The organism is Pseudomonas sp. McL0111, assembly GCF_052567255.1.
The window spans coordinates 3,020,039-3,077,709 of sequence record NZ_CP199585.1; the positions used below are offsets into that span (position 1 = coordinate 3,020,039).

The 57,671-nt window shown below is 59.2% G+C and carries 51 protein-coding genes, 1 tRNA gene and 1 pseudogene (2 of these 53 running past the window's edge); 27 read left to right on the forward strand and 26 right to left on the reverse strand.

Going from position 1 to position 57,671, the window contains the following annotated elements; translation table 11 throughout:
• From tolA to nadA, 8 genes are all read left to right on the forward strand, one after another.
• Positions 1–296: the 3' end of a cell envelope integrity protein TolA gene (gene tolA, locus ACTWLJ_RS13765; RefSeq protein WP_445181203.1), read on the forward strand. The gene continues 769 nt to the left of window position 1, outside the view; the window shows 296 of its 1,065 coding nt (coding positions 770–1,065); its start codon lies off the left edge, out of view; it ends in the stop codon at positions 294–296.
• 17 nt (positions 297–313) lie between these two features.
• A complete protein-coding gene (gene tolB / locus ACTWLJ_RS13770) occupies positions 314–1,594 on the forward strand; it encodes a Tol-Pal system beta propeller repeat protein TolB (RefSeq protein WP_445181352.1) in 1,281 nt (426 codons plus the stop codon).
• Between the two features lie 52 nt (positions 1,595–1,646).
• Positions 1,647–2,144, forward strand: a complete 498-nt coding sequence (gene pal, locus ACTWLJ_RS13775; protein ID WP_003178634.1) for a peptidoglycan-associated lipoprotein Pal — start codon at positions 1,647–1,649, stop codon at positions 2,142–2,144.
• A 6-nt stretch (positions 2,145–2,150) separates the two neighbouring features.
• Positions 2,151–2,987: a tol-pal system protein YbgF gene (gene ybgF, locus ACTWLJ_RS13780; protein ID WP_445181204.1), complete on the forward strand. Its 837-nt coding sequence runs from the start codon at positions 2,151–2,153 to the stop codon at positions 2,985–2,987.
• A 167-nt stretch (positions 2,988–3,154) separates the two neighbouring features.
• Positions 3,155–3,802, forward strand: coding sequence for a 7-carboxy-7-deazaguanine synthase QueE (queE, locus tag ACTWLJ_RS13785; protein WP_445181205.1), 648 nt, complete (start codon positions 3,155–3,157; stop codon positions 3,800–3,802).
• 1 nt (position 3,803) lies between these two features.
• Complete coding sequence (gene queC / locus ACTWLJ_RS13790) at positions 3,804–4,496, forward strand: 7-cyano-7-deazaguanine synthase QueC (protein WP_445181206.1); 693 nt, start codon at positions 3,804–3,806, stop codon at positions 4,494–4,496.
• Positions 4,497–4,559: 63 nt separating this feature from the next.
• Positions 4,560–4,635 (forward strand) — tRNA-Lys (locus ACTWLJ_RS13795).
• A 271-nt stretch (positions 4,636–4,906) separates the two neighbouring features.
• Complete coding sequence (nadA, locus tag ACTWLJ_RS13800; RefSeq protein ID WP_401220683.1) at positions 4,907–5,965, forward strand: quinolinate synthase NadA; 1,059 nt, start codon at positions 4,907–4,909, stop codon at positions 5,963–5,965.
• A gap of 121 nt (positions 5,966–6,086) precedes the next feature.
• On the opposite strand, the gene ACTWLJ_RS13805 is transcribed toward nadA, so the two are convergent.
• From ACTWLJ_RS13805 to arcD (ACTWLJ_RS13860), 12 genes are all read right to left on the reverse strand, one after another.
• Positions 6,087–6,575 carry an RDD family protein gene (locus tag ACTWLJ_RS13805; protein ID WP_445181353.1) on the reverse strand — a complete coding sequence of 163 codons (489 nt, stop codon included), beginning with the start codon at positions 6,573–6,575 and terminating at the stop codon, positions 6,087–6,089.
• 97 nt (positions 6,576–6,672) lie between these two features.
• Entirely contained in the window at positions 6,673–6,885 is a 213-nt protein-coding gene (locus ACTWLJ_RS13810) for a cold-shock protein (protein ID WP_003237709.1), read from the reverse strand.
• A 404-nt stretch (positions 6,886–7,289) separates the two neighbouring features.
• Positions 7,290–8,414 (reverse strand): glycine cleavage system aminomethyltransferase GcvT, encoded by a 1,125-nt coding sequence (gene gcvT / locus ACTWLJ_RS13815; RefSeq protein WP_445181207.1) that lies wholly within the window; start codon positions 8,412–8,414, stop codon positions 7,290–7,292.
• Between the two features lie 30 nt (positions 8,415–8,444).
• A complete protein-coding gene (locus ACTWLJ_RS13820; protein ID WP_445181208.1) occupies positions 8,445–9,821 on the reverse strand; it encodes an L-serine ammonia-lyase in 1,377 nt (458 codons plus the stop codon).
• Positions 9,822–10,023: 202 nt separating this feature from the next.
• Positions 10,024–12,876: an aminomethyl-transferring glycine dehydrogenase gene (gcvP, locus tag ACTWLJ_RS13825; protein ID WP_445181209.1), complete on the reverse strand. Its 2,853-nt coding sequence runs from the start codon at positions 12,874–12,876 to the stop codon at positions 10,024–10,026.
• Between the two features lie 11 nt (positions 12,877–12,887).
• On the reverse strand, positions 12,888–13,271 hold the full coding sequence (gcvH, locus tag ACTWLJ_RS13830) for a glycine cleavage system protein GcvH (RefSeq protein ID WP_445181210.1): 384 nt from the start codon (positions 13,269–13,271) through the stop codon (positions 12,888–12,890).
• 436 nt (positions 13,272–13,707) lie between these two features.
• Entirely contained in the window at positions 13,708–15,216 is a 1,509-nt protein-coding gene (locus ACTWLJ_RS13835; RefSeq protein ID WP_445181211.1) for a sigma-54-dependent transcriptional regulator, read from the reverse strand.
• Positions 15,217–15,423: 207 nt separating this feature from the next.
• Positions 15,424–15,786: a DUF5064 family protein gene (locus tag ACTWLJ_RS13840; protein WP_401220666.1), complete on the reverse strand. Its 363-nt coding sequence runs from the start codon at positions 15,784–15,786 to the stop codon at positions 15,424–15,426.
• 61 nt (positions 15,787–15,847) lie between these two features.
• Complete coding sequence (arcC, locus tag ACTWLJ_RS13845) at positions 15,848–16,777, reverse strand: carbamate kinase (protein ID WP_445181212.1); 930 nt, start codon at positions 16,775–16,777, stop codon at positions 15,848–15,850.
• A gap of 191 nt (positions 16,778–16,968) precedes the next feature.
• Positions 16,969–17,979, reverse strand: coding sequence for an ornithine carbamoyltransferase (locus ACTWLJ_RS13850; RefSeq protein WP_401215085.1), 1,011 nt, complete (start codon positions 17,977–17,979; stop codon positions 16,969–16,971).
• Positions 17,980–18,048: 69 nt separating this feature from the next.
• On the reverse strand, positions 18,049–19,305 hold the full coding sequence (arcA, locus tag ACTWLJ_RS13855; protein ID WP_445181213.1) for an arginine deiminase: 1,257 nt from the start codon (positions 19,303–19,305) through the stop codon (positions 18,049–18,051).
• A 33-nt stretch (positions 19,306–19,338) separates the two neighbouring features.
• Entirely contained in the window at positions 19,339–20,766 is a 1,428-nt protein-coding gene (arcD, locus tag ACTWLJ_RS13860; RefSeq protein WP_401215089.1) for an arginine-ornithine antiporter, read from the reverse strand.
• A 439-nt stretch (positions 20,767–21,205) separates the two neighbouring features.
• On the opposite strand from arcD (ACTWLJ_RS13860), the gene arcD (ACTWLJ_RS13865) reads away from it, so the two are divergent.
• Together arcD (ACTWLJ_RS13865) and ACTWLJ_RS13870 are read left to right on the forward strand one after the other, a co-directional pair.
• Entirely contained in the window at positions 21,206–22,633 is a 1,428-nt protein-coding gene (gene arcD, locus ACTWLJ_RS13865) for an arginine-ornithine antiporter (protein WP_401215092.1), read from the forward strand.
• The gene (locus ACTWLJ_RS13870; protein WP_445181214.1) at positions 22,630–23,493 is read left to right on the forward strand and encodes a DNA-3-methyladenine glycosylase family protein; all 864 of its coding nucleotides are present in this window, start codon (positions 22,630–22,632) and stop codon (positions 23,491–23,493) included. The genes arcD (ACTWLJ_RS13865) and ACTWLJ_RS13870 overlap by 4 nt, the downstream gene beginning before the upstream one ends.
• A 135-nt stretch (positions 23,494–23,628) precedes the next feature.
• Here ACTWLJ_RS13870 and ACTWLJ_RS13875 read toward each other — a convergent pair whose 3' ends face one another.
• From ACTWLJ_RS13875 to gap, 9 genes and pseudogenes are all read right to left on the reverse strand, one after another.
• A complete protein-coding gene (locus ACTWLJ_RS13875) occupies positions 23,629–24,960 on the reverse strand; it encodes a CoA transferase (RefSeq protein ID WP_445181215.1) in 1,332 nt (443 codons plus the stop codon).
• 191 nt (positions 24,961–25,151) lie between these two features.
• Positions 25,152–25,907, reverse strand: a complete 756-nt coding sequence (locus ACTWLJ_RS13880) for a methyl-accepting chemotaxis protein (protein ID WP_445181354.1) — start codon at positions 25,905–25,907, stop codon at positions 25,152–25,154.
• A gap of 102 nt (positions 25,908–26,009) precedes the next feature.
• Positions 26,010–27,290, reverse strand: a pseudogene (locus ACTWLJ_RS13885) (PDC sensor domain-containing protein); the annotation flags it as partial.
• Between the two features lie 379 nt (positions 27,291–27,669).
• A complete protein-coding gene (locus ACTWLJ_RS13890; protein WP_445181216.1) occupies positions 27,670–28,059 on the reverse strand; it encodes a YbaN family protein in 390 nt (129 codons plus the stop codon).
• A 161-nt stretch (positions 28,060–28,220) separates the two neighbouring features.
• Positions 28,221–28,829, reverse strand: a complete 609-nt coding sequence (locus ACTWLJ_RS13895) for a biliverdin-producing heme oxygenase (RefSeq protein ID WP_445181217.1) — start codon at positions 28,827–28,829, stop codon at positions 28,221–28,223.
• 112 nt (positions 28,830–28,941) lie between these two features.
• A complete protein-coding gene (locus tag ACTWLJ_RS13900) occupies positions 28,942–31,527 on the reverse strand; it encodes a TonB-dependent receptor (RefSeq protein ID WP_445181218.1) in 2,586 nt (861 codons plus the stop codon).
• Positions 31,528–31,649: 122 nt separating this feature from the next.
• Positions 31,650–32,615 carry a FecR family protein gene (locus tag ACTWLJ_RS13905; protein WP_445181219.1) on the reverse strand — a complete coding sequence of 322 codons (966 nt, stop codon included), beginning with the start codon at positions 32,613–32,615 and terminating at the stop codon, positions 31,650–31,652.
• Between the two features lie 123 nt (positions 32,616–32,738).
• Complete coding sequence (locus ACTWLJ_RS13910; protein ID WP_445181220.1) at positions 32,739–33,257, reverse strand: RNA polymerase sigma factor; 519 nt, start codon at positions 33,255–33,257, stop codon at positions 32,739–32,741.
• 196 nt (positions 33,258–33,453) lie between these two features.
• Positions 33,454–34,455, reverse strand: coding sequence for a type I glyceraldehyde-3-phosphate dehydrogenase (gene gap / locus ACTWLJ_RS13915; protein WP_401215225.1), 1,002 nt, complete (start codon positions 34,453–34,455; stop codon positions 33,454–33,456).
• Between the two features lie 220 nt (positions 34,456–34,675).
• Here gap and edd point away from each other — a divergent pair, with 220 nt between their 5' ends.
• The 11 genes from edd (at position 34,676) to ACTWLJ_RS13970 (ending at position 48,323) form a co-directional block, all read left to right on the forward strand.
• Positions 34,676–36,502: a phosphogluconate dehydratase gene (gene edd, locus ACTWLJ_RS13920; protein ID WP_401215227.1), complete on the forward strand. Its 1,827-nt coding sequence runs from the start codon at positions 34,676–34,678 to the stop codon at positions 36,500–36,502.
• A complete protein-coding gene (locus ACTWLJ_RS13925; protein WP_445181221.1) occupies positions 36,499–37,449 on the forward strand; it encodes a glucokinase in 951 nt (316 codons plus the stop codon). Before edd ends, ACTWLJ_RS13925 begins: the two co-directional genes overlap by 4 nt.
• Before the next feature lie 166 nt (positions 37,450–37,615).
• The gene (locus ACTWLJ_RS13930) at positions 37,616–38,347 is read left to right on the forward strand and encodes a response regulator (RefSeq protein ID WP_401215233.1); all 732 of its coding nucleotides are present in this window, start codon (positions 37,616–37,618) and stop codon (positions 38,345–38,347) included.
• Positions 38,337–39,806, forward strand: coding sequence for an ATP-binding protein (locus ACTWLJ_RS13935; RefSeq protein ID WP_445181222.1), 1,470 nt, complete (start codon positions 38,337–38,339; stop codon positions 39,804–39,806). Before ACTWLJ_RS13930 ends, ACTWLJ_RS13935 begins: the two co-directional genes overlap by 11 nt.
• A gap of 220 nt (positions 39,807–40,026) precedes the next feature.
• Positions 40,027–41,286 (forward strand): D-mannose isomerase, encoded by a 1,260-nt coding sequence (locus tag ACTWLJ_RS13940; protein WP_445181223.1) that lies wholly within the window; start codon positions 40,027–40,029, stop codon positions 41,284–41,286.
• A gap of 118 nt (positions 41,287–41,404) precedes the next feature.
• Positions 41,405–42,706 (forward strand): ABC transporter substrate-binding protein, encoded by a 1,302-nt coding sequence (locus tag ACTWLJ_RS13945; protein WP_445181224.1) that lies wholly within the window; start codon positions 41,405–41,407, stop codon positions 42,704–42,706.
• Between the two features lie 147 nt (positions 42,707–42,853).
• A complete protein-coding gene (locus ACTWLJ_RS13950; RefSeq protein ID WP_401215244.1) occupies positions 42,854–43,762 on the forward strand; it encodes a carbohydrate ABC transporter permease in 909 nt (302 codons plus the stop codon).
• Entirely contained in the window at positions 43,755–44,600 is an 846-nt protein-coding gene (locus ACTWLJ_RS13955) for a carbohydrate ABC transporter permease (protein WP_445181225.1), read from the forward strand. Before ACTWLJ_RS13950 ends, ACTWLJ_RS13955 begins: the two co-directional genes overlap by 8 nt.
• Positions 44,601–44,602: 2 nt before the next feature.
• Positions 44,603–45,763, forward strand: coding sequence for an ABC transporter ATP-binding protein (locus tag ACTWLJ_RS13960; protein ID WP_445181226.1), 1,161 nt, complete (start codon positions 44,603–44,605; stop codon positions 45,761–45,763).
• Positions 45,764–45,926: 163 nt separating this feature from the next.
• Positions 45,927–47,276: a carbohydrate porin gene (locus ACTWLJ_RS13965; RefSeq protein ID WP_401215252.1), complete on the forward strand. Its 1,350-nt coding sequence runs from the start codon at positions 45,927–45,929 to the stop codon at positions 47,274–47,276.
• A gap of 192 nt (positions 47,277–47,468) precedes the next feature.
• Positions 47,469–48,323: a D-hexose-6-phosphate mutarotase gene (locus ACTWLJ_RS13970; protein ID WP_401215255.1), complete on the forward strand. Its 855-nt coding sequence runs from the start codon at positions 47,469–47,471 to the stop codon at positions 48,321–48,323.
• Between the two features lie 146 nt (positions 48,324–48,469).
• Here ACTWLJ_RS13970 and ACTWLJ_RS13975 read toward each other — a convergent pair whose 3' ends face one another.
• The gene (locus ACTWLJ_RS13975) at positions 48,470–49,330 is read right to left on the reverse strand and encodes a MurR/RpiR family transcriptional regulator (RefSeq protein WP_171057240.1); all 861 of its coding nucleotides are present in this window, start codon (positions 49,328–49,330) and stop codon (positions 48,470–48,472) included.
• A 226-nt stretch (positions 49,331–49,556) separates the two neighbouring features.
• Between ACTWLJ_RS13975 and zwf the strand changes: the two genes are divergently transcribed.
• From zwf to ACTWLJ_RS13995, 4 genes are all read left to right on the forward strand, one after another.
• Positions 49,557–51,023, forward strand: coding sequence for a glucose-6-phosphate dehydrogenase (gene zwf / locus ACTWLJ_RS13980; RefSeq protein ID WP_445181227.1), 1,467 nt, complete (start codon positions 49,557–49,559; stop codon positions 51,021–51,023).
• Positions 51,010–51,723, forward strand: a complete 714-nt coding sequence (gene pgl / locus ACTWLJ_RS13985) for a 6-phosphogluconolactonase (RefSeq protein WP_445181228.1) — start codon at positions 51,010–51,012, stop codon at positions 51,721–51,723. The genes zwf and pgl overlap by 14 nt, the downstream gene beginning before the upstream one ends.
• Before the next feature lie 17 nt (positions 51,724–51,740).
• On the forward strand, positions 51,741–52,406 hold the full coding sequence (locus tag ACTWLJ_RS13990) for a bifunctional 4-hydroxy-2-oxoglutarate aldolase/2-dehydro-3-deoxy-phosphogluconate aldolase (protein WP_126365751.1): 666 nt from the start codon (positions 51,741–51,743) through the stop codon (positions 52,404–52,406).
• Between the two features lie 241 nt (positions 52,407–52,647).
• Positions 52,648–53,370 carry an intradiol ring-cleavage dioxygenase gene (locus tag ACTWLJ_RS13995; protein ID WP_445181229.1) on the forward strand — a complete coding sequence of 241 codons (723 nt, stop codon included), beginning with the start codon at positions 52,648–52,650 and terminating at the stop codon, positions 53,368–53,370.
• A gap of 5 nt (positions 53,371–53,375) precedes the next feature.
• On the opposite strand, the gene ACTWLJ_RS14000 is transcribed toward ACTWLJ_RS13995, so the two are convergent.
• The gene (locus tag ACTWLJ_RS14000) at positions 53,376–54,557 is read right to left on the reverse strand and encodes an aminotransferase class V-fold PLP-dependent enzyme (RefSeq protein ID WP_445181230.1); all 1,182 of its coding nucleotides are present in this window, start codon (positions 54,555–54,557) and stop codon (positions 53,376–53,378) included.
• 30 nt (positions 54,558–54,587) lie between these two features.
• Positions 54,588–54,824: a DUF3820 family protein gene (locus ACTWLJ_RS14005; protein ID WP_445181231.1), complete on the reverse strand. Its 237-nt coding sequence runs from the start codon at positions 54,822–54,824 to the stop codon at positions 54,588–54,590.
• A 205-nt stretch (positions 54,825–55,029) separates the two neighbouring features.
• On the opposite strand from ACTWLJ_RS14005, the gene ACTWLJ_RS14010 reads away from it, so the two are divergent.
• On the forward strand, positions 55,030–55,497 hold the full coding sequence (locus tag ACTWLJ_RS14010) for a ferritin-like domain-containing protein (protein WP_401215273.1): 468 nt from the start codon (positions 55,030–55,032) through the stop codon (positions 55,495–55,497).
• A gap of 123 nt (positions 55,498–55,620) precedes the next feature.
• On the opposite strand, the gene ACTWLJ_RS14015 is transcribed toward ACTWLJ_RS14010, so the two are convergent.
• Together ACTWLJ_RS14015 and ACTWLJ_RS14020 are read right to left on the reverse strand one after the other, a co-directional pair.
• Positions 55,621–56,091 carry a MaoC family dehydratase gene (locus ACTWLJ_RS14015; protein ID WP_093099066.1) on the reverse strand — a complete coding sequence of 157 codons (471 nt, stop codon included), beginning with the start codon at positions 56,089–56,091 and terminating at the stop codon, positions 55,621–55,623.
• A gap of 41 nt (positions 56,092–56,132) precedes the next feature.
• Complete coding sequence (locus ACTWLJ_RS14020) at positions 56,133–57,077, reverse strand: lysophospholipase (RefSeq protein WP_445181232.1); 945 nt, start codon at positions 57,075–57,077, stop codon at positions 56,133–56,135.
• Between the two features lie 241 nt (positions 57,078–57,318).
• Here ACTWLJ_RS14020 and fadD2 point away from each other — a divergent pair, with 241 nt between their 5' ends.
• A protein-coding gene (fadD2, locus tag ACTWLJ_RS14025; RefSeq protein WP_401215278.1) for a long-chain-fatty-acid--CoA ligase FadD2 crosses the window boundary here: on the forward strand, positions 57,319–57,671 show its 5' end (the start). The gene runs 1,336 nt beyond the window's last position; 353 of the gene's 1,689 nt are visible here — the first part of the coding sequence; it begins with the start codon at positions 57,319–57,321; its stop codon lies beyond the right edge, outside the window.

A 57,671-nucleotide genomic window follows, 5' to 3' on the forward strand; every position in this document is an offset into this window, starting at 1 on the left:
AAGTCGCGGGCAGTTTCGATGACCTGATTCGTGCGCGAGCAGCGGAAGGTTGGGCTCGTCCACCTTCGGCACGCAAAGGCATGTCGGTCGAGCTGCGAATCGGCATGTTGCCGGACGGTACGGTGACTTCGGTCAGCGTGATCAAATCCAGTGGCGACGGTCCGTTCGATGCTTCGGCAGTCGCATCGGTCAAGAATATTGGACGATTGACGGAAATGCAGGGAATGAAGCCGAGCGATTTCGCTCCGTATCGTTCATTCAAGATGACATTCACACCTGAGGATTTAGCCTTGTGAGAAACCTTCTTCGAGGAATGCTGGTAGTGATCTGCTGTATGGCAGGGTTCGCGGCGGCAGATGAAAAGAACATTCTGGTCACCAGCGGTAGCGATCGGGCCACTCCGATCGCTGTTGTACCGTTCGGTTTCCAGGGCGGCGCTGTGCTGCCGGATGACATGGCCGAAATCATTGGTAACGATTTGCGTAACTCGGGCTACTACTCGCCGATTCCTAAGCAAAACATGATCAGCCAGCCAAGCCAGCCGAGCGAAATCATCTTCCGTGACTGGAAGGCGGTAGGTGCTCAATACATGATGGTCGGCAGCATCGCTCCGGCGGGCGGTCGCCTGCAGGTGCAATGGGCGCTGTTCAACGTTGCTACCGAACAGAAAGTGGCCGACGGCAGCGTTTCCGGTACGACCGAGCAGTTGCGCGACATGGCGCACTTCATCGCTGACCAGTCGTTCGAAAAACTCACCGGTATTCCGGGCGCGTTTTCGACTCGTCTGCTGTACGTGACGGCTGAGCGCTTCTCCGAGAAGAACACCCGCTACACCCTGCAGCGTTCGGACTACGACGGCGCCCGCGCTGTCACTCTGTTGCAATCGCGCGAGCCGATCCTGTCGCCGCGTTTCGCACCGGATGGCAAGCGTATCGCCTACGTGTCGTTCGAGCAGAAGCGTCCGCGCATCTTCATGCAGAACATCGACACTGGTCGCCGTGAGCAGATCACCAACTTCGAAGGCCTGAACGGCGCGCCTGCCTGGTCGCCGAATGGTGATCGTCTGGCGTTCGTGCTGTCGAAAGACGGCAACCCGGATATCTACGTGATGAATCTTGCTTCACGTCAGATCAACCGCGTGACCGCAGGTCCTGGCATCAACACCGAACCGTACTGGGGCAAGGATGGTTCGACCATCTACTTCACGTCCGACCGTGGTGGCAAGCCTCAGATCTACAAGACCAGCGCAAGTGGTGGCGGTGCCGAACGTGTAACGTTCATCGGTAACTACAACGCCAACCCGAAGCTTTCGGCGGATGAAAAGACTTTGGTGATGATCCATCGTCAGGATGGCTTCACCAATTTCAAGGTGGCAGCTCAGGATTTGCAGCGAGGTAGTGTAAAGATCCTCACTGATAGCACTCTGGACGAGTCACCTACTGTTGCGCCCAACGGCACCATGGTAATCTACGCCACCCGCCAGCAGGGCCGGGGAGTCTTGATGCTCGTGTCCATTAATGGACGCGTTAGGCTCCCGCTTCCTACCGCTCAAGGCGAAGTCAGAGAACCGTCCTGGTCCCCTTACCTGAAGTGAGCGGGCGCTACACGTTTTACTTAACACACTGGGGTTCATTAGGAGTTTCACGATGGAAATGCTGAAGTTTGGTAAATTTGCTGCGCTGGCTCTGGCCATGGCTGTAGCTGTAGGTTGCTCGTCCAAAGGCGGCGACAACGCCGGTGAAGGCGCTGTTGATCCAAACGCTGGTTACGGCGCAAACACTGGTGCCGTTGACGGTTCCCTGAGCGAAGAAGCTGCTCTGCGCGCAATCACCACCTTCTACTTCGAATACGACAGCTCGGACCTGAAGCCAGAAGCCATGCGCGCTCTGGACGTTCACGCCAAAGACCTGAAAGCAAACGGCGCTCGCGTTGTTCTGGAAGGCAACACCGACGAACGTGGTACTCGTGAGTACAACATGGCACTGGGCGAGCGTCGTGCGAAAGCCGTTCAACGCTACCTGGTACTGCAAGGTGTTTCCCCAGCTCAGCTGGAACTGGTTTCCTACGGCGAAGAGCGTCCAGTTGCTACCGGCAACGACGAGCAGTCCTGGGCTCAAAACCGTCGCGTCGAACTGCGTAAGTAATTCGATATGCGAACGTGCCGTCGTGCTGTAACTGTTCTGGCTCTCAGCCTCGCGCCGCTTGCGGTGTGGGCTGCGGTTCCTGTGGTCGATGACAACTCCGGTTATAACAATAGCGGGAGCAGTTATCCGCCTGCAGGTTACGGTACGAACGGCGCCTACGCCGGGGGAGGGGTTTCGGCCCCTGCCTCTGCGCAGGGCATGCTGTTCAACCAATTGCAACAGATGCAGGATCAGATTTCGCGCCAGCAAGGCGTGATCGAAGAACTGCAGAATCAAGTTGCGCGCATGAAGCAGGAATCCCTGGAGCGATACCAGGATCTTGATCGGCGCATAGGAACCGGCGGTGCACCTGCCGCGACTCCTGAGAATTCTTCTGCCGGTGGCGATGCAAGTGCTGCTGCCGGTGCTGCCGCTGGCGCCGGGGCTGCTGCTGCCCAGGCACCTGCTGCAAGTAGCGAACCGGGTGATCCGGCCAAGGAAAAGCTGTATTACGATGCGGCTTTCGACCTGATCAAAGCGAAGGATTTCGACAAGGCCAGCCAGGCCTTCTCGGCATTCCTGCGTAAATACCCGAACAGCCAGTACGCGGGCAACGCTCAGTACTGGTTAGGCGAAGTAAACCTGGCGAAAGGCGATCTGCAAGGTGCAGGTCAGGCATTTGCCAAGGTTTCGCAGTTGTATCCCAAGCACGCCAAAGTGCCGGATTCGCTGTACAAGCTGGCTGATGTAGAGCGCCGCCTCGGTCATACCGACAAGGTCAAAGGCATTCTGCAACAGGTGGTTTCCCAGTATCCGGGGACTTCCGCCGCTCAGTTGGCCCAACGCGATCTGCAACGCATGTAAGGCTGTTTGAGTCGTTTTGAAGAAACCCGCACTTTTTGCGGGTTTTTTCGTTAGAATTCACACCCTTTTTCTGAAACACGCTTCTGGTGGTCTACGCGTTGGCGGGATTGCCCTGAAGTGCCTGACGGAGGCGGACAGCCTGTTTAGCTGTTACGCCCGTGGCGACTATGCAAGACACATTGAGAATCACCGAAGTTTTCTACTCTTTGCAGGGGGAAACGCGGACTGCCGGGCTGCCCACTGTTTTTGTGCGCCTGACCGGTTGCCCATTGCGTTGCCAATACTGCGACAGCGCCTACGCGTTCACTGGCGGCACCGTCCGCACCCTCGACGATATCCTTGAGCAAGTAGCCGGATTTCGTCCGCGCTATGTATGTGTCACCGGCGGCGAGCCGTTGGCGCAACCCAATGCCATCCCATTGCTCAAGCAGTTGTGCGACGCCGGTTATGAAGTCTCACTGGAAACCAGTGGGTCTATCGACATCTCGGCAGTAGATTCGCGGGTCAGTCGAGTTGTCGACTTGAAGACCCCGGGGTCGAAAGAATCTCACCGCAACCGCTACGAAAACATTGATCTGCTGACACCCAGCGATCAGGTGAAGTTTGTCATCTGCTCGCGGGAAGACTACGACTGGTCGGTTTCGAAACTGATTCAGTACGGTCTCGATCGACGTGCGGGTGAAGTGCTGTTCTCCCCAAGTCATCATGACCTCAATGCCAGGGATCTGGCGGACTGGGTGGTGGCGGACAACCTGCCAGTGCGGTTGCAATTGCAGCTGCATAAATATCTATGGAATGACGAGCCGGGGCGCTGAAATGACTGAACAACTGAACACCACCGAAAAACGTGCAGTGATCCTGTTGTCTGGCGGCCTGGACTCGGCCACGGTCGTGGCGATGGCTCGTGCCGAAGGCTACGCCTGCTACACCATGAGTTTTGACTACGGTCAGCGTTCTCACGCAGAACTGCACGCTGCTGCACGTGTGTCCCGTGATCTGGGCGCGGTCGAACACAAAGTGATTGGCCTGAACCTCGATGGCGTGGGCGGCTCGGCCCTGACCGATACCAGCATCGACATTCCGGAAGAGTTGGGCGAAGGCATTCCGGTGACTTACGTGCCTGCACGCAACACCGTGTTCCTGTCTTTGGCATTGGGCTGGGCTGAAGTGCTCGGTGCACGCGACATCTTTATCGGCGTCAATGCGGTGGACTATTCCGGCTATCCGGATTGCCGTCCCGAGTTCATCGAGTCTTTCGAACGCATGGCTAATCTGGCGACCAAGGCTGGCGTGGAAGGTAATGGCTTCCGCATTCAGGCTCCGTTGCAGAACCTGAGCAAGGCGCAGATCGTTCAGGCGGGCGTGAAGCTTGGCGTTGATTACGGGCTGACCGTTTCCTGCTATCAGGCCGACGATAACGGCCGTGCATGCGGTAAATGCGACAGCTGCCGACTACGTTCGGAAGGCTTTGCGGCGGCTGGTGTAAGCGACCCAACACCTTATTTTTGATTATTTTCAAATTAGGTGTTGAATAGTCCTTAAAAATCAGTATTATACGCGCCACCACACAGCGGGTCGTTAGCTCAGTTGGTAGAGCAGTTGGCTTTTAACCAATTGGTCGTAGGTTCGAATCCCACACGACCCACCATTTTTGGCGGTTTAGAAAATCCGGAAGGCCCACGCAAGTGAGGATTTCCGGGTTTTTTTTTGCCTGCGATTCGGGCGCCTTTCCTTTCAGCATTGCCTGCGCTGACACAGGTCAGAATCATCTTTTGTATCAACGGGATATTCTGTAGCCTTGCGCAGCTTCAACGCTGTCCGTGCCTGATAAAACTCACTCTCCCGGCGGTGCCCTCAAGTGGTCCGGAGCCGGGTGTATACTCGACTTTCGCGCGAAAGCGCCTGCAGGTCTTGCGAACATGACGCAGATTTCCGAACGCCTTCTGGTTCAAGCTCACCTCGACGCCAAACAGCCTAAACCGCTGACGGTCGAGGAAGAGGCTTACTACCGTTCTGCCATCGCCGCCGAGCTCAAGGCTCAGGACGCGGTGCTGGTTGCCCACTTCTATTGTGATCCGGTGATTCAGGCCTTGGCCGAAGAAACCGGTGGCTGTGTTTCCGATTCCCTGGAAATGGCTCGCTTCGGCAATGCCCATCCTGCCAAGACAGTGGTTGTCGCTGGCGTGAAGTTCATGGGCGAAACCGCGAAGATTCTCAACCCGGAAAAACGTGTACTGATGCCGACCCTGGACGCGACTTGCTCGCTGGATCTGGGTTGCCCGGTGGACGAGTTCTCGGCGTTCTGCGATCAACACCCGGAACGCACGGTGGTGGTCTATGCCAACACCTCTGCGGCTGTTAAGGCGCGGGCCGACTGGGTCGTGACTTCAAGCTGCGCACTGGAAATCGTCGAAAGCCTGATGGATAACGGCGAAACGATCATCTGGGGCCCGGACAAGCACTTGGGCACCTACATTCAGCGCAAGACCGGCGCCGACATGCTGCTGTGGGACGGTGCCTGCATCGTTCACGAGGAGTTCAAGTCCAAGCAGCTTGAAGACATGAAAGCGCTGTACCCGGACGCGGCCATTCTGGTGCACCCGGAATCGCCGACGGCGGTGATCGAACTGGCGGACGCCGTCGGTTCCACCAGCCAGTTGATTGCCGCCGCTCAATCGTTGCCGAACAAGACGCTGATCGTAGCCACTGACCGTGGCATCTTCTACAAGATGCAGCAGTTGTGCCCGGACAAGGTCTTCATTGAGGCGCCAACCGCCGGTAACGGCGCTGCCTGCCGCAGTTGCGCACATTGCCCGTGGATGGCCATGAACACCCTTGAGCGCACGCTCAAGAGCTTGAAGGAAGGGACGAACGAGATCTTTGTTGATCCGGCGTTGATTCCGCAGGCGATTCGGCCTTTGAAGCGCATGCTGGACTTCACCCAGGCGGCGCGGATGAAGCTGGCCGGTAACGCTTAAGCAGTAAAACTGTAGGAGTGAGCCTGCTCGCGATAGCGGTGTGTCAGCAAACGCATTTGTTGACGGACACACCGTTATCGCGAGCAGGCTCACTCCTACATTGGTTTATGGCGTTTGCAGGTTATTTGGTCTTCTTCGGAATCCGCACTACGCGGGTATCGGAATAGATGTCATGCCAGGTGCGCTTCTGCTTGTCGTACAGCGACCAGAAGAACCCAAGCCCGACGCACAACCACGAAGCAATCGATACCATGAACCTCAGCAGCGCCTGCCATAGGCTGATCGCGCTGCCATCGGCGTTCTGCACACGAATCCCCCACACCTGCATGCCCAGCGTCTGTCCGCCATGGGTCCAGAACTTGGCGAAGAACGCGAACAACACTAATAGCAGCACGGTGGAGTAGAGCGGGTCGCCGTCAAGTTTGCCGGCATCGGTCATCACCCGCAGGCGCTCTTCACCAATAATCGCTGCCTGGATCATCTTGTAGATGCCACCCGTAACGATCAGCAGTGCAGTGCACAACAGAAAGTCGTAGAACATCGCTGCCAGGCGACGGCCGAGGCCGACGGTGGGAAAGTCGCCCTGGGGAGTGAGCAGGTTTTTCGACATGGCGGCCTCTGGACGCGAAATGAAGCGCCATTTTACGGATTCGCGCACACAAAAAAGCCCCTGATATCAATATCAGGGGCTTTTTCGTTACAGAAGATTAGCCTTCTGCTTGAACTTCGTCAGCCTGCATGCCTTTTTGGCCCTGCACTGCAACGAAGGTCACTTTCTGGCCTTCTTTCAGGCTTTTGAAGCCGTTGCCCTGAATGGCGCGGAAATGCACGAACAGATCCGGACCGCTTTCTGGAGTGATAAAACCAAAACCTTTCTCGTCGTTAAACCACTTGACGGTACCGCTCTGACGTGTGGACATTTCTTATTTCCTTTGACGCATAAATTAATGACAGTCTCCTTCTCATGAAAGAGTACTGGGGCTGGTTGCAGGAGAGTAAGAAGACGTCGAACGGGATGTAGCTAACTTGTAGGCTACTGCCCAGGTCACGATTCAAAGCTGACCCATGCAAACACAGTGGACAAACTCTACGCCAACTACGGGAGAAAAAACAAGCCCTGCGAAGAGCCCGGTTTTGCTACGCTTGCTGGCAGTTAGTCAGTCCACTAGTGCTGGCTTATTCGATAAGCTTGTTCAGTTGCTTTCGAATGTTATAAGCCAAGTTCATATTCGAAACGGATGTAAGAAAATGCACTATTTTATGGCGATTGCGTTACACATTAGTGCACGCATAACGCAATCGCGTTACTTATAGAAACAGTCAATCAACCGCGATAGTAGCGTTGTGGAACAAATGGCATTTTGCTTACAAGCATTTGCACCTTTTTCCCACGAACGATGGCCCAGACTGGCGTGTCGAGGGTGATATAAGCCGTGTCGAGATAACCCATCGCCAACGGACCACCGAGCGTCGGACCGAAACCGCCGCTGCAGACGCTGCCGATGATCTCGCCGGCTTCGTTGACGATTTCTGCACCTTCACGGACCGGCGTGCGTTCTTGCGGCAACAGGCCGACGCGTTTGCGCGCTACACCGTTCTGTTGCTGGGCGAAGATGTTTTCCGCACCGGGGAAGCCACCAGCGCGTGCGCCATCAGCGCGACGCGGCTTGGAGATCGCCCACAGCAGGCTCGCTTCAATCGGCGTGGTTTCGGTGTTCATGTCGTGGCCGTAGAGGCACAGGCCGGCTTCCAGGCGCAGCGAGTCGCGAGCGCCAAGGCCAATCGCCTGGACTTCTGGCTCGGCGAGCAGGGCACGGGCGAGTTTTTCCGCATCAGCGGCGGGCACCGAGATTTCGAAACCGTCTTCACCGGTGTAGCCCGAACGGCTGACGAAGCAATCGACGCCAAGCAACTGCACGCGATTGAATTGCATGAAAGTCATCTTCGCCACTTCCGGCGCCAGGCGCGCGAGCACGGTGACAGCGGCCGGACCTTGCAGGGCGAGCAGGGCGCGTTCTTCGAACAACGGCGTGATGCTGCACTGGTCGCCGATGTGTTTTTGCAGGTGCGCCAGATCCTGATCCTTGCAGGCTGCGTTGACCACCAGGAACAGTTCGTCGTTACCGAGGTTGGCGACCATCAGGTCATCAAGGATGCCGCCATTGTCGTTGGTGAACATGGCGTAGCGCTGCATGCCTACCGGCAGGTCAATGATGTCCACCGGCACCAGGGTTTCCAGCGCTTTGGCGGCGTTGGCGCCGGTCAGACGGATCTGGCCCATGTGCGAGACATCAAACAGCCCGGCCTGTTCGCGGGTGTGCTGGTGCTCTTTCATCACGCCGAGCGGGTATTGCACCGGCATGTCGTAGCCGGCGAACGGCACCATGCGGGCGCCGAGTTCGATGTGCAGAGCGTGCAGCGGGGTTTTCGACAGTTGTTCGGTGGACATGCGGAGCTCCTTGAAAATGTGGGTTGGGGATCAGCATTCAATAATGTTGACCGCCAGACCGCCGCGGGCGGTCTCTTTGTATTTGCTTTTCATGTCGGCGCCGGTCTGGCGCATGGTGCGGATGACCTTGTCGAGCGAGACGAAATGCTGCCCGTCGCCGCGCAGGGCCATGCGTACCGCGTTGATCGCTTTCACCGAGCCCATCGCATTGCGCTCGATGCATGGCACCTGCACCAGCCCGCCAATCGGGTCGCAGGTCAGGCCGAGGTTATGTTCCATGCCGATCTCGGCGGCGTTCTCGACTTGCTGCACGCTGCCGCCGAGCACTTCGCACAAGGCGCCGGCGGCCATCGAACAGGCAACGCCGACTTCGCCTTGGCAACCGACTTCAGCACCGGAGATCGAGGCGTTTTCCTTGTACAGAATGCCGATGGCCGCTGCGGTCAGCAGGAATCGCACCACGCCGTCATCGTTGGCGCCGGGGATAAAGCGCATGTAGTAATGCAGCACGGCCGGAATGATCCCCGCCGCGCCATTGGTCGGTGCTGTGACCACGCGCCCGCCGTTGGCGTTTTCTTCGTTGACGGCCAGCGCGTAGAGGTTGACCCAGTCGAGTACCGACAATGGATCACGCAGTGCCGATTCCGGGTTCTTGCACAGTTGCCGATGCAACGCCGCTGCCCGCCGTTTGACCTTCAGGCCACCGGGCAGAATCCCTTCATTGCGGCAACCGGCCGCCACGCAGTCCTGCATTACCTGCCAGATTTTCAGCAGTCCGGCGCGAGTTTCTGCTTCGGGGCGCCAAGCGCTTTCGTTGGTCAGCATCACCTGACTGATCGACAGACCATAAGTGCTGCAATGACTGAGCAAATCCTTGGCGCTTTTGAACGGGAACGTCAGCGGTGTGGCGTCTTCGACGATACGGTCGGCGCCGGCGGCGTCTTCATCGACGACGAAACCGCCACCGACCGAGTAATACTCGCGACTGCGGATCTGAATCCCCGCCGCGTCGAACGCACGAAAAATCATGCCGTTGGGGTGATAGGCCAACGGCTTGCGGATCATCGCCAGATGTTCTTTCTCGTTGAACGCAATGCTCTGTTCGCCGAGCAGGTTCAGCCGGCCGTTGCTGCGAATTTCATGCAGACGCGCAGCGACGGTTTCAGTGTCGACGGTGTCCGGGTGTTCGCCTTCAAGGCCGAGCAGCACGGCTTTGTCGCTGCCGTGACCTTTGCCGGTGGCGCCGAGCGAGCCGTACAACTCGACACGCACGCTGGCGGTGGCACCGAGCAGGCTTTCCCGACGCAGGCCTTCAGCGAAACGCGCAGCAGCACGCATCGGGCCGACGGTGTGGGAACTGGAGGGGCCGATGCCAATCTTGAACAGGTCGAACACGCTTAACGACATGGTTGTTCTCCGGTTTCTTGTTATAGGAATAACGGAATCTGTTGCAAGGCGCAGATCCCCTGTGGGAGCGAGCTTGCTCGCGATGGCGGTCGTTCAGTCGACATCTAGGGTGAATGTCAGTCCGTCATCGCGAGCAAGCTCGCTCCCACAGGGTTTTGTGGTGTTTGTGAAAGTGGGGCAGGCGAACCCACCCCTATCAAGGTTAAGCGTAGCTTTCGATCGACGGGCAGGCGCAGACCAGGTTGCGGTCGCCGAACACGTTGTCGACGCGACCGACCGGCGGCCAGTATTTGCCTTCGATCAACGAGGCCACCGGATATACAGCCTGCTCGCGGCTGTACGGGTGAGTCCACTCGCCGACCAGCTCCGCCGCGGTGTGCGGGGCGTTTTTCAGCGGGTTGTCTTCCTTGTCCAGCGTGCCGTTTTCCACTGCGCGGATTTCTTCGCGGATGCGGATCATGGCGTCGCAGAAGCGATCCAGTTCTTCCTTGGATTCACTTTCGGTCGGCTCGATCATCAGCGTGCCGGCAACCGGGAACGACATGGTCGGTGCGTGGAAGCCGAAGTCGATCAGACGCTTGGCGACGTCATCAACGCTGATGCCGCTGCTGTCTTTCAACGGACGCAGATCAAGGATGCACTCGTGCGCCACCAGACCGTTGCTGCCGGTGTACAGCACTGGGTAGTGCTCTTCCAGGCGACGGGAAATGTAGTTGGCGTTGAGGATTGCCAGTTGCGAAGCGCGCTTCAGACCGGCGCCGCCCATCATGCGGATGTACATCCAGGTGATCGGCAGAATGCTCGCGCTGCCGAACGGTGCTGCGCAGACCGCGCCTTGTTTGCGTTCCATCTGGGCATGGCCCGGCAGGAAAGGCGTCAGGTGCGATTTCACGCCAATCGGGCCGACGCCCGGGCCGCCACCGCCGTGCGGGATGCAGAAGGTTTTGTGCAGGTTCAGGTGCGATACATCGCCGCCGAACTTGCCCGGTGCGCAGAGGCCGACCATCGCGTTCATGTTGGCGCCGTCGATGTACACCTGGCCGCCGTTGTCATGAATGATCCCGCAGATTTCGCGGATGCCTTCTTCGAACACGCCGTGGGTCGACGGGTAAGTGATCATCAATGCCGCGAGGTGTTCGCGGTGCTCTATGGCCTTGGCGCGCAGGTCTTCGATATCAACGTTGCCACGGGCGTCGCACGCGGTCACGACCACGCGCATACCGGCCATGTTGGCGGTCGCCGGGTTGGTGCCGTGGGCGGAACTCGGGATCAGGCAGATGTCGCGGCGCTCGTCGCCACGGCTCTGGTGGTAGGCGCGGATCGCCAAGAGACCGGCGTATTCACCTTGCGAACCGGCGTTCGGTTGCAGCGAGATCGCGTCGTAACCGGTGGCGGCGCAGAGCATCGCTTCCAGTTCGTCGGTCAGTTGCTGGTAACCGGCGCTTTGCTCGGCCGGGGCGAACGGGTGCAGGGCACCGAATTCAGCCCAGGTCACCGGGATCATTTCGCTGGCAGCGTTGAGCTTCATGGTGCACGAGCCCAGCGGGATCATGGTGCGATCCAGCGCCAGGTCCTTGTCCGCCAGTTTGCGCAGGTAGCGCATCAACTCGGTTTCCGAGTGATAACGATTGAACACCGGGTGGCTGAGGATCGGCGACTGGCGAACCAGCGACGCAGGAATGCTGCTCTGCACCGAAGCGGCGAGGGCGGCAAAGTCCGGCAGGGTCTTGCCGTCGGCGAACACCGCCCACAGGGTTTCGATGTCGGCTTGCGAAGTGGTTTCGTCCACCGACAGGCCCAGACGCTGGTCATCGACTACGCGCAGGTTGATCTGCTGGGTGTGAGCCTTGTCATGCAGCGCAGCGGTTTGTGCGCCAGTGGCCAGAGTCAGGGTGTCGAAGAAGTTTGCTTGCTCGACGTTCAGACCCAGAGCGCTCAAGCCCTTGGCGAGAATCGCGGTCAGGTGATGAATGCGATTGGAGATCTGCGTCAGGCCTTTCGGGCCGTGGTAGACGGCGTACATGCTGGCGATGTTGGCCAGCAGCACTTGCGCGGTACAGATGTTCGACGTGGCCTTCTCGCGACGGATGTGTTGCTCGCGGGTCTGCATCGCCAGACGCAGCGCCGGCTTGCCGAAACGGTCAACCGAAACGCCGACCAGACGGCCCGGCATGTCGCGCTTGAACGCATCCTTGGTGGAGAAGTAAGCCGCGTGCGGGCCACCAAAGCCCAGCGGCACGCCGAAGCGTTGCGCGCTGCCGATGGCAACGTCGGCGCCGAACTCGCCCGGGGCGGTCAGCAGGGTCAGGGCCAGCAGGTCGGCAGCCACGGCAACCAAGGCGTTGGCGGCGTGGAAGCGCTCGGTCAGTTCGCGGTAGTCGAACACATCACCGTTGCTCGCCGGGTATTGCAGCAGTGCGCCGAAGAACGGCGTCACGTCTGTCAGTTCACGCTCGTCGCCGACCACGACTTCGATGCCCAGCGGCTCGGCACGGGTGCGCAGCACGTCGAGGGTTTGCGGGTGGCAGTGGCTCGACGCGAAGAAGGCGTGGCTGCCCTTGTTCTTGCTCAGGCGTTTGCAAAAGGTCATCGCTTCGGCAGCGGCGGTGGCTTCGTCGAGCAACGAGGCGTTGGCGATCGGCAGGCCGGTGAGGTCGCTGATCAGGGTCTGGAAGTTCAACAGCGCTTCGAGACGGCCCTGGGAAATTTCTGGCTGGTACGGGGTGTAAGCGGTGTACCAGGCCGGATTTTCCAGCAGGTTGCGCAGGATCGGCGACGGCGTATGGCAGTTGTAGTAGCCCTGGCCGATGTAGGTCTTGAACAGTTGGTTCTTGCCGGCAATGGCTTTGATAGCGGCCAGTGCGTCGGCTTCGCTCAAACCGTCTTCAAGGCCGAGCACGCTGGTGCCCTTGATGCTTTCCGGGATGACGCTGGCGCTCAGGGCTTCCAGCGAGTCGAAGCCGAGGCTGTTGAGCATTGCTTGCTCGTCACCGGCGCGCGGGCCGATGTGACGGGCGATGAATTCGTTGGCGGTGCCAAGGTTTACTTGAGTCATGTCAGTGCTCCTCAGGCTTCGGCTTGCGCTTTGATCAGACGGTCGTAAGCGTCCTGATCCAGCAATTTGCCGACAGCGGTGGCGTCGGATGGCTGGAAGCGGAAGAACCAGCCTTCGCCCAGCGGATCTTCGTTGACCAACTCGGGGCTGCTGTCGAGCGCCGGGTTCACTTCCAGCACTTCTCCGTCGAGCGGCATGTACACGCCGCTGGCGGCTTTTACCGATTCCACGGTGGCGGCTTCAGCGCCTTTCTCGTAAGCCTGCAATTCAGGCAGTTGCACGAACACCACGTCGCCCAAGGCGTTCTGCGCGAATGCGGTGATGCCGACAGTAACGCTGCCGTCAGCTTCGGTGCGCAGCCATTCGTGATCTTCAGTAAAACGCAACTCGCTCATGGAAACTCCTCAGGGGGCCAGACTCGTCTGGTGGACGCGGTGGAATGCTTGGGCAGGAAAGCCCTTATTTATGAGCGGATACTTAGCAAGAACGCGGCCATGATTGAATTTGTTTTTACAAATCAATGGGTTATATGTTTTCGTGGCGTTGGCGTTTTTGAGCGCTGTAGCGAAATCGCTACAGGATGGAGGCGGGAAAAAAGCTGAACGGGATCAAAGCCTTGCACAGTGGTGATCAGGAGAGGGTGTATTGATATCGTTCCGCTGTAGCGCTTTCAGTACAGGTGGAGGTCGTTTTCAACACGGACTTCGAATCCGACACAAATCAATGTAGGAGTGAGCCTGCTCGCGATAGCGGTTTACCAGTCAACCAATTTGTCGGCTGACACACCGCTATGGCGAGCAGGCTCACTCCTACAGGGATTTTGTGGTGTTTTCAGGGTTTATTGGGGATGCCGTACTTGCGCAGGCGATGGGCAATCGCGGTGTGTGAGGTTTGCAGGCGGCTGGCCAGTTGGCGGGTCGAGGGGTAGCTGACGTAGAGTTTTTCCAGCAGGGTCTTTTCGAAAGCTTCGACCGCTTGTTCGAGACTGTCGACATCGCTGTCGGTCTGCCGCGCCACCGAGGTGCCGGCGATGTCGAGGTCGCCGATGTCCACCAGACTGCTTTCGCAAATCGCCGCAGCGCGGAAGATCACGTTCTGCAATTGCCGCACGTTGCCCGGCCAGCGGTTGCCGAGCAGCGCCGGATAAGTGCCGGGGGCGAGGCGACAGACCGGACGCTGGATCTGCGCGCAGGCCTGCTGCATGAAGTAGCGCGCCAGCAACAGAATGTCCTGACCGCGTTCACGCAATGGCGGCACTTCGACGTTGAGCACGTTGAGGCGATAGAACAAGTCTTCGCGGAACTGGCCTTCGCTGACCATTTTTTCCAGATCGCGGTGGGTCGCGCTGAGGATGCGCACGTTGACCTTGACCTCACGGTCGCCGCCGACCCGACGGAAGCTGCCGTCGTTGAGAAAGCGCAAAAGCTTGGCCTGCAAGTACGGCGACATCTCGCCGATCTCATCGAGAAATACCGTGCCCTGGTTGGCCAGTTCCATCAGCCCTGGTTTGCCACCACGCGCCGCGCCTGTGAAAGCGCCGGGGGCGTAGCCGAACAGTTCGCTCTCGGCGAGGTTCTCCGGCAGTGCCGCGCAGTTCAGCGCAAGAAACGGCGCACTGTGTCGCGCACTGATAGCGTGGCAGGCGCGGGCAACCAGTTCTTTACCGGTGCCGGTTTCGCCTTGAATCAGCAGCGGCGCATCGAGCGCCGCGACTCGCTGAGCCCGCGCCTTCAACGTACGAATCGCCGGGGACTCGCCGAGCAGCGCATCGAAGCCTTCTGCGTGGTCGTGGTGCAGCGCCGAGAGTTGTTCGCCGATGCGGTTCGGTTGATAAAGGGTCAGCAGGGCGCCGGCATCGGTGATCGGCGTGGCGTCCAGCAGCAGGGTCTGGCCGTTGACGGTGATCTCGCGCAGCGGCAGGCGGAAACCATGTTCGAGCAAGGTGTCGAGCAGGCCGGGATCATTGAACAGTTCAGAGACGCTTTCACCGGCCGGCTCGCGACCGTACAGCGCAATCAGCGCCGGGTTGGCCAGCAATACCTTGCCGGCGCTGTCGAGCGCCAGTACCGGATCGGTCATCGCCGCGAGCAACGCATCCAGCTGCAAGTGCCGACGCTGGCCGGGCAAGATATCGACCACCGTCACCGCTTGCACACCGCGCACGCTGAACAGCGCATCGCGCAGTTCCTCAAGCACTTCGGGGCTCAGGGTCGGGGCGTCGATGTAGACGTTCGGCGGGACCATTTCCACCGCATCCAGATTGAGATTGCGCCCACCGAGCAGGGCCAGGACTTCCTGGGTGATGCCGACGCGGTCGATGAAACTGACGTGGATACGCATGGGGCGGTTCAGTGTTCTGGAGTGCGGAGGGTGGCAAGTATGCCTTGGGGCGGGGAATTGTTGAAATCTGGCGAAGCTTTGAGGTCTGCACCGAACCCTGTAGAAGTGAGCCTGCTCGCGATAGCGATTGGTCAGTCGATATCTTCCTCGCTGACAGACCGCTATCGCGAGCAGGCTCACTCCTACAGGGATGTGTGGTGATCCAGATTATTCCAGGTGTTCAGGTTTCACCGGATCACCGGACTTCATATTCAGCTGCACCCGCACATCTTCAAACATCAGATCGTAATGCTTGTGCACCGAACCGATGCTGCTGTGGGTCTTGGGAATTCCATACTTCTCGGCAATCTTCGTCACGTTGCTGGCGAAGTTGTAGGCCTGATCCTTGGGCAGGAAAAACGTTTCCTTCATGTCCTTGCCCTGAATGTTGCCATGCAGGGTGAACTGCATCCCTTTGCCTTCTTTGGGATCGGTGAACACTTCATAGTCGAGGCACACGTTGTAGTTGACGTCGTCATCCGTCAACGCGTGTCGCTCGATGTGTAAATGACCGGGTTCGAACTGGGCCATGGTTCTCTCCTTTCAAGGCATGGGAGAAGGGCAGACCACAGGCCTGCCCCCGAGTTTCTGATTATCGGTAAGTGATGCCCGGCTTCGCGGTGCTGACGCGTGTGCCGGCGGTGCCCTGGACGATCGCTTCGATGTCCGCCAGTGAACCGATCACTGCAACCTTGCCAGTATGGCGCGCAAATTCGCAGGCTGCCTGAACCTTCGGCCCCATGGAGCCGGCAGCGAACCCGAGACGTTCCAGTTCATCCGGATGCGCCTCGGCGATGCCTTTCTGGGTCGGTTTGCCGTAATCGATGAACGCTGCGTTGACGTCGGTGGCGATCACCAGCAGATCCGCTTCCAGTTGTTCGGCCAGCAACGAGGAGCACAGGTCCTTGTCGATCACCGCTTCGACGCCTTTGAGTTTCTTGTCGGCGTCGTACATGGTCGGAATGCCGCCACCGCCCGCGCAGATCACGATGCTGCCTTTGTCCAGCAGCCACTTGATCGGGCGGATTTCAAAGATGCGTTTTGGTCGAGGGCTGGCGACGACGCGGCGGAACTTGTCGCCATCCGGGGCAATTGCCCAGCCTTTTTCGGCGGCGAGTTTTTCTGCTTCGGCCTTGTCGTAGACCGGACCGATCGGTTTGGTCGGGTTCTGGAAGGCCGGATCTTTGGCGTCGACTTCGACCTGAGTGAGCAAGGTGGCGAACGGGACTTCAAAGTCCAGCAGGTTGCCCAGTTCCTGTTCGATGATGTAGCCGATCATGCCTTCGGTTTCGGCGCCGAGCACGTCCAGCGGGTAAGGGCTGACGGAGGTGTAGGCCGCTGCCTGCAGCGACAGCAGGCCGACCTGCGGGCCATTGCCGTGGGCGATGACCAGTTGATTGCCGGGATGGATCTTGGCGATTTGCTCGGTGGCGATGCGGATGTTGGCGCGCTGATTGTCAGCGGTCATCGGTTCACCACGGCGGAGCAGGGCGTTACCGCCCAGAGCTACGACGATACGCATGGTGCATGTCCTTCTAAACAGAGGAATGGCAAACGACTCGATTTCCCTGTCGGAACCGAGATCCCCTGTGGGAGCTAGCCTGCTGGCGATGGCGATCGATCAGTCACCGACGATGGCGACTGACACATTGCAATCGCTAGCAGGCTAGCTCCCACATTTGGAACCGGTTCCTTCAGTGGGAGCTTTATCAGTTACAGATCAGCCAGGGTCGAAACCAGGATCGCCTTGATGGTGTGCATGCGGTTTTCCGCTTGCTCGAAGGCGATGCAGGCTGGCGATTCGAACACGTCGTCGGTCACTTCTATGCCGTTGGCCAAGTGCGGATACTGCTCGGCAATCTGTTTGCCGACCTTGGTATCGCTGTTGTGAAACGCCGGCAGGCAGTGCATGAACTTGGTGCGTGGGTTGCCGGTGGCTTTCATCAGTTCGGCGTTGACCTGGTACGGCAGCAGTTGCTGGATACGTTCGGCCCAGGCTTCAACTGGCTCGCCCATCGATACCCAGACGTCGGTGTGGATGAAGTCCACGCCTTTGACTGCGGCTTTAGGGTCTTCGGTAAGGGTGATGCGGGCACCACTTTCTTCAGCGTATTTTTTGCAGCGAGCGACCAGATCATCCAGTGGCCACAGGGCTTTTGGCGCGCAGATGCGCACGTCCATGCCGAGTTTGGCACCGACCAGCAGCAGCGAGTTGCCCATGTTGTTGCGCGCGTCGCCGAGGTAGGCGTAGCTGATTTCATGGATCGGCTTGTCGGCGTGCTCACGCATGGTCAGCACGTCGGCGATCATCTGAGTCGGGTGATATTCATCGGTCAGACCGTTGAACACCGGCACGCCTGCGAACTTGGCCAGTTCTTCGACGATTTCCTGCTTGAAGCCACGGTATTCGATGGCGTCGTACATGCGACCCAGCACGCGGGCTGTGTCCTTCATGCTTTCCTTGTGGCCGATCTGCGAAGAGTTCGGGTCGATGTAAGTGACGTTGGCGCCTTGGTCATAGGCCGCGACTTCGAATGCGCAACGGGTACGGGTCGACGTTTTTTCGAAGATCAGGGCAATGTTGTTGCCCTTCAGGTGTTGCTGCTCGGTGCCGGTGTATTTGGCACGTTTCAGGTCGCGGGACAGGTCCAGCAGGTAACGCAGCTCACGTGGGGTGTGGTGTTCCAGGCTGAGCAGGTTACGGTTGTGAATGTTAAAAGCCATGATGGATCTCCTTCGGTATCGGTTATCCCCCTGGCCGCGCTGGGTAAGCGGCGGCCAGGGCTCAGAGGTTTAGTAGTCGATTGGGTCGCGGATGATCGGGCAGGTCATGCAGTGGCCGCCGCCACGACCCCGGCCGAGTTCGCCGGCGCTGATGGTGATGACCTCGATCCCGGCCTTGCGCAGCAGGGTGTTGGTGTAGGTGTTGCGGTCGTAGCCGATGACCACGCCCGGTTCCACTGCCACCACGTTGTTGCCGTCGTCCCATTGCTCGCGTTCGGCGGCGAAGCTGTTGCCGCCGGTTTCCACCACGCGCAACGCTTTCAGATTGAGGGCCTTGGCCACGGTGTCGAGGAAGCTGCCTTCTTCGCGGCGGATGTCGATGCCGCCCTGTTTGCTTTCGTCAGGTCGCAGGGTGAAGGCGACGATCTGGTTCACCACTTCCGGGAAAATGGTCACGAGGTCGCGGTCGCAGAAGCTGAACACGGTGTCCAGGTGCATCGCGGCGCGGGACTTCGGCAGGCCGGCAACGATGACTTTCTCGACGGCTTTGTTCTTGAACAGGTTCAGCGCCAGTTGGCCGATGGCCTGACGGGACGAGCGTTCGCCCATACCGATCAACACCACGCCGTTGCCGATCGGCATCACGTCACCGCCTTCAAGGGTGGAGCTGCCGTGTTCCTTGTCCGGATCGCCGTACCAGATTTCGAATTCGGCGTTGGTGAATTGTGGGTGGAATTTGTAGATGGCGGCGGCCAGCAGGGTTTCCTGACGGCGTGCCGGCCAGTACATCGGGTTCAGCGTCACGCCACCGTAGATCCAGCAAGTGGTGTCGCGGGTGAACTGGGTGTTCGGCAGCGGCGGCAGAATGAAGCTGGAGTGGCCGAGGAAGTCGCGGAACATCTGGATGGTCTTGCCACCAAAGCTGTCCGGCAGATCATCGGCAGAGACGCCGCCAATCAGGAATTCGGCGATGTGTCGCGGCTCCAGGCTCTTCAGCCAGGATTTCACTTCGTTGATCAGGCCCAGGCCCACCGAGTCGGCGGTGACCTTGCGATCAAGAATCCAGTCCAGCGCTTCCGGGATGGCGACGATGTCGGTCAGCAGGTTGTGCATTTCCAGCACATCGATTCCGCGTTCACGCATCTTGGTGACGAAATCGAAGTGGTCACGCTTGGCCTGGGCGACCCACAGGACGTCGTCGAACAGCAGATCATCGCAGTTGTTCGGGGTCAGGCGCTGATGGGCCAGACCAGGGGAGCAAACCATGACTTTGTGCAGTTTGCCGGCTTCGGAGTGGACGCCGTACTTAACTTTTTCCGTGGTCATATCAGTGATCCTCCAGAGATAAACATTGAGCAATTACAGAGTCAGGAAGCCGTCGTAGAGACCGTAGGCTGCCACCAGGGCACCCACGACCACCGCGGCGAAAATCAGCTTCTCGACGTTGGTGAAAACCTGTTGTTTGAGTTCGATCTTGGCCTTGGCGAACAGAATCGCGCCGGGCGCATAGAGCAGGGCCGAGAGCAGCAGGTACTTGACCCCGCCGGCATACAGCAGCCACACCGCGTAGATCAGGGCGATGCCGCCGATGATCAGATCCTTGCGCCGTTCGGCCACGAAGCCTTCGTAGGTTTCGCCGCGTACCGCGAGCAGCAGGGCATAGGCCGCCGACCACAGGTAAGGCACCAGAATCATCGAGGTGGCGAGGTAGATCAGTGACAGATAAGTGCTGGCCGAGAACAGGGTGATGATCAGGAAAATCTGCACCATCGCGTTGGTCAGCCAAAGGGCGTTGACCGGTACGTGGTTGGCGTTTTCCTTGCGCAGGAACTCCGGCATGGTGTGGTCTTTGGCGGCGGCGAACATGATCTCCGCACACAGCAGCACCCACGACAGCAGCGCACCCAGCAGCGAGATGATCAGACCGACGCTGATCAGCACCGCACCCCAGTGACCGACCACGTGCTCAAGCACGGCAGCCATCGACGGGTTCTGCAGTTTGGCCAGTTCCGGTTGGGTCATGATGCCCAGCGACAGCACGTTCACCAGCACCAGAAACAGCAGCACGGTGATGAAACCGATCACGGTGGCCTTGCCCACGTCCGAGCGTTTTTCTGCGCGTGCCGAGAAGATGCTCGCGCCCTCGATGCCGATGAACACCCACACGGTGACCAGCATCATGTTGCGCACCTGGTTCATCACGCTGCCCAGATCAGGGTTTTTTATGCCCCAGATGTCAGCGGTGAAGATGTCCAGTTTGAAAGCGAACACCGCAATCAGCACGAACAGCAGCAGCGGCACGACCTTGGCGACAGTGGTCACCAGGTTGATGAACGCCGCTTCCTTGATCCCGCGCAGCACCAGAAAGTGCACGGCCCACAGCAGCACCGAGGCACCGATCACCGCCGCAACGGTGTTGCCTTCGCCGAAAACCGGGAAGAAGTAGCCGAGGGTACTGAAGAGCAGAACGAAGTAACCGACGTTGCCCAGCCAGGCACTGATCCAGTAACCCCAGGCGGACGAGAAACCCATGTAATCGCCGAAACCGGCCTTGGCGTAGGCGTAGACACCGCCGTCCAGGTCAGGCTTTCGATTGGCAAGGGTTTGGAAGACAAAAGCGAGGGTGAGCATGCCGACGGCGGTGATGGCCCAGCCGATCAATACCGCGCCGACGTCGGCGCTGGCTGCCATGTTTTGTGGCAAAGAGAATATCCCGCCACCGATCATTGAGCCGACTACCAATGCAACCAGTGCACCTAGTCGTAGTTTTCCGGGAGCTTCAGACATTGCATGACTCCATTGCAGGAGAGAAGAGTTCACAGCGTAGATCTGTTGGCTATTCAAACAGCTGACTTAGATCAGTGCATGGTCACATTCCATTGTTAATGAATGACTTATGAAACGGCTGAAGGCATAAGGCTACTTTTTGGAAAGGCCCGTCCTAGAGGCTTTCTTGCTGCGTGGTTGGGAATGTCTATTATTACTTTCGAATTAACACGCTAGTTCTTTTTCAGCTTTTGGCAAATTTTCAGCATCTGTTTTCAGTACAGAATTGATTTATTAGGATCAGCGCACAAAACTGTCTTAACGTGCTAGGCGTTAGAGTCATCCGCTATATATAAATGGGCGTTTGTTGGCATTACCTGATAAACGTGATCAGGCTTTAATCGTTTAGTTAATATTGGTTACAAATAAAACTTCACCGCACATCTCAAGGGAAAAATGAATGTCGCAACCGACGCAAAAGCTGCGCCTTGGCGCGTTGATCGCCCTGGTGGTGGGCTCGATGATCGGCGGGGGGATTTTCTCTTTGCCGCAGAACATGGCGGCCCGCGCCGATGCCGGTGCGATCCTGATCGGTTGGGGTATTACGGCGATTGGCATGCTGACCCTCGCGTTCGTCTTCCAGACTCTGGCCAATCGCAAGCCGGAGCTGGATTCCGGGGTCTATGCCTACGCCAAGGCCGGGTTCGGCGACTACATGGGTTTCTCGTCCGCGTGGGGTTACTGGATCAGTGCGTGGCTGGGTAACGTCGGTTATTTCGTTTTGCTGTTCAGCACCCTCGGTTATTTTTTCCCGGTGTTCGGTCAGGGCAATACGCCCATCGCTATCGCCTGCGCTTCGGTGTTGCTGTGGGCCGTGCATTTCCTGGTGTTGCGCGGGATCAAAGAGGCGGCGCTGATCAATCAGTTGACCACCGTGGCCAAGGTCGTGCCGCTGATCATGTTCATCGTCATCGCTGCCGTGGCATTCAAGGCCGATATTTTTACCCGTGACATCTGGGGCGAGAGCAATCCGAATTTCGGCGGAGTGATGGATCAGGTGCGCAACATGATGCTGGTGACGGTGTTCGTGTTCATCGGCATCGAAGGCGCCAGCGTGTACTCGGCGCGGGCGGAGAAACGCAGCGACGTTGGCCGCGCCACAGTGATCGGGTTTATCGGGGTGTTGGCGCTGCTGGTGCTGGTCAACGTGCTGTCGCTGGGGATCATGAGCCAGCCAGAACTGGCGAACCTGCAGAACCCGTCGTTGGCGGCGGTGCTGGAGCACATTGTCGGGCCGTGGGGCGCGTTGCTGATCAGCATCGGCCTGGCGATTTCCCTGCTCGGTGCGTTGCTGTCGTGGGCGCTGCTGTGCGCGGAAATCCTCTTCGCCACGGCCAAGGACAAGACCATGCCGGCGTTTCTGAAAAAGGAAAACGCCAACCATGTGCCGGTCAATGCGCTGTGGCTGACCAACGTGATGATTCAGATTTTCCTGTTGATCACACTGTTTTCCGCCGGCACTTACACCAGCCTGATTTACCTCGCCTCGTCGATGATTCTGGTGCCGTACCTGTGGTCGGCGGCGTATGCGGTGCTGTTGAGCGGGCGCGGTGAAACCTACGAGCACGCATCGGCCGAGCGCACCAAGGATCTGCTGATCGGCGGCATCGCCCTGAGCTATGCGGTGTGGCTGTTGTATGCCGGTGGGGTGAAATATCTGCTGTTGTCGGCGTTGCTCTATGCGCCCGGGGTGATCCTGTTTGCCAAGGCCAAGCGTGAGCAGGGCGAGCCGTTGTTCACCCATGTCGAGAAAGGCATTTTCGCCTGCGTAGTGGCCGGTGCCGGATTGGCGGCGTATGGCTTGTACAGCGGTTTGCTGTCGCTGTGAGGTTGCAACTGGCGTATCAACCGCCTTACGACTGGTCAGCGATGCTCGGGTTTCTCGCGGCGCGGGCAGTGGTGGGGATGGAGGTTGTGGCTGACGGTGTGTACTCGCGCAGCATCGGTTTGAACGGAGTGCACGGCACTGTTTCGGTCTGGCTTGGGACGGGCGATGCGCTGGAGGTCGAGCTGGATTTTCCTGATGCGGCGGCGCGGCCGGAAATCGTTGTGCGGCTGCGGCGGCTGTTTGATCTGGATGCGGATCTGGCCGCGATGCAGCGGCATCTGGCGCCGCATCCGTTGCTGGCGCGGTTGATCGACGAGCGTCCGGGGCTAAGAGTGCCGGGGGCGTGGGATGGGTTGGAGTTGGCGTTTCGTGCGGTGCTTGGGCAACAGATCACCGTGGTTGCGGCGATTCGTCTGGCGGGGAAACTGGTAACGCAGTACGGCGCTGCGGTGCGCTCTTCGGTGCCTGGAATCACTCATGTGTTTCCCGAGGCGGGGACGTTGGCGGTTGCTGATCTGGCGGCACTGGGCATGCCGAAAAGTCGTGGACGGACGCTGTCCGGGGTGGCGCAGGCGTTGCTTGATGACCCTTCGTTGTTCGCGCCGGAACGTGAGGGCGGGGTGGCGCGGTTGTTGGCGCTGCACGGGATCGGGGACTGGACGGCGCAGTACATTGCGCTGCGACAGTTACGCGATATGGATGGGTTTCCAAATGGCGATGTCGGGTTACTCAAGGCGCTGGAGGTGGTTGATGGTGAGCGGCCGACGGCGCGGGAGATGTTGCTGCGGGCTGAGGCCTGGCGACCTTATCGGGGGTATGCGGCGCAGCTTTTATGGACATCCTTGAGCAGGGCGGATTGATCCGGAATTTTTGTTGGTCGAACTGGCCCTATCGCTGGCAAGCCAGCTCCCACAGTGTCTGTGTCGAATACAAGTTTTGTGAACACCACTGAACCTGTGGGAGCTGGCTTGCCAGCGATAGGGCCCTGACAGTGACTACCACTTCGGTCGATGTGAACCCAATTCCGTGGCCGGCAACGCCCATCGCAACGGCGTTCCTTTGATCTTTACCGGCACCTGCAATCGATGCGCCGGCCCCCACGGTGTCTGCTCCACCCGCGTGCTTTGATCCTGCTGATCCTCTGCTCGCAACGGCTCACTCGTTCCCGGCCCGTGCTCAATCAACAGCTTCGCGGTGCGCGCCAATGACAATCGCGCCGAGCCGCCAGCGCTGCTCAATAACTTGATCGCACTCGCCGCCATCAGATAGCCGGTCGCGTGATCCAGCGCTTGCACCGGCAACGGCGTCGGCTTATCGGCGTTCTTCCAGCGCTGCCCGGCTTCGGCAATGCCGCTGCTCATCTGCACCAGACTGTCGAAGCCGCGTCGGTTCCGCCACGGGCCGCTCCAGCCGTAGGCGTTGAGGCAGACGTCGATCAGCCCCGGCGCCAGTTGTCGGCGACGCTCTGCGCCAAATCCGAGGTGTTCCAGAGCGTCGGCGCGGTAGCCGTGCAGCAGAATGTCGGTGTCTTTCAGCAACTTTTCGAACACCGCACGATCCGCCGGATCATGCAGATCAAGCCGCGCACAGCGTTTGCCGAGGGTAACTTCCGGCACCACGTCCGGCTCGTTCCAGGTCGGCGGATCGATGCGCAGCACGTCGGCGCCGAGGCCTGCGAGAAAACGGCTGGCGATGGGGCCGGCGAGCACGCGGGTCAGATCGAGCACTTTGATTCCCGCCAGCGGTTGAGCCGCCGAGCCTGACCACGGCCGGAGTTTTGCAGACTGTTCGAAACTGAAATCAACCAGCGGCTCGGCATTTACCGCCAGACCTTGCGGATGCTGTTGCCACTGCGCCCAACTGCGCATTTCGGCGGCGCAGCCCTTGGCCTCGACTACCGCTTGTTCCAGATCGGCGCTGGCCCATTGCGCGACTTTTGCCGCCATGGCCGCACGGTCGGCACAGGCGCCGAGTACGCTTTCGGCGGCGGCGCGATGGTGCGGGGCGTTGGTGTGCAGGCGTATCCAGCCGTCCTTCGTTGCGTAGTCGCCGGCCACCGCGTCCCACAGCGGCGGCACTTCCCAGCCAACTGGACGCAGTGAAGTGGCGAACCAGAACGAGGCGAGTCGTCTATCCACTTCAATCGCCGGCAAGTGGCCGGTGCGTTGATTCAACAGTTCGCTGACTGCCTGAGCGGCCGCCGCAATACTGGCGCAGGCCAGATCAGTCACGGCGAAAGCCGAGGGCAGGGCGCCACTGGCGGTGAACGGAATCGGCGTGTGCGGCAAGCCGAGCGCGGCTTGAATGGACGTGAGCAAATCAGTCATCGAAGGCCCTCCGGAACGAGAGGACGAGGATAGAGCAAAAGATCATCGAGTCCGATGAAATTCCCGAACGACGAACACTTCCCCTGTGGGAGCTGGCTTGCCAGCGATAGCGGAGTGTCAGTCAAAAAATGATCAACTGATCCACCGCCATCGCTGGCAAGCCAGCTCCCACAGGGATTGGGGATGTTGCGTTATACGCGGAACTGATCCATCAATTTCATCTGCTGGCTGGCCAGTGCATTGAGCTGGCTGCTGATCGCTGCCGATTCGGTAGCTTGTTCGGTCAAGGTTTCGGTCACACTGCGGATCGCCGAAACGTTGCGGTTAACCTCTTCGGCGACGGCGCTTTGCTGTTCAGCGGCGCTGGCGATTTGCAGGTTCATGTCGCTGATCACGGTCACCGCATCGCTGATCTTGCCCAGTGCATCCACGGCCTGACGGATTTGCCCGGCGTTGTTATGCGCCTGGGTCTGGCTCGAATGCATGGTCGCGACCACGCCACGGGTGCCGGTCTGGATGCGCTCGATGACCACGCGAATTTCTTCCACCGAATCCTGCGTGCGTTTGGCCAGATTACGTACCTCGTCAGCCACCACCGCGAAACCACGCCCGCTCTCACCGGCACGGGCCGCTTCGATGGCGGCGTTGAGCGCCAGCAGGTTGGTCTGTTCGGCGATGCTGCGGATCACTTCCAGCACCGAGCCGATCTGCTCGCTGTTGACCGCGAGTTCTTCGACTTCGGTCACAGCCTTGCTGACTTCATCGGCCAGTTGATTGATGTCGCGGGTGCTGCGTTCGATGATCGACATGCCTTCCTTCGCCGACTGATCGGCACCCTTGGCGGCGTTGGCCGCGTTCGAGGCGCTGTTGGCGACGTCGTGGGCGGTGGCGCTCATTTCGTTGGACGCGGTAGCAACCTGATCGATCTCGCGGAACTGCACCTGCATGCCTTCGCTGGTCTGGCGGGCGATTTCCGAAGACTGATCGGCGGTGCCACGGGCCTCGGTGATGCTCTGCTTGATCTGCGCGATGGTCGGTTGCAGCTTGTCGAGGAAACGGTTGAACCAGTTCACCAGTTCGCCGAGTTCATCCTTCTTCGTGTAGTTCAGACGCTGGGTCAGATCGCCTTCACCGCTGGCGATATTTTTCAGCATCTCGGCGACGCTGTTGATCGGCCGAGTGACGCCCGAAGCCGTGAGCCAGATCAGCAACAGGCCCACCAGACCGGCGATTACAGCCACCAGCAATGCAGTGAGAACGCCGGTTTCCTGAGCATCGTCGAGCACCGTTTGCAGCTTGACCGAGTCGGCCAGCAGCACTTGTTTCGGCAGGTCAATGACCACGCCCCACGCACGCGAGTTGCCAATCGGGTCGACAGGGTACACGGCGCGGATCAGGTCGCCCTGTTCGAGAATCTTCGGTGTGCCGCTGCTCAGCAGTTGCAGGACGTCTTTGCCGTCAGCACCGAGGGTATCGCTGATTTTCTTGCCGACCTTGGTCGCGTCGGAACTGTCGGCACCCAGTACGCCGCTGCCGGAAACGATGAGCATGTGCCCGGCGCTGTTGAACAGATCACGCTGGGAGTCCACCGCTGCCGCTTGCAGGGCGTCGAGGGCGATGTCGACACCGACCACGCCGATGGCCTTGCCGTCGACGATCAACGGCACGGAAATGGTGGTCATCAACATTTCCTTGGTGCCCACGGTGTCGGCATACGGGTCGAGCAGACAGGTGCGCTTGTTGTCGCGAGGGCAGGTGTACCAGCTGTTGTACGGTGTACCGCTGACGCTGAGGGTGGTTTTGGTCATGTCTTCTTCGACCATGATCGTGTTCAGCGCCGAACCGGCAGCACGACTCCAATAGGTCGCGAAGCGTCCGACTTCGTTGGACTGGCGCGCTGCGTCATTGACGAACTCGCTGTCCTTGCCGTCGAGACCATTGGGCTCGAAAGCCAGCCAGATGCCGAGCACTTTGTCGTTACGCTCGAAGGCGGTTTTCAGGCTCTGGTTCAACTCTTCGCGCACCGCGCCAGCGTCCAGCGAACGCTTGGCGGCCATCACCCGCATGTCCTTGATCTGATCCGCCAGGGCGGTGACCACCAACAGGCTTTCGCCGAAGGTTTTCTGCACCCGCACGGCTTGCTCGGCAGCTTTGGCCTGCAACAGGTTCTGCACACTGGCGGTGAGCATTTTGCTGCTGGAGGTGCTGACCAGTTCGTCGTTCTGGTTGGTCTGGTAAATGTTGATGCCAACGATCAGCGCGACTACGCCGAGCAGGCACAGACCGGACAGCAGAACGATTTTCAGGCGAATGGAAAGAGAGTCGAACATGGGGCGATCTCGCGAATGAATAAACGGGTGGCTTGCGGATATGAACTATCCGGTTCGCCAAATCCATTCAGCGCCATTCAAAGGCATCGGCGTGGGGCGCAGTGGCATGAGGCGGGTGCCGACGAACGGTAGTGGGTAAACGTTTGCGCAGGGGAATGTGCTGAAAATGGGATTAATTACAGGGATGTTTCAGTGATGAAACAACCAAAGGAATCGGCTGGAGAGCGCTTTTGTGGCGAGGGGATTTATCCCCGTTGGGCAGCGTAGCGGCCCCAAACCAGACAATTGCGATTTGACTGAACTACCGCGTCGAATGATTTCACGACTGCTTCGCAGCCGAACGGGGATAAATCCCCTCGCCACAGGAGTCGGTGTGATCTCAGGTTGGCAGGGCTTCGGGGCGTGACCAGATCCACAGGTTGCCCATGAGCATCCCGCCAATCGCCAGATAAATCGGCCAGCCGTGATCGAGCATCACCAGCATCAACGTTGCACACAGCAGCATGCTGACCGTGGCGCTGACCTTGGCTTTGCGCGCAATGATCTTGCCGTTGCGCCAGTTGCTGAGGATCGGGCCGAACAGGCGATGGTTTTCCAGCCAGGCACTCAGGCGCGGCGAACTGCGGGTGGCGGCCCAGGCGGCGAGCAGGATGAACTCGGTGGTCGGCAGGCCGGGCACGACGATGGCGATCAGGCCAATGCCGAGGCTGACGTAGGCCAGCAGGCCGAACAGCAGGCGGGCGAGTTTCGAGGAGGCTGGTTGCGGCATGGGCTCGGGGAGTGCGTGAGGCGAAACGGCAATCTTACAGACTTGTGCAGTTCCCTGTGGGAGCTAGCCTGCTAGCGATGGCGGTTCAGACAATATAGATGTCGACTGATACACCGCCATCGCCAGCAGGCTAGCTCCCACAAGGGGATTTGTGTTGCTGATCAGGCCGGTTCGGCTTCGGTGGCGTAAGCCTGTTCCAGCAGCACGGTGAAACGGTTGAACGCATCCACGGCGCCTTGCTCGGCTTCAGCTTCTTCCTCGGCGCTGAATTGCAGCGAGTCGAGGGTCTTGATGAAGCTTTTCCAGCCTTCGGCGCGGCCACCTTCAGGTTCACCCAGGTGACGGGCGCCGAAGCTATCGCTCAGATCCAGCGCCACAGCGCGCTTGATCAGGAATGCTGCGCCGAGCTTGGAACCTTCGGAGACGAAGATCCAGCCCAGAGCGCGGGCCTTGCTCGGGTTTTTCAGGGCGCCGGCAACCGGTGCCGGGATTTCGGTTTCCAGGTCGGCGAGGTCGGCCTTGGCCGCATCGGCGCGGCAACGAGCCGGCAAGTCAGGCACGATCGCGGTCAGTTCGGCATCGTTGTACAGATCAACCAGTTCCGACTGGAACAGATACTGCGCGACGACGAAACGAGCGAAGTTGGCGCGGGTCTCGAACGGCGCATGAGCTTTGACCAGCGCATCGAGTTTGCTGTGCGGCTCGTTGGTGATCTGGTTCAAGCGTTGCGAGCGCAGGGCAGGGCGTTGTGCGGTGTCTTGAGCGGTCATGGGAAATCCTTGAGAAAAAGTGGCGCTTGGTAACGAGACGAACAAGAAGACGCCTGAGCGTAAAAAAACCTCACTGCGCGTCATGCATAAACGCGCAGCGAGGTTGGCCGGATCAGATGTCCCAGATCAGGTTGATCGCGAAGTTGCGACCCGGCTGAGTCAGGCGATCCATGTTGGCCGGGCTGATGACCGAAGCTTCGCCGACGCCGTCGTAACCGCGCACGTCGTCCCACAGCCAGTATTTCTTGTCGGTCAGGTTGTAAACGCCGCCGCTGACGGTGACGTCGTCGGTGACTTTGTAGTAACCGGCCAGATCCAGAATGCCGAAGCCCGGCGACTTGAACTGGCTGCTGACGCCGTCCGGCGACTTGAATTGAGTGTCGTCGACACGGTCCTTTTTCTTCACTACGGTCCAGCTCAGCAGGCCGCCGTAATTGTCCTGGTCGTAACCGAGACCGAACACGCCGGTCAGCGGGTTGACGCTGTTCAGCGGTTCGCCGCTGTCGTTGTTGCGACCGTAGGCGTAGGCAATCGAGCCCTGGGTGTACAGGCCTTGTGGTGCACCGAAAGAGTCGAGGTTCAGACGACCTTTGACTTCGGCGCCCTTGATGGTCGCGTGCTTGATGTTGCTCGACTGGAAGGTCAGCTCGCTGTAGCCCGGGGTGACCGCATCTTCGTTGATGAAGTCGCGGTACTTGTTATAGAACACTGCCACATCGAACGAGCCGGACTCGAAGTTGCCGCGCAGACCGGTTTCATAGCTTTTGCTTTTTTCCGGTTCCAGGTCCGGGTTCGGCGCCACGTTGTAGCCGGTGGTGGCGTTCTCGAAGCGACCGTACAGCGCTTTGGCGGTCGGGGTGCGGAAGCCTTCGGCGTATTGACCGTACCAAGTGTAGTTGTCGTTGAACGCGTAGGTCAGGCCGAATTTCGGCGAGACTTTGTGCCAGGTCTTGTTCTCGTCGCTGACCGTGCCTTTGCCGTCAGCCGCCACGGTGTTGAGGAATTCCTGAGTGATGTGCGGCTTGAGCTGGGTGTAGTCGTAGCGCAGGCCCGGCAGGAAGGTCCAGTTGTTCCAGCTGATCTGGTCCTGGGCGAACAGGCTATAGGTATTGATGGTCGGGTCCGGGAAATCGCTGGACTTCTTCAGCACGTCAGCAGCGCTGGTCGCGCCGATTGCGGTGCAGCCACGGCCGACCGCCAGGCACTTGCCGTCGCCGCTGCGCGAGCCGGTGACTTTCTGCTGCTTGATGGTGGTGCCGTAAGTCAGGACGTGATCGGTGTCGCCGATGGCAAATGCCTTGTCCAGTTGCGCGTCGAACACCCACTGTTTTTCTTCATAAATAGTGTCGCGGGTGCGTAGCACTTTGCGGGAGATCGGATAGTAGAACTCTTCGGTGCTCTGATCGGTTTTGGCGATCTGGTGGTTGAGGGTCCACTTCACGTTATCCGCCAGCAGGCTGTCGAGCGCAAAGGTGTGCTCCAGACCGAAACGCTCACGGGTGATGGTGTCGTTGCCGGTACGCCACTGGTACATGCCGCCAGGCAGCATGCTGTCGGGAATGGTCGGGGCACCTGCGAAGTAAGGGCCGCCGTAGGCGCTTTTCTGATCGGTGTCGCGATCATCCTTGTACTTTTCGTAGGTCAGGCCCAGACGTGAATCTTCGTTGTAGTTCCAGCCGATCTTGGCCAGCACGTTGGTCGCCTTGACGTCTTCCGGGTTGGCGGCGGTGCGCTCAAGGCCGGTGCCGTTGTTGCTGCCGTAGGAATCGGTTTCATGGCCGTCACGCTGGCTGTAATGCAGCAAGCCGTCGAACTGTTCGGCACGGCCGGCAACGGTGGCGGACTTCAGCCAGCTGTCATCGGCGGAGCTGTAACCGGTTTTCAGGCGGGCGCCGACATCTTTGCCGGGTTTGATGATGTCGTCCGGATCGAGGGTGTAGTAGCTGACCGCGCCGCCGATGGCGTTGCTGCCGTACAGCACCGAGGCCGGGCCACGGAGGATTTCCACGCGTTTGACGATTTCCGGGTCAACGTAATTGCGTTGAGTCTTGGCGTACGGACCGTTGAAGAAACCGTCCGGCACTTCCACGCCGTCAACCTGGGTCAGGATGCGGTCGCCGTCGATACCACGAATGTTGTAGCCGCTGATGCCGCCACGCTGACCGGCGCCGCCCACCGACACACCCGGCTCGTAGCGCACCAGATCCTTGATGGTGTTGACGTTGTTGCGATCCAGATCCTGTCGGGTCTGCACGGTGACGGTCGCTGGAACGCTGTTTACCGACTGTTCCTGACGGGTGGCGCTGATGGTCACCTGATCCAGATTCAATGCGCCGCTGTTTTTGCGTTTCTCCAGCACCACGTTGTTGTTGCTCAGCTTGCGGAAGCTCAGGTTGGTCCCCACCAACAGCCGCTCCAGCGCTTTCTCCGGTGGCAGCGAACCGCGCACGCCCGGCGAAGATACGTTCTGCCCCAGTTCCGCCGGCAAGCCGACCTGCCAGCCGGTCACGGCGGTGAAGGCATTGAGTGCCGACACCAGCGGCTGCTGACCGATGGCGAACGAGTAATCACCCATATTGCGTGCCGGTTGCTCGGTGGCAGCCATCAGCGGTGCAGTGCCGGCCATCAGTATGGCAGCGGTCAGCAGCGACAATACGCGGGAAGGGTTGGAAGTCTGGCGGGTAAGGCGTGAGGACATCGATAGCGCTCCGTGTCGCACGAATCTTTATAGGTGCTGATTCGCGTCAGGAGATGCGAATCAATTGCATTGGCTATAACGAGACGTACCGGCTTCGGCTATCGAGTAAAAATAATTCTCATTTAGTTCAAGATCACCAGCGCGGGGAATTCCTGAAGGCGTGCCGAGGTGATGTGGGCGAGGGAGCGCACCACGTCCAGCGGCTGATCGAGGCGGTAGTTGCCGGTGACGGCGACGTCGGCCAATTGCTCGTTGGTGTTGATGATCCAGCCCGGATAGTAGCGCCGCAGTTCCGCCAGCACCTGATTCAGCGGGCAATTTTCGAACACCAGTCGACCCTGGACCCAGGCCAGATCGGTGGCGGCATCGAGTTTGGCCGGACGGTCGAAACCGTTGGGGCCGATGCGGATGCTTTCCCCGGCGGAAAGGCGTACTCGCGCATCGTTATGAGTGGCACGCAGATCGACATCGCCACGCTGCACATTGACCTGCGCCACGCCGTCCAGATAACGCACGGCGAACGCAGTGTCGCGCACGCTGGCAGTGACCGGGCCGGCATCGATTTCCAGCGGCTGCCCGCGATTGGCGCCGACCTCGAAAAACGCCTCACCCTGATACAGGCGTGCAACCCGCTGTTTGTCGTTGATGGTGCTGGAAAACGCCGAGTTGGTATTGAGCAGGACTTTCGAGCCGTCCTCCAGTTGCAGACGCTGGCGCTCGCCGACCACGGTCAGGTGATCGGCCTGAATCCGCATCGGCAGATTGCTGAAACTGAACAAGCCAAGAAGCACAATCGCCGCCGTCGCCAGTGGTTTCCAGTGCGGACGCAGGCGCGAAAGGAAGGTGACTTTGGCCGGTTTGCTTGCGAGGCTTTGTGCACATTGGGCGATCTGCGGGCCGTCCCAGATATTCTGTGCCTTGGCGAAGGCTTCGGCATTCAACGGATCAGCCGCCAGCCACGCATGAAATTGCCGGGTCTGCTCTTCATCCGGATTGCCGAGCACGATGAGCCAGTCCAGAGCCTGGTCCATTGCGCTTGCGGCGTCCTGCGCCGACGGCGGCGAAGGAGGGCGGTGGGTGTCCGTCACGGTGTTTCCTCGGCAGTGTCTGTGCACGGCTGCTTTATTCAGTGAAGCGTAAAAGTCGGGCAAGGGTAACAAAGCCCGATGATCAGTGCAGTCGATCCTCGCACCTACGGAAAGATCCTGCCCTCAGTCACCATTCAAACGTTCAGCGACACCGATACAGATCGACATGATGAGCTTGAGTTCTTTCTGCACGGTACTGAGGGAGACGTTCAGCTCGTCGGCGATTTCCTGATAGCTGTGCCCGTGCAGGCGGCTGAGGATGAAAATCTGCTGCTGGCGAGAGCTGAGTTCACTGAGGCTCACGTTCAGGCGCTCCAGCATTTGTTCAGCATGGGCAGCGTCTTCGGCGCTGCTGGCGGGGGCGGCGATGCTGTGCACGATTTCCTGCGGCACGTCATCGACCATTGTTCGCGAATGGATCTTGCGCGCACGCAAATGATCGAGCGCCAGATTGCGCGCGGTCTGGAACACAAAGGGTTCAAGGTGATCGATGGCCCGCTCGCTCAACGCCCGCGTGACGCGCAGGTAGGTCTCCTGCAACAGGTCTTCAGCGGTGCTGTGATTGTTGACCATCCGTTCCAGCGTACGCAGCAGCGAAATGCGCTGAGTGAGGAAGACGTGGTTGAAGCGCGATTGACTCACGGGAGAACCTGATCCATTTCGAGCGAATGATAATGCTTATCATCTAGTCGAATGGTCAAGCGCTGATTTCAAATTGAAATCAAAACCTGTGGGAGCCAGCCTGCTGGCGATAGCAATCTATCAGTCACCCTAATCGGTGGAGATAAAACCGCTATCGCCAGCAGGCTGGCTCCCACATGGATACAAATGTCTTTCTTTACTCAGCGTTACACAGCGCCAGGCAGTTATCGAGCATGCGGTTGGAGAAGCCCCACTCGTTGTCGTACCAGGCCAGCACTTTCAGCAGTTTGCCGGTGGATTTGGTGTGGTTGGCGTCGAAAATCGACGACAGCGGGTTGTGGTTGAAGTCGCTCGAAACCAGCGGCAACGTGTTGTAACCAAGGATCTTCGAATGCTGGCTCGCAGCCTTGAGCAGAGCATTGACCTCATCCGCCGAAGCTTCGCGCTTCAACTGTACGGTCAAGTCCACCAGCGACACATTGATCACCGGTACGCGCACGGCCATGCCGGTCAGTTTGCCCGCCAGTTCCGGCAATACCAGACCAACGGCTTCGGCAGCGCCGGTCTTGCTCGGGATCATGTTCTGCGTGGCCGAACGGGCGCGGTACGGGTCGGTGTGATAGACGTCGGTCAGGTTCTGGTCGTTGGTGTAGGCGTGAATCGTGGTCATCAGACCGCTTTCGATTCCCAACTCGCGGTGCAGCACCTGCGCCACTGGCGCCAGGCAGTTGGTGGTGCACGAAGCGTTGGAGATGATCTGGTGCGACTGGCGCAGAATGTCGTGGTTCACACCATAAACGACGGTGGCATCGGCGCCTTTGGCCGGGGCCGAGATGATCACTTTGCGTGCGCCGGCAGTAATATGCGCGGCGGCTTTGGCACGGTCGGTAAACAGACCGGTGCATTCAAATACCACATCGATTTTTTCTGCGGCCCACGGCAGGTCGGCCGGGTTGCGAATGGCGCTGACTGCGATGCGGTCGCCATTGACCGTCAGGCTCTCGTTGTCATGCTCGACTTGCGCGTCGAATGTGCCGTGAACGGTGTCGTATTTGAGCAGATGAGCATTGATCGAGCTGTCGCCCAGATCATTGATGGCGACGATCTGCAAATCCTGTCGATAGCCTTGGGTATACAGTGCGCGTAGGACATTACGGCCGATGCGGCCAAAACCATTGATTGCGATTCGAAGAGTCATGGAACAGCGCCGCCGTCGTTTTGTTGTTGGAATTACAAGATTATTCGCATAAAAATAGAAAACAAGCCTTTTTAGTGGCAATATTTTGTTTTATCTACAACGAGTGACCTGAATCAACTGGTCCGAATGATCAAAAAAGCCGTCTGTCATTCCAACAACAACGGCGTTTGATCAGCATAGACAATCAGGTCGCCACATCCGTTAGCCTGGAGTTCTACACATGCATCCCCGCGTTCTTGAGGTCACCGAACGGCTTATCGCCCGCAGCCGCGCCACGCGTCAGGCTTACCTTGCACTGATTCGCGGTGCTGCCACTGACGGGCCGATGCGCGGCAAGCTGCAATGCGCCAACTTCGCCCATGGCGTCGCCGGTTGCGGCAGCGAAGACAAGCACAGCCTGCGGATGATGAACTCGGCGAACATCGCCATTGTTTCTTCCTATAACGACATGCTCTCGGCGCATCAGCCGTACGAAGTGTTTCCTGAACAGATCAAGAATGCCCTGCGCGAAATCGGTTCGGTCGGCCAGTTCGCTGGCGGCACTCCGGCGATGTGCGATGGCGTGACCCAGGGCGAGCCAGGCATGGAACTGAGCCTGCCGAGCCGCGAAGTGATCGCGCTGTCTACGGCGGTAGCGTTGTCCCACAACATGTTCGACGGTGCGCTGATGCTCGGCATCTGCGACAAGATTGTCCCGGGCCTGATGATGGGTTCGCTGCGTTTCGGCCATCTGCCGACGATCTTCGTTCCGGGCGGGCCTATGGTCTCGGGGATTTCCAACAAGGAAAAAGCCGACGTACGGCAGAAGTACGCCGAAGGCAAGGCGACCCGCGAAGAGCTGCTGGAATCGGAGATGAAGTCCTACCACAGCCCGGGCACTTGCACTTTCTACGGCACCGCCAACACCAACCAGTTGCTGATGGAAGTCATGGGCCTGCACTTGCCGGGCGCCTCTTTCGTCAACCCGAACACGCCGCTGCGTGATGCCCTGACCCGCGAAGCGGCGCATCAGGTCACGCGCCTGACCAAACAGAACGGCAACTTCATGCCGATCGGCGAAATCGTCGACGAGAAGTCGCTGGTCAACTCGATCGTGGCGCTGCACGCCACTGGCGGTTCGACCAACCACACCCTGCACATGCCGGCCATCGCCATGGCGGCAGGCATTCAACTGACCTGGCAGGACATGGCCGACCTCTCCGAAGTCGTGCCGACCCTCAGCCACGTTTATCCGAACGGCAAGGCTGACATCAACCACTTCCAGGCAGCGGGCGGCATGTCGTTCCTGATCCGCGAACTGCTCGAAGCCGGCCTGTTGCACGAAGACGTCAATACCGTGCTCGGCCACGGCTTGAGCAAGTACACCAAAGAACCGTTCCTCGATAACGGTGAACTGGTGTGGCGCGAAGGCCCGATTGAAAGCCTCGACGAAAACATCCTGCGTCCAGTCGCCCGTGCGTTCTCGCCGGAGGGTGGTCTGCGCGTGATGGAAGGTAATCTCGGTCGCGGCGTGATGAAGGTGTCCGCCGTGGCACTGGAAAATCAGATCGTCGAAGCACCGGCCATGGTGTTCCAGGATCAACAGGATCTGGCTGATGCGTTCAAGGCCGGTCTGCTGGAAAAAGACTTTGTCGCGGTGATGCGCTTCCAGGGCCCGCGTTCCAACGGCATGCCCGAGCTGCACAAGATGACGCCGTTCCTTGGCGTATTGCAGGATCGCGGCTTCAAAGTTGCGCTGGTCACCGACGGGCGGATGTCCGGCGCCTCGGGGAAAATCCCGGCGGCGATCCACGTCAGCCCTGAAGCTTATGTCGGCGGCGCTTTGGCTCGGGTGCAAGAGGGCGATATCATCCGCGTCGATGGCGTCAAAGGCACCCTGGAGCTTAAGGTGGACGCCGAAGAATTTGCAGCGCGCGAACCTGCCAAGGGTCTGTTGGCCAATAACATCGGCAGCGGGCGCGAGCTGTTTGGCTTTATGCGCATGGCCTTCAGCTCGGCGGAGCAGGGCGCCAGCGCCTTCACTTCTGCCCTGGAGACGCTTAATTGAAACTGGCTTTGGTCGGTGACATCGGAGGCACCAACGCGCGATTCGCGTTGTGGAAAGATCAGCAACTGGAGTCGGTTCAGGTGTTGGCCACGGCCGATCACGCCAGCCCGGAAGAGGCGATCAGCCTCTATCTGAGCGGGCTCGGTCTGGCGCCGGGTTCGATTGGTTCGGTGTGCCTGTCGGTGGCCGGTCCGGTCAGCGGCGATATTTTCAAGTTCACCAACAACCACTGGCACCTGAGCCGCAAGGCGTTCTGCCAGACTTTGCAGGTCGAGCAATTGTTGCTGGTCAACGATTTCTCGGCGATGGCGCTGGGCATGACCCGTTTGCAGCCGGGCGAATTTCGCGTGGTCTGCGAAGGCACGCCGGAACCGTTGCGCCCGGCAGTGGTGATTGGCCCGGGCACCGGTCTTGGTGTTGGTACTTTGCTGGACTTGGGCGAAGGTCGTTTTGCTGCGTTGCCGGGGGAGGGCGGTCACGTCGATCTGCCGCTGAGCAGCCCGCGTGAAACCCAGCTCTGGCAGCACATCCACAACGAGATCGGCCACGTCAGCGCTGAAACTGCGCTGAGCGGTGGTGGCTTGCCCCGGGTTTACCGGGCGATCTGCGCGGTCGATGGCCATGAACCGAAGCTCGATACTCCGGAAGCGATTACCGCTGCCGGGCTTGCCGGTGATCCGATTGCCCTGGAAGTGCTTGAGCAGTTCTGCTGCTGGCTCGGCCGCGTGGCCGGCAACAACGTGCTGACCACTGGCGGGCGCGGCGGGGTGTTTATCGTCGGCGGGGTGATCCCACGGTTCGCCGATTTCTTCCTCGAAAGCGGTTTCGCCCGCAGCTTTGCCGACAAGGGCTGCATGAGCGATTACTTCAAGGGGATTCCGGTGTGGCTGGTGACAGCGCCGTATTCCGGGCTTGTGGGTGCCGGTGTAGCCCTCGAACAGGCTTGATACCGAGTCGTCTGCATCGCTGGCAAGCCAGGCTCCCACAGGATCTATGTTGTTCACAAAACCTGTGGGAGCTGGCTTGCCAGCGATGAGGCCAGAACAGACAACAAAGACCCAAGGTTCATCAGGCATAATCCGCCCCAATTCCAACAACAAGGACGCCTTCGAAGTGAGCTCAATCAACAAGTCGATTTTGTTGGTCGATGACGACCAGGAGATACGCGAGTTGCTGGAGACCTACCTGACCCGTGCGGGTTTTCAGGTACGGGCCACGGCCGATGGCGCCAGTTTCCGCCAGGCGCTGAACGATGCGCCGAGCGATCTGGTGATCCTCGATGTGATGCTTCCCGACGAAGACGGCTTCAGCCTGTGCCGCTGGGTGCGCCAGCATCCGCGTCAGGCGCAGGTGCCGATCATCATGCTCACTGCCAGTTCCGACGAGGCCGACCGCGTGATCGGTCTGGAACTCGGTGCCGACGATTACCTCGGCAAACCCTTCAGCCCGCGTGAACTGCAAGCGCGGATCAAGGCGTTGCTGCGTCGTGCGCAGTTCGGTCAGGAGCGTAGCGGCAGCGAAGTGCTGGCCTTCGATGAGTGGCGGCTGGACATGGTCAGCCACCGGCTGTTCCACACCGACGGCGAGGAAGTGATTCTGTCCGGCGCCGACTTCGCCTTGCTCAAACTGTTCCTCGATCACCCGCAGGAAATCCTCGACCGCGACACCATCGGCAACGCCACTCGCGGGCGTGACCTGATGCCGCTTGATCGCATCGTCGACATGGCGGTCAGCCGCTTGCGCCAACGCCTGCGCGACACGGAAAAGCCGCCACGGCTGATCCGCACCGTGCGTGGCAGCGGTTACCAACTGGCAGCCAGTGTGGTTGCCGGCAATGGTCACTGAGTCGCTGCGCAAGTTCGCCGCCAAAGTCCCGGTGCCGCGCTCGCTGCTCGGGCGAATGCTGCTGCTGACCCTGCTCGCGGTGCTGTTCGCACAGACGCTGTCGAGCGTTATCTGGGTCTCGCAACTGCGCGCCACCCAGCTCGAAGGGCTGGTCACCAGCGCCCGCAGCCTTGCGCATTCGATGACCGCCAGCGTCAGTTATTTCCGCTCGTTGCCGGTCGCTTATCGTCCATTGGTGCTCGACCAGTTGCGCAGCATGGGTGGCACGCGTTTCGTCGTGACGCTCAACGACAAACCGCTGGGCATGGACGTGCTGCCGATCACGCCGCGTAAAGCGGCAGTGATGAAGGCGGTAGACGAAGTGCTGCGCGAGTCGCTGGGCCATGACACCGACATTTCGGTGACTTTCGTCAGCCCCGAGGATCTGCGTATTTTCAACGCCGGGCTGAAGCTCGATGAACTGCCTCGTTCGTGGGCGCATTACGCGCTGACGCTGGAACCGGTGAACCCGCCGGTACTGGTCACGCAGATTCAAATGGCGCCGGGCGAATGGCTGTACATCGCCTCGCTGTTGCCTGAGCCGTATACCAGTCTTGAAGAGCAGGGCCTGCCGGCGCAACAGGTGTGGTTCATCGTCCTCACCAGCGGATTTTTGCTGCTGTTTATCGGTCTGCTGGTGCACTGGCAGAGCCGGCCGCTCAAGCGTCTGGCGCGTGCAGCGCGGGATATGTCGCTGGGCGCCGATGTCGAGCCGATGGCCGAAGGTGGCGGCAGCGAAGTGGTCGAGGTCGGACGTGCGTTCAACAGCATGCGCGAGCGCATCAGCCGTTACCTGACCGAGCGCAGTCAGTTGTTCAGCGCGATTTCCCACGACCTGCGTACGCCGATCACGCGCTTGCGCCTGCGAGTCGAGTTGCTCGAAGACGAAACCCTGCAAGCCAAGTTCGGCCGTGATCTGGATGAGCTGGAACTGCTGGTCAAAGGCGCGTTGCAGTGCGTGAAAGACACTGACATTCACGAAAACATCGAGCCGGTGGATCTCAATCATGTGCTGGATTGTCTGGTCGAGCCTTACCTGGCGCCGAACGGCAATGGCCGTGTAACTCAACAGGGGCGAGCGCTGGCGGCGTATTCGGGCAAGCCTCTGGCGTTGAAGCGCTGTATCGGCAATCTGATCGACAACGCATTGAAGTACGGGCAGAACGCGCATTTGCACATCGATGATGATGAGAGTGCGTTTGTCCTGCACGTTGACGATGAGGGGCCGGGGGTGCCGGAACAGCGGCTGGAGCAAGTGTTCGAACCGCACTTTCGGCTGGCCGGACAGCAGCAGGGTTATGGGCTGGGTCTCGGGATTGCACGCAACATCGCCCACAGCCATGGCGGTGAGGTGACGTTGCAGAATCTGCGGGATGGCGGCTTGCGAGTGACCCTGCAACTACCGCGCAGTGTTGACTGACACCAATCTTGTGGCGAGGGAGCTTGCTCCCGCTGGACTGCGCAGCAGGCCTGGTTTTTTGGTGGCGCTTCGCACCACAGCGGGAGCAAGCTCCCTCGCCACAGGTCATCGCATGCAGAATGTCACCGACCTGTGACAAAACCCGCCCCCTTCGTTACAAGCCCGACTCGGCCCGTTGTTTAGACTCTCCCGCAGTCATAACAACAAAAAAGGGTCACCCATGGACACCTTTCACCCAGGCTTCAGCAGTTGGCTGAACGCCCCTGCCCATCAGCAATGGCTCGCCGACGAAGGCCTGCGCCTGCTGGCGTTCGCCAAGGCTTCAAAGCTTGCTCAAGGTTTCGGTAATCTCGACGAGCGCGGCCAGTTGCCGGCGAACGCCCAGGCCGAAACCATGAACACCGCCCGCATGACCCACAGCTTCGCCATGGCCCATATTCAGGGGCTGCCAGGGTTTGCCGAACTGGTCGATCACGGCATCGCGGCCCTGCGCGGGCCGCTGCGTGATGCAGTGCACGGCGGCTGGTTCGCGGTCGCCGAACACCGCGATGGCAATACCGGCAAGAACGCCTATCTGCATGCGTTCGTCGCTCTCGCCGCAAGTTCGGCGGTGGTCGCCCAGCGTCCCGGCGCACAAGCCTTGCTCGATGACGCTATCGACATCATCGACACCTGGTTCTGGAGCGAAGAAGAGGGCGCCATGCGCGAATTCTTCAATCGCGACTGGAGCGAAGAGGAAGCCTATCGCGGCGCCAACAGCAACATGCACGCGACCGAAGCCTTCCTCGCCCTGGCCGATGTCACCGAGGACCCACGCTGGCTGATCCGCGCCCAGCGCATCGTCGAGCGGGTGATCCATAAGCATGCCGCCGCCAATGATTATCTGGTGATCGAGCACTTCGACCGCGACTGGCAGCCGCTGCGCGAGTACAACCACGACAATCCCGCCGACGGCTTCCGTCCTTACGGCACTACGCCGGGCCACGGTTTCGAATGGGCGCGGCTGTTGCTGCACCTCGAAGCGGCGCGGGTGCAGGCGGGCATGCTGACGCCCGGCTGGCTGGCGACCGATGCGCAAAAACTCTTCGAACACAATTGCCGTCACGGCTGGGACGTCGATGGTGCGCCGGGCATTGTCTACACCCTCGATTGGGGTAACAAAGCGGTGGTGCGCCATCGCCTGCACTGGACGCACGCCGAAGCCAGCGCGGCTGCGAGTGCCTTGCTCAAACGTACCGGGGAAGAGCAATACGAAACCTGGTACCGGCTGTTCTGGGAATTCTGCGAAACGTATTTCATCGATCGCTGCGATGGCAGCTGGCATCACGAACTCGACCCGCAAAACCGCCCAAGTGCCGATATCTGGGCGGGCAAACCGGACCTTTATCACGCCTGGCAAGCGGTGCTGATTCCTCGTCTACCCTTGTCACCCAGTATGGCGACTGCCTTGGCGCACTTGTCCCAGAGCTGTCCTGTGTAACCATGTGGTGACATTTGCGCGTCCCTTCGTTACCTGCGAGGGGAAACGCCCTGTTTAAACTCCTGTGCAGCGCAAGCACCAGACTTGCATGCATAACAACAAGAAAGGTACATCTCAGATGAATGCGATTTCTCGCCTCGCTACTGTCATTTCTGTCGCCTCCCTGTTCCCGCTCGCAATTCTGCCCCTCAGTGTTTCCGCTGCCGAATCCAAAGGTTCGGTTGAAGTCGTGCACTGGTGGACGTCCGGTGGCGAAAAAGCTGCCGTTGATGTACTCAAGGCCCAAGTCGAAAAAGACGGTTTCACCTGGAAAGACGGCGCTGTCGCCGGCGGTGGCGGTTCGACTGCCATGACCGTGCTGAAAAGCCGCGCTGTTGCTGGCAACCCTCCTGGCGTCGCCCAGATCAAGGGCCCGGACATCCAGGAATGGGCATCCACTGGCCTGCTCGACACCGACGTTCTGAAAGACGTCGCCAAAGAAGAGAAGTGGGACAGCCTGCTCGACAAGAAAGTCTCCGATACCGTGAAGTACGAAGGTGATTACGTGGCAGTGCCGGTGAATATTCACCGTGTGAACTGGCTGTGGATCAACCCGGAAGTCTTCAAGAAAGCCGGTATCACCAAGAATCCAACCACCCTCGAGGAATTCTACGCGGCGGGCGACAAGCTCAAGGCAGCAGGCTTCATTCCGCTCGCCCACGGTGGCCAGCCTTGGCAGGACAGCACCGTATTTGAAGCGGTCGTGCTGTCGGTGATGGGTGTCGACGGTTACAAGAAAGCCCTGGTCGATCTGGACAACGCTACCCTGACCGGCCCGGAAATGGTCAAGGCGCTGACCGAGCTGAAGAAAGTCGCGACCTACATGGACGCCGACGGCAAGGGCCAGGACTGGAACCTTGAAGCAGCCAAGGTCATCAACGGCAAGGCCGGCATGCAGATCATGGGTGACTGGGCCAAGTCCGAATGGACCGCTGCCAAGAAAGTCGCCGGCAAGGACTACGAGTGCGTAGCGTTCCCGGGCACCGACAAGGCATTCACCTACAACATCGACTCGCTGGCCGTGTTCAAGCAGAAAGACGCGGGTACCGCTGCCGGTCAGAAGGACATCGCCAAAGTCGTGTTGGGTGAAAACTTCCAGAAAGTCTTCAGCATCAACAAAGGCTCGATCCCGGTTCGTATCGACATGTTGAACAACATGGAGAAGCTCGGCTTCGATTCCTGCGCCCAGACTGCTGCCAAGGACTTCCTGGCTGACGCGAAAAGCGGCGGCCTGCAGCCAAGCATGGCGCACAACATGGCGACCACGCTGGCGGTGCAGGGCGCGTTCTTTGATGTCGTGACCAACTACATCAACGACCCGAAAGCCGACCCGGCCGACACCGCCAAGAAACTTGGTGCTGCGATCAAGTCGTCCAAGTAATGCTTGGACCTGTAGGAGCGAGCCTGCTCGCGATTGCAATCTGTCAGTCAATGATTGGCTGACTGACACACCGCTATCGCGAGCAGGCTCACTCCTACAGGGGAAGTATTTCAAAAGTAGTCCTTTTCCCCTGTACTGGATTTCCCCATGAGTTCTGTTGCTGTGTTCAGCAAGGCCTCGCCGTTCGATGCACTGCAGCGCTGGCTACCGAAACTGGTGCTGGCGCCGAGCATGTTCATCGTTCTGGTGGGCTTCTATGGCTACATCCTGTGGACGTTCGTTCTGTCGTTCACCACTTCGACATTCCTGCCGACCTACAAGTGGGCCGGACTGGCGCAATACGCGCGGTTGTTCGACAACGACCGCTGGTGGGTGGCGAGCAAAAACCTCGCTGTTTTCGGTGGCATGTTCATCGGCATCACGCTGGTGATCGGCGTGCTGCTGGCGGTGTTCCTCGACCAGAAAATCCGCCGCGAAGGTTTCATCCGCACCATTTACCTGTACCCGATGGCGCTCTCGATGATCGTGACCGGTACCGCATGGAAATGGCTGCTCAACCCGGGCATGGGCCTGGACAAATTGTTGCGTGACTGGGGCTGGGAAGGCTTCCGTCTCGATTGGCTGATCGACCCGGATCGCGTGGTGTATTGCCTGGTGATCGCTGCGGTATGGCAAGCCTCGGGTTTCATCATGGCGATGTTCCTCGCCGGCCTGCGCGGGGTTGATCAATCGATCATCCGTGCGGCGCAGATCGATGGCGCGAGCATGCCGACGATCTACTGGAAAGTGGTGCTGCCAAGCCTGCGTCCAGTGTTCTTCAGTGCGGTGATGATCCTCGCCCACATCGCGATCAAGAGCTTCGACCTCGTCGCAGCGATGACCGCCGGTGGCCCGGGTTATTCCTCCGACCTGCCAGCGATGTTCATGTATTCCTTCACCTTCAGTCGCGGTCAGATGGGCATGGGTTCGGCCAGTGCGATTCTGATGCTCGGTGCGATCCTCGCGATCATCGTGCCTTACCTGTACTCCGAGCTGAGGACCAAGCGTAATGACTAGTCTCGCTGCCAAACCTGCGATCAGCCTGAGTCGCATCGCGATCTACGCGGTGCTTATCCTCGCTGTATTTCTCTACCTGATTCCGCTGGTGGTGATGCTGTTGACCAGCTTCAAAACCCCGGAAGACATCAGCACCGGCAACCTGTTGAGCTGGCCGACCGTGGTCAGCGGCATTGGCTGGGTCAAGGCCTGGGCCACGGTTGACGGTTACTTCTGGAACTCGATCAAGATCACCGTTCCGGCAGTATTGATCTCCACCGCCATCGGCGCGTTGAACGGCTATGTGCTGTCGATGTGGCGCTTTCGCGGTTCGCAATTGTTCTTCGGTCTGCTGTTGTTCGGCTGCTTCCTGCCGTTCCAGACCGTGCTGCTGCCGGCCTCGTTCACCCTCGGCAAGATGGGCCTGGCGAGCACCACTACCGGTCTGGTGTTCATCCATGTGGTCTACGGTCTGGCGTTTACTACGCTGTTCTTCCGTAACTACTACGTGAGCATTCCCGATGCACTGGTGAAAGCTGCACGCCTCGACGGCGCGGGTTTCTTCACCATTTTCCGGCGGATCATTCTGCCGATGTCGACCCCGATCATCATGGTCTGCCTGATCTGGCAGTTCACGCAGATCTGGAACGACTTCCTGTTCGGTGTGGTGTTCTCCAGCGGCGATTCGCAACCGATCACGGTGGCGCTGAACAACCTGGTCAACACCAGCACCGGGGCCAAGGAATACAACGTTGATATGGCGGCGGCGATGATCGCCGGGCTGCCGACCCTGCTGGTCTATGTGGTCGCAGGCAAGTATTTCGTGCGCGGGCTGACGGCCGGCGCAGTCAAGGGGTAATCATGGCAACGCTCGAACTTCGCAACGTAAACAAGACCTACGGTGCCGGCCTGCCGGACACCCTGAAGAACATCGAACTGTCGATCAAGGACGGTGAGTTCCTGATCCTAGTCGGCCCGTCGGGTTGCGGCAAATCGACCCTGATGAACTGCATCGCCGGCCTGGAAACCATTACCGGCGGCGCGATCATGATCGGTGATCAAGACGTCAGCGGCATGAGCCCCAAGGATCGTGACATCGCCATGGTGTTCCAGTCCTACGCGCTGTACCCGACCATGAGCGTGCGCGAGAACATCGAGTTCGGTCTGAAGATTCGCAAGATGAAACAGGCGGACATCGACGAGGAAGTCGCTCGCGTGGCCAAGCTGTTGCAGATCGAACACCTGCTCAATCGCAAGCCGGGCCAACTCTCCGGTGGTCAGCAGCAACGCGTGGCCATGGGTCGCGCGCTGGCTCGTCGGCCGAAGATTTATCTGTTCGACGAACCGCTGTCCAACCTCGACGCCAAGCTGCGCGTCGAGATGCGCACCGAAATGAAACTGATGCACCAGCGCCTGAAGACCACCACGGTCTACGTGACCCACGACCAGATCGAAGCGATGACTCTGGGCGACAAGGTTGCGGTAATGAAGGACGGGATCATTCAGCAGTTCGGTACGCCGAAAGAGATTTACACCGATCCTGCCAACCTGTTCGTGGCGAGCTTCATTGGTTCGCCGCCAATGAACTTCATCCCGCTGCGCCTGCAACGCAAGGACGGTCGCCTGCTGGCGCTGCTCGACAGCGGCCAGGCGCGTTGCGAGCTGCCGTTGAGCATGCAGGATGCCGGGCTTGAAGATCGCGAAGTGATCCTCGGCATGCGCCCGGAACAGATCGTGCTGGCGAACGGCGAGGGCAATGGTTTGCCGAGCATCAAGGCTGAGGTTCAGGTCACTGAACCGACGGGGCCGGACACGCTGGTCTTCGTCAACCTCAACGAAACCAAGGTCTGCTGCCGTCTGGCACCGGACGTGGCACCGCAGGTTGGCGAGACCCTGACGCTGCAATTCGATCCGTCGAAAGTGTTGCTGTTCGATGCCAAGACAGGCGAGCGACTGGGCGTTGCGGGCCAGACGCAAACCGAAGCGCGTTCTGCCAACGTCGCACAGTTCAAAGGCCGGTAAACAGATCAATGTTGGAATGCGTTCATGTGGGAGCTGGCAAGCCAGCTCCCACAGGGATCGGATTCCACAAGGAGCGCGCGGTGGATGACCTGTCATCCGCCGCAATTTATGTAAACCGCGTTAGATAAAAACAGTTAATAACAATAAAGACGAGGATGTAGGGATGAAAAAGAAACACGTCAATGCCCGGTTGATCTGCCAAGTGTCAGCCGCGGCAGCACTGGTGCTGGCCGGTAATGCGATGGCTGCGGATGCCTTCAGCTCCGATTCCAAATGGATGACGGGCGATTGGGGTGGCGAGCGTACCAAGCTGATCGAGCAAGGTATCGACATCAAGATGGACTACGTCGGTGAAGTCGGTGGCAACCTGCACGGTGGCTACAACAACGACAAGACTGCACGTTACAGTGACCAGTTCGGCCTCGGCGCCGCGCTGGACCTGCAAAAACTGCTGGGCTGGGACAACACTCAGGCCAAGATCCAGTTGACCAACCGTAATGGTCAGAACATCTCCAACGACCGCGTTGGCGATCCGCGTGCCGGCACCCTGAGTTCTTCGCAAGAAGTCTACGGTCGCGGCCACATGGTGCGTCTGACCCAATTGTGGATTCAGCACCAGTTCTTCGACAACAAACTCGACGTCAAGGCCGGTTACTTCGGTGAAGGCGAAGACTTCAACACCTTCCCGTGCGAATTCCAGAACCTGGCGTTCTGCGGTTCCCAGGTGGGTAACTGGGCAACCAACATCTGGTACAACTGGCCAGTCAGCCAGGCCGCGATCCGCGTGAAGTACAACATCAATGACGAGCTCTACGCTCAGATCGGTGCGTACAACCAGAACCCGTCGCAACTGGAACACGGCAACGGCTTCAAACTCAGCGGTAGCGGTACTGCCGGTACCGTATTGCCAGTTGAGTTGGTCTGGTCGCCGAAGGTCAACAGCCTGCCAGGCGAATACCGCGTGGGTTACTACAAGAGCACGGCTGATGCCGCCGATGTCCGTGAAGACATCAACGGTAACGACGCTGCAACCACCCGCGACGCCTACAAGACCCACAGCAGCAAACACGGCTACTGGTTCGTTGCGCAACAGCAACTCACCAGCCACAACGGCGACGCAACACGCGGTCTGAACATCGCCGCCAACGCGACGTTCCACGACAAGGACACCAACTTCATCGACAACTACCAGTCGGTGATGTTTGTCTATAAAGGCCCATTCGACGCACGTCCGAAGGATGACGTCGGCATCGGTGCGGCGCGTATCCACGTCAACGATGACGTGAAGAAAAACGCCGAACTGCTGAACGCCTCCAACGGTGTTTCGGACTACGACAACCCGGTGTTCTCGCCTATTCGTGAAACCGAATACAACTACGAGGTCAACTACGGCTTCCACGTTACCAACTGGCTGACTGTGCGTCCTAACCTGCAATACATCACCCACCCGGGCGGTGTTGATGCAGTGGACAACGCATTGGTTGCCGGTCTGAAAATTCAGTCGGTGTTCTAACGCGTCTGCGATAAGCTCCTCTCTATGTGCGCATATTTGCGGACAGCCAAGGCTGTCCGCTTTTTTTTGCGAGGCTCGCACGCAAGATTTGTAGTACGCATTTGTGGCTATAGAATTTTTATGGCTAAAGGGTTTTCTGTGGCAAGGCTTTTGGATTGATAAGTACCCCCATGATTTTCAGGACCGTGGCCCATGCATGAGCATCCGCTGCAACGCTTCTTCAAATCCCTGCGCGAGCGATCAGTGTTTGCCTGGGAGCGCTATCAGATGCGCGATGTGTTGGTGATCGATCATCCGCTGTGTCAGGCGGTGTTCAGTCGTCAGGGCGCGCAGTTGCTGCACTTTCAGCCTCGCGGCCAGAAGCCGTGGTTGTGGTGCGCGGCGAAGTGGCCGCATGTCGGTGCAATTCGTGGTGGCGTGCCGGTGTGCTGGCCGTGGTATGGCCGTCATCCGAGCGAAAATGCCTGGCCGTCTCACGGTTGGGCGCGGCTGCTCGACTGGAAACTGCTCGACAGCAGCAGCGCCGAAGACGGCGTGCGTCTGCACTGGCAATTGCAGTTGTGCGACTGGCAGGTAGACCTGCACGCGCACCTTGGCGAACGCATGGAATTGCGCCTGAGCACCGAGCATCAGGACGACATGCCGTGCCAGATGAGCCAGGCTTTGCATGCTTACTGGCGTATTGGCGATGTGGGTGAGATAGCGCTGTCTGGGCTTGAAGGCGCGCAGGGTTATGACCAGTTGAGCCGGCAGGTTTGTCAGCAGGAAGGCGAGTTGCGCGTCGATGGCGGCTGTCAGCGGGTGTTCCAGCACGACGGTGAATTACAGCTGAAAGATCACGCCTGGCAGCGCGAGTTGTGCATCGATACCGGCGACAGTGCCGACACAGTGGTCTGGCATCCGGGGTCGCGGCCGTTGCTCGGCGTGACGTGGGACGAGATTTCGGAATTTGTCTGTGTCGAAGCGGCGGCGGGCGGGACGGATAGCCTGCATCTGGCGCCGGGAGAGAAGGCGCATCTGAGTTTGCAGGCTTGGGCAGCGGCTTAGTTTTTTGTTGCCTCTGCTGGCCCCATCGCTGGCAAGCCAGCTCCCACAGTGTCCGCGCCGAACATACAATTGGCGAACGCTGATGAAACCTGTGGGAGCTGGCTTGCCAGCGATGAGGTCAGCTCATTCACTACAAATCATCGAGATCAGTTGAACTCATCACCCACCGGATACCGGCTAGCGTTCAAGCTCTCTTTGATCTTGCGCAGATGCGGCTGGAAATCCACCCCGCGACGCAATGTCATGCCTGTCGCCAACACATCCAGCACGGTCAACTGAATGATCCGCGAAGTCATCGGCATGTAGATGTCGGTGTCTTCCGGCAACGGAATGTTCAGGCTCAACGTACTGGCCTTGGCCAGCGGTGAATTCTCGGCGGTCAGGCCCAACACCGAAGCGCCGTTCTCGCGGGCAATGCGCGCCACTTCCACCAGCTCGCGGGTGCGGCCGGTGTAGGAAATGATCACGAACAACTCGCCGGTGTGCGCCACCGAAGCAATCATCCGTTGCATCAGCACATCGGCATGCGCCGTGACTGCGAGATTGAAGCGGAAGAACTTGTGCTGTGCATCCAGCGCCACCGGAGCCGAAGCGCCGAGGCCGAAGAAGTGGATCTGCCGCGCCTGAATCAACAGGTCGACGGCGCGGCTGATCAGGTTCGGATCAAGTGCCTGACACGCGCTGTCCAGCGAGGCGATGGCGCTGCCGAAAATCTTCTGCGTGTACGCCTCGGGATTGTCATCGGCTTCCACCGCACGGCTGACATATGCCGCGCCGCTGGCCAGACTTTGTGCCAGTTGCAGCTTGAGTTCCGGGTAACCGCTGACGCCGAACGAACGGCAGAAACGGTTGACCGTCGGCTCACTCACCGACGCCGCCTGGGCGAGGGCGGCGATACTGAAGCGAGTGGCCTGCTGTGGGTTGAGCAGGATCACCTCGGCGACTTTGCGTTCGGCCTTGTTCAGGTCTTCAAGGCGACTCTGGATCTGTTCCAGTAAATTTCGCACGCGGTCCATATGGAATTCCTAATTCACCTGCGCAAAGGTACGCCGGGCTATGCAAATTGGGCCTTTGATATGGCCCGTAACGGTGGCCTATCCTACTGGGGGCTCCGACCGACCACCACTCGGAATCTGTATTTTGCGAAAATGTTGTGGTTATTACTACATTTTCCCTTGAGTGATGCCTTGAAAAAAGGTATTTGTAGCTTAACTTGATAAAAGAACAAACATCATGCCTTCGATTACGGTTGAACCGTGCACCTTTGCCTTGTTCGGCGCCCTTGGCGACCTGGCCTTGCGCAAGCTGTTTCCTGCCCTTTATCACCTCGATGGCGCCGACCTGTTGCACGAGGACACGCGCATCATCGCGTTGGCCCGTGAGACCGGCACCGAGCAGCAGCACATGGCGTTCATTGCCGCCGAACTGCGTCGCTACGTGGGTAAAGAGCTGGACGAAGCGGTGGCCGAGCGTTTTCTCTCGCGGCTGACTTACCTGCACGTCGACTTTCTCAAGGCTGAAGATTACGAAACCCTGGCTGAACTGGCCGGCACCGCTCAGCGCATGATTGCCTACTTCGCCACTCCGGCGGCGGTGTACGGCGCGATCTGCGAGAACCTGGCGAAAGTCGGTCTGGCGGAAAACACTCGCGTGGTGCTGGAAAAGCCGATCGGTTCCGATCTGGAATCCTCGCGCAAAGTGAATGACGCTGTGGCGCAATTTTTCCCGGAGAACCGCACCTACCGCATCGACCACTATCTGGGCAAAGAGACCGTTCAGAACCTGATCGCCCTGCGTTTCGCCAACAGCCTGTTCGAAACCCAGTGGAACCAGAATTACATTTCCCACGTGGAAATCACCGTGGCCGAGAAGGTCGGTATCGAAGGCCGTTGGGGCTACTTCGACAAGGCCGGCCAACTGCGCGACATGATCCAGAATCACCTGTTGCAGTTGCTCTGCCTGATCGCCATGGACCCGCCGGCCGACCTGTCCGCCGACAGCATCCGTGACGAGAAAGTCAAAGTGCTCAAGGCACTGGCGCCGATCAGCCCGGAAGGCCTGACCACCCAAGTGGTACGCGGCCAGTACATCGCCGGCTACAGCGAAGGCAAGTCGGTACCGGGTTACCTCGAAGAACCGAATTCCAATACCCAGAGCGACACCGAAACCTTCGTCGCTCTGCGTGCAGATATCCGTAACTGGCGTTGGGCCGGCGTGCCGTTCTACCTGCGTACCGGCAAGCGCATGCCGCAAAAGCTGTCGCAGATCGTCATCCACTTCAAGGAACCGTCGCACTACATCTTTGCCCCCGAGCAGCGCTTGCAGATCAGCAACAAACTGATCATTCGCCTGCAACCGGATGAAGGCATTTCCTTGCGCGTGATGACTAAAGAGCAGGGCCTGGACAAAGGCATGCAACTGCGCAGCGGCCCGCTGCAACTGAATTTCTCCGACACCTGGCGCAGCGCACGGATTCCCGATGCCTACGAGCGGTTGTTGCTGGAAGTGATGAACGGCAATCAGAACCTGTTTGTCCGTAAAGATGAAATCGAAGCCGCGTGGAAGTGGTGTGACCAGTTGATCGCCGGCTGGAAGAAATCCGGTGACGCGCCCAAGCCGTACGCGGCCGGGTCGTGGGGGCCGATGAGCTCGATTGCACTGATCACGCGGGACGGGAGGTCGTGGTATGGCGATATCTGATGTGAAACTGCCTGCGGGCGTCAACGCCCACCCATTCAAGAGCCCGGCGTTGTTGGCCGAAGGCTTGGCGCTGAATGTTGCCAAGCAACTGAGCGAGGCCATCGCTGCACGTGGCAACGCGGTGCTGGTGGTGTCTGGCGGTCGTAGCCCGGTGGCGTTTTTCCAGCACTTGGCCAAGCAGGATCTGGACTGGTCGAAAGTCGTCGTGACCCTCGCCGATGAGCGCTGGGTCCCGGTCGAGCACGCCGACAGCAATGCCGGTCTGCTCAAGCAGTATCTGCTCAAAGGTCCGGCGGCCAAGGCAAAGTTTCTCAGCCTTTATAGCGCTGCGGCGAATGTCGAACAGGCTGCTGAACAGGCTGATCGTTTGCTCGCTGAGTTGCCGGCAATCGATGTGCTGGTGCTGGGCATGGGCGATGACGGTCACACCGCGTCGCTGTTCCCCAACAGTCCGAACCTTGCCGAAGCGTTGCAGGCCGATGGCACGCGCCGTTGCTGGCCGATGCTGGCGCCGAGTGTGCCGCGTCAGCGCCTGACCATGAGCCGTGCGCTGCTGGCTTCGGCCCGACACAAGATTCTGTCGATTTCCGGTGCGTCGAAACTGACCACCCTCAACGCCGCATTGGCCAGTGACGATGTCGCTGCCATGCCGGTTCGCGCGTTTCTGCAACCCACGTTAGAGATTTACTGGTGCCCATGAGCCAAGGAACAGCCGCTATGACAACCCCATCCCCGACCGTATCCATGGCGGACAAAGTTGCCCTGATCGACAGCCTCTGCGCCAAGGCGCGGATTCTGCCGGTGATCACCATCGCCCGCGAACAGGACGTGCTGCCATTGGCCGACGCCCTGGCTGCCGGTGGCCTGACCGCGCTGGAAGTAACCCTGCGTTCGCAGTTCGGTTTGAAGGCGATTCAGATTCTGCGCGAACAGCGTCCGGAACTGATGACCGGCGCCGGCACCGTACTTGATCGCAATATGCTCGCGGCTGCCGAAGCGGCCGGTTCGCAATTCATCGTTACCCCGGGCATCACCCGTGATCTGCTGGAAGCCAGCGTCGACAGCCCGATTCCGCTGTTGCCGGGCATCAGCAACGCCTCCGGCATCATGGAAGGCTACGGCCTGGGTTATCGCCGCTTCAAGCTGTTCCCGGCTGAAGTCAGCGGCGGCGTGGCAGCGATCAAAGCCCTCGGCGGCCCGTTCGGCGAAGTGAAATTCTGCCCGACTGGCGGCGTCAGCCCGGCCAACATCAAGAGTTACATGGCGCTGAAAAACGTCATGTGCGTGGGCGGTAGCTGGATGCTTGATCCGGAGTGGATCAAGAACGGCGACTGGGCCCGCATTCAGGAATGCACCGCTGAAGCACTGGCGCTGCTGGACTGATCTTTACCTGACACTTCGTTGTGTGTTCTACGGCTTTTTCGGTGCACTTGGTCGGTGCACCTTTTTTTTGCCCGCAGAAAACCAGGATCAAAAGATCGCAGCCTTGGAATGCATTTCCCTGTAGGAGCTGCCGAAGGCTGCGATCTTTTGATCTGCGCAGCAACGCTGCGATACATAGTTACCGCACTTCGAATTTCGTCCGACGCTAATCTGCGTTCTCTTATGGAAGAGAGGACGTGTCATGGATCGAGATTCTTCAGCTTCATCGGCGCCGGTCTATCAACTGGCGCCCGAACAAATCGCCGGACCTTATTTCCGCAATCCCAAACTGCTGCGCCGCAATATCAGCGAAGGTGCCGAAGGGCTGCCGTTACTGCTGCGACTGACCATCGTTGACGCCATGACCGGAGAACCGGTGAACGGCGCGCTGGTGGATATCTGGCACTGTAATGCGCGAGGAGCGTATTCGGGCTGGAGCCGGATCAATCCTGATCTGGAAGTCGATGCCGAGGCCATCGGTTCGATCCCGCGCACCGACGACGAGACCTACCTGCGTGGCAGTCAGATCTGCGATCAAAAGGGCAGGGTGCGCTTTACCACGATCTATCCGGGTTTCTATGCCGGGCGTGCGCTGCACATTCATGTGGCGGTGCGTATTGTCGCTGGCGGTGATTACCTGGAAGAGCGCAACGTCGCTTGGGTCGGCCAGTTGTACTTTCCCGAGGTGGTCTCTCGTTCGGTGCTCAATGCCCGAGCCTATCGCGGTCGAGCATCAACACCGTTGAACAATGAACAGGACAGCCTGTACACCGCCACTGACGGTGAGGGCTCGACATTGGCGGTCTGGCCGGTCGGACGTGACTCCCACGAAGACGGCTTTTTCGGTCATCTGACCATCGGCATCGACACCTTTGCGGCGTCGTCGCAGATCAAACCCGAGGACTTCGACAAGTACACGGTCTAGGCCGCTCAGCGCAGCTCGTTGAGCGCCCGGGTCAGCACCTGCATATCCTCGGCGGTGGTGGTCAGCCCTGGCGTGATGCGGATGCACGGCCCGCAAGCTGCGCCGTTACGCACCACGGTAAACAGGTTGAATTCGCTCAGCAGACGCTCGGCCAGTGCCTGTTGATCGGCGTGGCGAGTGAAACGCATCGAGGTAATGCCGCAATACAGTCGCGGATCATCAGGGGTCAGCACTTCGATGCCGGGCAGATGCCGCACCGCGCTGACCCACAGGTTGCGCAGGTAACTCAGGCGCGCACCCTTGGCCGGTGCGCCCCCTAAAGAGCGGTGTTCCTCGAATACCAGCGGCAGGGTCATCAATGCCGGAATGTTCGGGGTGCTGTGCGGAATACGCGAGCGGATATCGTTGGCCGGGTAATGCGTTTCGCCCATGTCCGGTTCAATATCGGCCAGACGCTGCGTAGCGATATAGATGAAGCCGAGGGTCAGCGGTGCGCCGATCCACTTGTGCAGGTTGTACCCGGCGAAGGCGATGCCCAGTTCTTCGAGATCGAACTCGATCTGCCCGAGGGCGTGGGCACCGTCGAGGATCACATCGATGCCGTGCTCCTTGGCCAGCGCGGCGATGGCCTGCACCGGCATCACCAGACCGGTGCGGTGAGTGACGTGGGTCAGCGCCATCAGTTTGAGTTTCGGATGGCGGATGAATGTCTCGCGATAGGTCTCCAGCAGGCTGTCGAAGCTCGCCGGATGCGCGTGACTGATCTCGATCACCTCGACGCCGCGCGTGCGCGCAAGCCAGCGCATAGCGCCTTTGACGGTGTCGTATTCGAGATCGCAGATCAGCACCTGATCGCCCGATTGCAGGCGGTTGTAGTTGCGGATCAGCGATTGCAGGCCTTCGGTGGCGTTGTGGGTGAAGGTCACGTTGTGCGCGCGAACACCGATCATCTCCGCGAGTTGCGCCCGGATATCCAGGCTATCGAGCGGTTCGAAACGTTGGCGTACGTGCACCGAGTTGCTGCTGTTGATCAGCTCGATGTTGCGCTGGTATTCCTCGATCACCGTGCGCGACATGCGCCCGAAGTAGCCGTTTTCCAGGTTGACCGGGCCTGCTTGAACTTCATAACGATCGGCGAATGTTCGCCAGAAAGCTTCATCACGGGCGCGTCGGGTGTTATCGGGCATGATCGGTTCGGCTCAGTAGGGGAGGACGCTTCAGTGACGTGGGGCAGGTTTGCCGTGTTTGGCGCGCAAAGGTTCGAGTAGATCCGACAGACCGTTGTGATCGATTTCCTGCATCAGCGCGAGCAGACCGCCGAGTTCGCCATGTGGAAAACCTTCACGGGCAAACCAGTTCAGATACGGACCAGGCAGATCGGCAATGATCCGACCCTTGTATTTGCCGAAGGGCATTTCGCGGGTGATCAACAGTTCAATTTTTTCAGGGTTCATCGATGTAATCGTCCGGCCTCAAAACAATCTGGAAAATACAGGCATTCTGCATGCAGGCCAAATGACAGATCATGCAAATAACCGGAGTACAGTTTTTACGTATTTATTTAACGTGTTGATTTTAAACAAATAAATCTTTAAATCAGAGCTGGCACGCACACTGCAATATCCCTTGTATCTTCCACCGATCGCAAGGAATTGAAAAATGACTGACATGAATAAAGAAGCCATCTCCGTACTCAATGACCTGATTGAAACCTGCAAGGACGGTCAGGAAGGGTTCAAGACTTGCGCTGAAGACATCAAGCATCCAGAACTGAAAAGCCTGTTCGTGACCCGCTCCGCCGACTGCGCCACTGCCGCTGCCGAGCTACAAGCGGCCGTGCGTTCGATGGGCGGTGATCCGGAAACTTCGACCAGCGTCAGCGGTGACCTGCACCGTCGCTGGGTCGACGTCAAAGCGATGTTCACCGGCAAGGACGAAGAAGCAGTGCTGAACGAAGCCGAGCGTGGTGAAGACCATGCGCTGAAGGCTTATCGCGAAGCCATCGAGAAGATCAACAAACACAATCTGGTCGGTATTCGTGACCTGGTTGAACGCCAGTATCACGGCGTACAACGCAACCACGACCAGGTGAAAGCCCTGCGTAACCAGGCTCGTGCACGCTCGTAAGCATTAGCGAAAAACTGTGGGAGCGAGCCTGCTCGCGATAACGGACTGACATTCAACATCAAAGTTGAATGAACTGACCCCATCGCTAGCAGGCTCGCTCCCACTTTTTTTGTGCAATACAAATCAGCCAATGCTGATCGGCGGCAAAGTCGGCAGCGTTACGGTCTGCTGTTTACGCGGCGCCAGAATCTCAGCCTCGCCGTCCACCACCAACTCATCACGCTGGTTGAACACGCGAGTAGCAATCCGCACACGAAACTTCGGCAGTTTCTCGAGGATTTCCAGACGCACCGTCAAGGTGTCACCGATCTTCACCGGTTTCTGAAAGCTCATCTGCTGACCGATATAAATAGTTCCCGGCCCAGGCAGTTCGCAAGCCACCGCAGCACTGATCAGCGCGCCGCTGAACATGCCGTGGGCGATGCGTTCCTTGAACATGCTGGCGGCAGCGAATTCGGCGTCCAGGTGCACCGGGTTGTGGTCGCCGGACATCGCCGCGAACAGCTGAATGTCGCGCTCTTCCACGGTCTTGCTGTAGCTCGCGGTCTGGCCGACTTCGAGGGCTTCGTAAGGGATGTTGGTAACCTGGGTCATCAGTCTCGATTCCTGTACTGGATCAGTTGAATCCATAAAAATTATTCGCTGCGGTGCGGGCGCGGATGGCTCAGGGTCTGGTCGATCCAGCTCAGCACATCGGCGATCACTTCGTCGCGATTGGTTTCGTTGAACAATTCGTGCCGCGCCTGCGGGTAGATCTTCAGTTGCAGGTTTTGGCTGCCGGCCGTGCGCAAGGCATTGGCCAGATCAGTCAGACGATTGCCTTCACTCACCGGATCACATTCACCGCCAATTACCAGCAGCGGCAGGCCCGGGTCGATCTGGGCGAGATTGGACGCTTTGCTGATTTGCTGCAAGCCGCCGAGCAGGTCGATCCACAGCTGATTGGTGCAACGGAAGCCGCACAGCGGATCGTTGGCGTACAGATCGACTTCGGCCGGGTCGCGACTGAGCCAGTCAAAACGTGTGCGCACCGGTTTGAATTTCTTGTTGAACGAGCCGAACGAAAGCCATTCGATCAGCGCGCTGCGACCCCTGCCGCCCTGACGCAGTTTTTCGAAACGGGCGATCTGCTGAGCGGCGCGGTAGAGCCCCACCGGCTGAAAGTTCGAACCACTGAGAATTGCCCCGAGCAGACTGGCGCTGTGGTGCAGCAAATAGGCTTGGGCGATGTAACTGCCCATGCTGTGGCCGAGCAGGATGATCGGCACACCGGGATGCTGTTGGCCGATGTGTTGATTGAGACTGGCCAGATCGCCGACCACTTTGCACCAGCCATCGTCGTCGGCAAAATGCCCCAACGTGCCGTGATCGGCCGTCTGGCCATGCCCGCGCAGGTCCGGCGCATAGACGCCGTAGCCCTGCGCGCAAAATTCTTCGGCCAGCCGCGCATAACGTGCACTGTGTTCAGCCATGCCGTGGGCCAGCAGAATCACCGCTTTCAATGGCGCGGCCGGCAGCCACTGATTGACGAAGAGGCGGCTGCGGTCACTCGCGTCCAGCCAGAAACTGTGGTGAATCATGGCAATTCCTTTTTATTTGAGCGGCATGGCTCAGGGTTCCTGCATTTTATAGCGCGTCCGATCAGCCCACGCCACGGCGGGAAGATTCACACGATCAATGACGACATTGTCCGTATTTGCCTGAATGGCCATAACTGCTAGTGTCCGTGAAGCTCCGCTTTGTGCTTTCTCTTTTTGAGGGACGAGAGAGAAATGCCAGAAAAGTGGCCCCGGATCGGTTCAGGTAAAGAGGATAAGAACAATGCAACCTGATTTCTGGAATGACAAACGCCCGGCCGGCGTACCGCTGGACATCGACATGACCGAGTTCAAGTCAGTGATCGAGGTGTTTGAGCGTTCCTGCAAGAAGTTCGCGGACCGCCCGGCGTTCAGCAACATGGGCGTGACCCTTACTTATGCTGAACTGGAGCGCTACAGCGCTGCGTTCGCCGGTTATCTGCAAACCCACACCGACCTGGTGCCGGGTGATCGCATTGCGGTGCAGATGCCCAATATCCTGCATTATCCGATTGCCGTGTTCGGCGCACTGCGCGCCGGGCTGATCGTGGTCAACACCAATCCGCTGTACACCGCGCGCGAGATGCGTCACCAGTT

Coding starts and splice junctions, on each gene's coding strand:
- ACTWLJ_RS13805 (WP_445181353.1), bottom strand. CDS start 6,575: ATGTCGAAAAACCTGCTCACTCCCCAGGGCGACTTTCCCACCGTCGGC.
- gap (WP_401215225.1), bottom strand. CDS start 34,455: ATGACTCTTCGAATCGCAATCAATGGTTTTGGCCGCATCGGCCGTAAT.
- ACTWLJ_RS13935 (WP_445181222.1), top strand. CDS start 38,337: ATGGTCACTGAGTCGCTGCGCAAGTTCGCCGCCAAAGTCCCGGTGCCG.
- gcvP (WP_445181209.1), bottom strand. CDS start 12,876: ATGACTCAAGTAAACCTTGGCACCGCCAACGAATTCATCGCCCGTCAC.
- ACTWLJ_RS13955 (WP_445181225.1), top strand. CDS start 43,755: ATGACTAGTCTCGCTGCCAAACCTGCGATCAGCCTGAGTCGCATCGCG.
- ACTWLJ_RS13990 (WP_126365751.1), top strand. CDS start 51,741: ATGACAACCCCATCCCCGACCGTATCCATGGCGGACAAAGTTGCCCTG.
- ACTWLJ_RS13995 (WP_445181229.1), top strand. CDS start 52,648: ATGGATCGAGATTCTTCAGCTTCATCGGCGCCGGTCTATCAACTGGCG.
- zwf (WP_445181227.1), top strand. CDS start 49,557: ATGCCTTCGATTACGGTTGAACCGTGCACCTTTGCCTTGTTCGGCGCC.
- ACTWLJ_RS13835 (WP_445181211.1), bottom strand. CDS start 15,216: ATGCGTATCCACGTCAGTTTCATCGACCGCGTCGGCATCACCCAGGAA.
- ACTWLJ_RS13880 (WP_445181354.1), bottom strand. CDS start 25,907: ATGCAGGTGCAGTTCCGCGAGATCGATCAGGTTGCTACCGCGTCCAAC.
- ACTWLJ_RS13950 (WP_401215244.1), top strand. CDS start 42,854: ATGAGTTCTGTTGCTGTGTTCAGCAAGGCCTCGCCGTTCGATGCACTG.
- arcD (WP_401215089.1), bottom strand. CDS start 20,766: ATGTCTGAAGCTCCCGGAAAACTACGACTAGGTGCACTGGTTGCATTG.
- ACTWLJ_RS14020 (WP_445181232.1), bottom strand. CDS start 57,077: ATGATTCACCACAGTTTCTGGCTGGACGCGAGTGACCGCAGCCGCCTC.
- ACTWLJ_RS14000 (WP_445181230.1), bottom strand. CDS start 54,557: ATGCCCGATAACACCCGACGCGCCCGTGATGAAGCTTTCTGGCGAACA.
- pgl (WP_445181228.1), top strand. CDS start 51,010: ATGGCGATATCTGATGTGAAACTGCCTGCGGGCGTCAACGCCCACCCA.
- ACTWLJ_RS13840 (WP_401220666.1), bottom strand. CDS start 15,786: ATGGCCCAGTTCGAACCCGGTCATTTACACATCGAGCGACACGCGTTG.
- ACTWLJ_RS13820 (WP_445181208.1), bottom strand. CDS start 9,821: ATGTCGTTAAGCGTGTTCGACCTGTTCAAGATTGGCATCGGCCCCTCC.
- ACTWLJ_RS13945 (WP_445181224.1), top strand. CDS start 41,405: ATGAATGCGATTTCTCGCCTCGCTACTGTCATTTCTGTCGCCTCCCTG.
- gcvH (WP_445181210.1), bottom strand. CDS start 13,271: ATGAGCGAGTTGCGTTTTACTGAAGATCACGAATGGCTGCGCACCGAA.
- ACTWLJ_RS13940 (WP_445181223.1), top strand. CDS start 40,027: ATGGACACCTTTCACCCAGGCTTCAGCAGTTGGCTGAACGCCCCTGCC.
- ACTWLJ_RS13850 (WP_401215085.1), bottom strand. CDS start 17,979: ATGGCTTTTAACATTCACAACCGTAACCTGCTCAGCCTGGAACACCAC.
- ACTWLJ_RS13900 (WP_445181218.1), bottom strand. CDS start 31,527: ATGTCCTCACGCCTTACCCGCCAGACTTCCAACCCTTCCCGCGTATTG.
- ACTWLJ_RS14010 (WP_401215273.1), top strand. CDS start 55,030: ATGACTGACATGAATAAAGAAGCCATCTCCGTACTCAATGACCTGATT.
- pal (WP_003178634.1), top strand. CDS start 1,647: ATGGAAATGCTGAAGTTTGGTAAATTTGCTGCGCTGGCTCTGGCCATG.
- gcvT (WP_445181207.1), bottom strand. CDS start 8,414: ATGTCCACCGAACAACTGTCGAAAACCCCGCTGCACGCTCTGCACATC.
- ACTWLJ_RS13875 (WP_445181215.1), bottom strand. CDS start 24,960: ATGACTGATTTGCTCACGTCCATTCAAGCCGCGCTCGGCTTGCCGCAC.
- ACTWLJ_RS13895 (WP_445181217.1), bottom strand. CDS start 28,829: ATGACCGCTCAAGACACCGCACAACGCCCTGCCCTGCGCTCGCAACGC.
- ybgF (WP_445181204.1), top strand. CDS start 2,151: ATGCGAACGTGCCGTCGTGCTGTAACTGTTCTGGCTCTCAGCCTCGCG.
- ACTWLJ_RS13960 (WP_445181226.1), top strand. CDS start 44,603: ATGGCAACGCTCGAACTTCGCAACGTAAACAAGACCTACGGTGCCGGC.
- nadA (WP_401220683.1), top strand. CDS start 4,907: ATGACGCAGATTTCCGAACGCCTTCTGGTTCAAGCTCACCTCGACGCC.
- ACTWLJ_RS13970 (WP_401215255.1), top strand. CDS start 47,469: ATGCATGAGCATCCGCTGCAACGCTTCTTCAAATCCCTGCGCGAGCGA.
- ACTWLJ_RS13890 (WP_445181216.1), bottom strand. CDS start 28,059: ATGCCGCAACCAGCCTCCTCGAAACTCGCCCGCCTGCTGTTCGGCCTG.
- edd (WP_401215227.1), top strand. CDS start 34,676: ATGCATCCCCGCGTTCTTGAGGTCACCGAACGGCTTATCGCCCGCAGC.
- ACTWLJ_RS14015 (WP_093099066.1), bottom strand. CDS start 56,091: ATGACCCAGGTTACCAACATCCCTTACGAAGCCCTCGAAGTCGGCCAG.
- ACTWLJ_RS13810 (WP_003237709.1), bottom strand. CDS start 6,885: ATGTCCACACGTCAGAGCGGTACCGTCAAGTGGTTTAACGACGAGAAA.
- tolB (WP_445181352.1), top strand. CDS start 314: ATGCTGGTAGTGATCTGCTGTATGGCAGGGTTCGCGGCGGCAGATGAA.
- arcD (WP_401215092.1), top strand. CDS start 21,206: ATGTCGCAACCGACGCAAAAGCTGCGCCTTGGCGCGTTGATCGCCCTG.
- ACTWLJ_RS14005 (WP_445181231.1), bottom strand. CDS start 54,824: ATGAACCCTGAAAAAATTGAACTGTTGATCACCCGCGAAATGCCCTTC.
- queE (WP_445181205.1), top strand. CDS start 3,155: ATGCAAGACACATTGAGAATCACCGAAGTTTTCTACTCTTTGCAGGGG.
- arcC (WP_445181212.1), bottom strand. CDS start 16,777: ATGCGTATCGTCGTAGCTCTGGGCGGTAACGCCCTGCTCCGCCGTGGT.
- ACTWLJ_RS13965 (WP_401215252.1), top strand. CDS start 45,927: ATGAAAAAGAAACACGTCAATGCCCGGTTGATCTGCCAAGTGTCAGCC.
- queC (WP_445181206.1), top strand. CDS start 3,804: ATGACTGAACAACTGAACACCACCGAAAAACGTGCAGTGATCCTGTTG.
- arcA (WP_445181213.1), bottom strand. CDS start 19,305: ATGACCACGGAAAAAGTTAAGTACGGCGTCCACTCCGAAGCCGGCAAA.